The organism is Nocardioides sp. NPDC054178 (genome assembly GCF_055585005.1).
The window spans coordinates 389,350-443,793 of the sequence record NZ_JBVJKY010000004.1 but is presented as its reverse complement, the minus strand read 5'-3'; the positions used below and the strand labels follow the sequence as shown (position 1 = coordinate 443,793).

Below are 54,444 nucleotides of genomic sequence, written 5' to 3'. Positions count from 1 at the left end.
CCCGTGCGTACCGCACGTGTGTCCCTGTACGCGTCGCAAGCTCGACCGCACTCGCCGGCCCCTCATCCGCCAGCGACCGATACCACCCGAGCCGGTCTCCGATGAACACCGAGACGACCTCGACCGTGCCGAGAATCGAGTCGAACAGCCGCTCGGCGACGTCGTCGGCTGTCTGCTGCGATGCATCCATCGATCCACCATCGCCCCGACCCCATTCACCCAAGGATCCCTGTGCAGTCGATACTTTGTTTGAGGTACGACCCTTCGACCTCCGACGCGATGCTCTGCCACCCACGAGTGAAAGAAAACTTTCTTTCACCGGGGCGAACAGCCCTTCAGTGGGCGCCGGTTCGCAGCCAACCGACGAGGACACGGCAGCATGCCCCATGGCCGATGCACCGCTGGGCCTTGGGCGTTGGCTGGTCAGCCCTCAGCCGCGATGCTCTCGTGTCGCGCAAACGCCAGTGCCAGCCTGGTTGACAGTCCACGCTCTTCGCAACGCCGATCAGTCAGCGGCGTGGCGGCCGCACTCACCCTTGCGCCTGGATTGCTGCGTAAGCTCCCTGCAACTCGGCGAGCGCAGGGTGCTCCGAGTCAAAGTGGCGGCCGTCGATCACGCTGATCGGACGTACGCCTACGCTCGCGTTGGTGGCAAACGCCGCCTGCATGCGGCCGATCTGGTCGAGTGGGATCACCTGCGCAACATGACGATTGTTCCCGCCGCGGAGCAGAGCCATCGTCACACCGGGAAGTACGGCCGCGTCGGGCCAGACCACCGTCCCGTCGGCGGCGATGAATCCGATGTTCCAGGTGCTGCCCTCAGAGATGTTCGTGCTGGCGGGGTCCGTGAACAGCACGTCATCGAATTCGGCCTTCTTCGCCGCGACTCGGTGATGGAGCGGGCCGAACAGACCGACATGCTTGACCCCTGGTGTGTCGCGTTGGAACGCAACCGTCTTGACTCGTAGCGGCGGCAGCCCGACCGCGTGACTGGGGCGGATCGTGATGAGCGGGACCGGCTTCGCTGTGACCGTACCGACGTTTCCGAGGTTGATCGCCGGGTCGAACATCGTCACTCGCAGGGTGTAGCTCCCCGGTGTCCCGGCGATCGCGTCGCGAATGTCCGCCACGAGAGACTCACGATCGAGATCGGCGCCGAAGACCGTCTTCGCGTCCCTGACCAACCGCTCCAGATGCAGGTCGAAGCCACGTACGGCGCCTCCTTCGACGTGCATCGAGGTGAAGTGGCCATGGCCCGTCAGCGCGAGCGCTGTCAGCTCGTCGGGGGTCGCTTTGACCCCGTGGATCGTGCCCATGACCGCAACCCTGCCATCCGACCGTCGAGCGACGCCATGGGAACGCCGTCGCAAACCTCGCATGTTCACGGCAAGCGCAACCACGGCCGCCAGGGTAGAGCGCTGGTTGCCATCTGTCGGCCTTCGCCAGCGGCGACCGTGAACGCGGCGACGGGGTCGTCGGAAGCGAGCAGCGCATCCAGAGGGGTGAGGTCTCGCCGCATGTAAACCCACATGTCCTCGCCGGCGAAACCACGCGAGAGAAGTGCCTGGTGAATGTCGGGACGCAGATGGATAGGCAGACCCTCCATGCCTTCGTCGAGAAGGTTCGTCAGCTCTGCCCACCAACCGCCGTCGATCGGGCTGGTGCCGTCCAGCGCCGCCTGGACCATCTGAGGAGACACTCGGGGCTGCCCGGGAATCGACTCCCTCTGGCTCAGCAAGCCGACGAGCTGCTCGAAGTCCGAATCGGCGTACGGTCTCACCGTCGAGGTCTGCATGGCCACCGTGACCAACTCCTCTCGCTGTCCTCGATGCTATTGGGCCTCGGTGTCGACTACATCGCATCGCGCGTGAGTGGTAGCGCGAGTCCCTGGCACGGATTACCGCGAGTGGCGGAGACTGGGCATGTGTCCACCAAACCAGCCCCGCACGTACTCGTCCTCTTCGGCGCGACCGGTGACCTGGCCGCGCGGAAACTGTTCCCCGGGCTGTACCGGCTCGCCCTGGCGAAACGGCTGCCCGACCACCTCGCGGTCATCGGCAGCGGGCGGCGCTCGCCGGGGACCGACGACGAGTTCCGTGGCCACGTACGCCAGGCGTTGAAGGAGTTCGTCGGCGACGTCGACGAGACCGTCGCCGGGCCGCTGCTGGAGCGGATCCGGTTCGTGCCCTCCTCCGCCGAGGACGGCACCGACCTGGCCGAGGCGGTGCACGAGGCCGAGGACCGGCTCGCGCTGGCGAGCGGGCAGACGGTGGGCGACGTACAGCGGCTGCTCTATCTCTCCGTGCCGCCGCAGGCGGTGGAGCCGATGGTCGGGATGCTGGCCCGGGAGGGGCTGAACGTCCGCAGCCGGCTGGTCGCGGAGAAGCCGTTCGGGACCGATCTCGCCTCGGCGCGCGAGCTCGACTCCGTGCTCAGCGAGGCGTTCGACGAGAAGCAGATCTTCCGGATCGACCACTTCATCGGGAAGGAGGCGGTGCAGAACCTGCTGGCGCTGCGCTTCGCCAACGGCCTCTTCGAGCCCGCCTGGAACCGGCACAGCATCGAGTCGGTGCAGATCGACGTCCCCGAGAAGCTCACCGTCACGGGACGCGGCAGCTTCTACGAGGGCACCGGCTGCCTGCGCGACATGGTCACCACCCACCTGTGCCAGCTGCTCGGGTTCGTGGCGATGGAGGACCCGCACGCCTTCCGCGAAGGCGCGATCCGCGCGGCGAAGGCCGCCGCCTTCGCCGCCGTGCGGCCGCTGGATCCCGAGCGCGTGGTCTTCGGGCAGTACGACGGCTATCGCGAGGAGCCCGACGTCGCCCCCGACTCGGACGTGGAGACGTACGTCGCGATCGAGGCGTGGATCGACAACGACCGCTGGCGCGGGGTGCCGTTCTACCTGCGCACCGGGAAGGCGCTCGCGGCCGGGCGCCGGACGATCACGATCCGGTTCATCGACCCGCGGCACCGCTGGCTGCAGCCGGCCGACCCTGGCGCGACGGAGCCCAACGAGCTGGTCATCGAGCTGAGCGACGACGCCCGGATCGAGATCGAGGTCCGGGCCAAGCGGCCCGGACCCGGCATGGCGCTGACCGAGGGCGTCTTCCGCCTCGACCTCGCCTGCGACTCACCGGACGCCGGGCCGCTGGAGGCCTACGAGCGGCTGCTCCTCGACGTCATGAACGGCGACCGGACCCTGTTCACCAGCGCGCGCGAGGTGGAGCGGCTGTGGGAGATCTGCCAGCCGGTCCTCGAGCACCGGCCCGACGTGGAGAGCTATCCCCAGGGATCCTGGGGCCCGGAGTCCGCGCTCGAGCTGCCGATCGGCGGCTGGCGGCTGGGCCGGACGTCACGGGACCATCCAGCCGAGCACGGGAGTCGACTGTAGGGCGACCAGGACGCACATGAAGGCAAGCATGGCGATGCTCCAGCCGAAGACCTTGCGGAAGATCTCGCCCTCCTTGCCGGCCATGCCGACCGCCGCGGCAGCGATGGCGAGGTTCTGCGGACTGACCATCTTGCCGAGCACGCCACCGGACGAGTTCGAGGCGGCCATCAGCACCTGGTCCAGCCCGGCCTCCTTCGCTGTGGTCACCTGGAGGAGCCCGAAGAGGGCGTTGGAGGAGGTGTCCGAGCCGGTCACCGCCACACCGAGCCAGCCGAGGATCGGCGAGAGGATGGCGAACGCGCTGCCGGCGCCGGCCAGCCAGGCACCGATCGAGCCGGTCTGACCGGAGAAGTTCATGACGTACGCCAGGCCGAGCACGGCCATGACGGTGATGATGGCCGGAGCCAGCTGCCGGTAGGTCGCGCCGTACGTCCTGGCGACCGCGCCGGGCCGGATGCCGAGGCAGATCGCGGTGAGGATGCCCGAGATCAGGAGCATCGTGCCCGCGGCCGGGAACCAGTCGAACTTGAAGCCACCCTGAGCACCGGCGACGTCCTCGAGCCCCGGGAAGATCACCGTCGGGGTGTAGTCGGTCCCGGAGAGGGTGAACGGCCGGTGGGCCAGCGCGTCCTTGATCGCGGGGATGCTGACGATCACAAAGATCACCACGATGATCGCGTACGGCAGGAAGGCCTTGAAGACCTCTCGGCTGCTGTCGCGCACCTCGCCGTCGCCGGTGCCCGCCGGGGTGCCTGACCCCGAGCCGGATCCAGATCCGGAGCCGGGCGCAGAGCCGGCAGAGGTTGCGGCTGTGGCCCCGACCAGCGCCTCGGCATAGACCTTCTCCCGCGGCTGCCACACCCGCAGCAGGCCGACGACCACCAGGACGGAGAAGAGCGAGGCGATGATGTCGGCGAGCGGCACCGAGATGTAGTTCGAGGCCACGAACTGGGCGAGACCGAAGCCGATGCCGCAGAGCAGCGCCGGAATCCAGGTCTGCCTGAGACCACGGGTGCCGTCGACCACGAAGACCAGGATGAGCGGCACCAGGACCGCCAGGACCGGGGTCTGGCGGCCCACCATCGCGCCCAGCGTCTCGACGCTGAAGCCGGTCTGGTCCGAGAGCGCGTTGATGGGCGAGGCCATCGCGCCGTACGCCACCGGGGCGGTGTTGGCGATCAGTGCGACCGCCGCGGCCTTGACCGGCTTGAACCCCATCGCCATCAGCATCACCACGGTGATCGCGACGGGCGTACCGAACCCGGCCAGCGCCTCCAGCAGCGCGCCGAAGCAGAAGGCGATGATCAGCGCCTGGATGCGCTGGTCGTCGCTGATCTTGCTGAACGCCCGGCGCAGCACGTCGAAGTGGCCGGTGTGCACGGTGAGGTTGTAGACGAAGACCGCGTTGATGACGATCCACATGATCGGGAAGAAGCCCGAGAACAACGCGCCCTGGGCAGCGGACAGGATGGCGTCGTCGGCCGGCATCTCGAAGAGAGCGACGGCGACGACCAGGGCGACCACCAGCGAGATGATGCCGGCCTGCCAGGCCTTCATCCTGAGCCCGCCGAGAAGGACAAACATGGTGATCAGGGGCAGGGCGCCGCACAGGGCGCTGAGGACAAGCGATCCGCCGACCTGGTCGGCTACTGGCTCAAACATGGCGACTCCGAGGGTCGTGAGTGTGGGAGATGGGTTGAGCCCCGAGACGTAGGGGTTGAGTTGTCGGAGATTCAGATGCTGCGGCTGCGCAGAGCCTCAGGTGAGGCGCCGCTGATCGAGGCGTCGAGCACCTCGATGAGATGGGCCATGCCGAGCTGATGTCCCTGCGCGCTGATCGCCGAGGCGACCTGGAGCAGACAGCCCGGGTTGGCGGTGACGAGCACCTCGGCGCCGGTGGCGACGATGTTGCGCGCCTTGCGTTCGCCCAGCTCGCGGGCGGGCTCGGGGTTGAGGATGTTGTAGATGCCGGCCGAGCCGCAGCAGATCTCGCCCTCGGCGATCTCGCGCAGCTCGATGCCGGGGATGCCCCTCAGCAGCGCCCGCGGCTGGGCGCGTACGCCTTGGGCGTGGGCGAGGTGACAGGCGTCGTGGTAGGCGATGGTGAGGTCGAGCGGGTGACGTTCGGCGACCGGGCCGAGCTCGTCGAGGATCTCGGCGATGTCGCGGACCCTGCCCTCGAAGTCCGCGGCCTTGGCGGCATAGGCGGGATCATCGGCGAGCAGCCGGGCGTAGTCCTTGAGCGTCGAGCCGCAGCCGGCGGCGTTGATGACGATGTGCTCGACACCGGCGTCCTCGAACGCGTCGATGATCCGGCGTGCGTACGCCTGGGCCTCCCGCTCGCGGCCGTTGTGCACCGAGAGCGCGCCGCAGCAGCCCTGGTCGGGCGGGATCACCACGTCGCAGCCCTCTGCGGCGAGCACCCGTGCGGTGGCGGCGTTGACGCCCGGGAAGAACGCGCCCTGTACGCAGCCGGTGAGCATACCGACCACCGCCCGCCGCTCCCCCGCCGCAGGCACGAGCTCGGGCAGCGGCTCGGCGTCGGTGATGGTCGGGGTGAGCCGTTCCATCGCGGCCAGATGCGGTGCCATCCGGTCGAGCAGGCCGGTTCGGCGCAGGCGACGGTCCAGTCCGGTGCGCTGCAGCAGCTTGAGCGGGCCGCGCATCGCCCGGAGCCGCCGGGGGTGCGGGAAGATCGCGAAGATCAGGCTCCGCAGCGCCTTCTCCTGGGGCGTACGCACATGGTTGCGCTCGACCTGAGCGCGGGTCTGCTCGATGAGGGTGTCGTAGCGGACGCCCGAGGGGCAGGCCGTCACACACGACATGCAGCCCAGGCAGTTGTCCCAGTGCTGCACCATCGAGTCCGACATCGGATCGCCCTCGAGGCCCTCCTTCATCAGGTAGAGCCGTCCGCGTGGGGAGTCCATCTCCTCGCCCCACAGCAGGTAGGTGGGGCAGGTCGGCAGGCAGAAGCCGCAGTGCACGCAGTCGTCGAGCAGCTGCTGGTCGGGCGGGTGCTCCTCGTCGAAGGCGCCCATGTTCCGGATGTCGATGTCCGTCATCGGACTAGATCCCTCCTACGAAGCGGCCCGGGCTGAGCCGGTGGTCGGGGTCGAACTCGTCCTTGACCCGGCGCATCAGCTCCAGCGCCGGGACCGGTCCCCACAGGTCCAGCTGCGGCTTCAGCTCCTGCGGGGCGTCGAGGACCACGGCGCTGCCGCCGTGGCGTGCGGTGGTCTCGCGCAGCCGAGCGAGGACCGCCCGGATCTCGGTGATGTCGCGGTCGACCGGGATGGAGACGTACGCGACGCCGACACCGGCCGAACCACGCAGGTCGAGCTCCCCGGCGGCCTCGAGCACGTCGGCGAGGCCGGAGAGCCGGAAGGTCACCTTGATCCCGAGACGGCTGTCGGTGGTGTCGTCCCACGGGTAACGGCCCCAGCCGGCGGGAGGCTCCTCGCTGGTCTCGGCGCCGGGGAGCAGCTCGGTCAGGACGGTCGTACGTCCCGCCACGCCCTCCGGGCGTCCCTCGACCAGGACGTCGACTCGCACCCCGCCGGCGGTGGCGTCCACCTCCAGAGCTGACGGCACCGTCTGGGAGTGCAGGACCGCCTGGGTGAGCTCGGCGGCGTGCGCGGCGTCGCGCGCGGCGACTCCGACCCAGCGGCGGCTCTGCGGGACCGGGTGGAGCCGGAAGGTGGCTTCGGTGACCACCGCGAGCGTGCCGTACGAGCCGACCAGGAGCTTGCCGACGTCGTAGCCGGCGACGTTCTTGACGACCTTGCCACCGGCCTTGGCGACCACCCCGTCGGCGCGGACCATCGTCACGCCGATGAGCAGGTCGCGCATGGTGCCGGCGAGCATCCGCAGCGGGCCGCTGGTGTTGGTCGCCAGGGCACCGCCGACGGTCGTGCCGGGAACCGTCTCGTCGAGGGCGAGGCGCTGGTCGGCGCCGGCGACGTGCTCCTTCAGCCGGGCCAGCGGCGTGCCGGCCCCCACGGTGGCGATCAGGTCACCGGAGGCGTGCTCGCTCACCCGGTCGAGCGCGGATAGGTCGAGCAGGATGTCGGCCGAGGTGGGTGGGTTGCCCCAGCCGAGCTTGGTGCCTGCCCCGGTCGGGACCACGGACTCCCCCGCGGCCGCCGCGGCTCGCATGAGCTCGGCGACCTCGGCGGTGCTCGTCGGGCGCTCGATGCGGCCCGGCGCGACCCCGGAGACGGTGATGTCGGACATCAGAAGACCTCCGCCACGCCGGCCTCCTGGAGCGGGTGCGCACCCTGCCGTCGGCCCGGACGCTCACCGCACATCCGGGGCGTCGGGAAGATCTTGCCCGGGTTGGAGATCCGGTCCGGGTCGAAGGCGCACCGGACCAGCTGCATCGTGTCGAGGTCGTCGGCGGCGTACATCTTCGGCATGTGGCCCGCCTTGTCGGCACCGACCCCGTGCTCACCGGTGATCGAGCCGCCGTGCTGCAGGCAGAGGTCGAGGATCCCGCGGCTGACCTCCTCGGCGGCATCGCCGGCTCCGGGGACGGCGTCGTCGAAGAGCACGAGCGGATGCAGGTTGCCGTCACCGGCGTGGAAGACGTTGGCGACGCGTACGCCGGAGCGCTCGGAGAGCTCCGTGATCGCCCGCAGCACCTCGGGCAAGGCGGTGCGCGGGATGACGCCGTCCTGGACGATGTAGTCGGGGCTAATCCGGCCGACGGCCGCGAAGGCCGACTTGCGGCCCTTCCAGATCAGGAACCGCTCCTCGGGGGTCTGCGCGGTGCGGATCTCGAAAGCACCGGTCTCCTCGCAGAACCGGACCACGTCGGCGTACTCGGCGTCCACCTCGGCAGCCGGTCCGTCCAACTCGATGACCAGCACCGCGCCCGCGCCGTCGGGGTAGTTGCAGCTCACCGCGGCCTCGGCGGCCTCGATCGCCAGCGCGTCCATCATCTCGATCGCCGCCGGTACGATGCCGGCCGCGATGATCGCGGACACCGCCGCGCCGGCGCGGTCGGTGGAGTCGAAGCCCACCAGCAGGGTGACCACCTTCTCCGGCAGCCGCACCAGCCGCACCGTCACCTCGGTGACGATCCCGAGCGTGCCCTCCGACCCGACCACGGCACCGAGCAGGTCGTAGCCGGGGCTGTCGGGAGCGTCCCCGCCGAGACGTACGCGGTCACCGGCGGCGGTCACGAACTCGGCGCCGAGCACATGGTTGGTGGTGAAGCCGTACTTGAGGCAGTGGGCGCCGCCGGAGTTCTCCGCGACGTTGCCGCCGATCGAGCAGATCTGCTGGCTCGAGGGGTCCGGCGCGTAGTAGTAGCCCTCGGGGGTCGCCGCGCGGGTCACGTCGAGGTTGATGACGCCGGGATCGACCACGGCGCGCTGGTCATCGCGCCGGACCTCCTTGATGCTCCGCAGCCGCGAGGTGACCACCAGGACGCCCTCGGCATGGGGCAGGCTGCCGCCCGAGAGCCCGGTGCCGGAGCCGCGGGCGACGTACGGGATCTGCTGCTCGGCACAGCACCGCACGATCTCGGCCAGCTGCTCGGCGGTCTCCGGGATCACGACGAGTGCCGGCGTGACCCGATAGTGCGCCAGCCCGTCACACTCATACGTCCGCAGCCGGGCGGGGTCGGTGATCACACCGTCCTCGGGGAGGAGCGCTCGCGCGGTCGCGGTCAGTCTCTGCAGCTGTGTCATGGCAGGTTCATCCGCTTCTCGAGGATTTCGTATCGTGGAAGCTTCCTTCTACCCAATGGAAGGCTAGAGGAAGAAGGGTCGCGGGGGCAATGGGTTCGTGTGACTCCGGTCACCAATTTCGCTCGGGGGTGGGCGGTGCGCGCGACAGCCGCTCACGCCGGAGCTTCTTCGAGCACGCGACCCCCTACGATGAACACGATGTCGATGACCAGCTCACCCAGCGCCCGCCGCCTCCTGCTCGTCGTCGACGCCCCGTCGCTGCTCCACCGCAACCACCACGCCCGGGCACACACCCGCATGATCGACCGGGCCGGCCGACCCGCTTGGGCGCTGCACGGCATGCTGCGGCAGATCCTCGACTCGATCGACGCCTTCGCCCCCGACGCGGTGCTCTTCGGTCTCGACGACCGCACCGCGTCCGTACGCCGCGACGCCTATCCCGACTACAAGGCCGGGCGCGCCGAGAAGGACCCGCTCCTGGTCGAGCAGCTCGAGCGGGCCGGGGCGATGCTCGATGCCCTCGGCCTCGCGACCCTCACTCCCCCGGGCCTCGAGGCCGACGACGTCAACGCCTCCGGCGCCGCGTGGGCCGGCCGCAACGGGTGGGACTGCGTCGTGATCACCTCCGACCGCGACGCATTCGCGCTTATCAGCGAGCACACCCGGGTCCTGCGGCTGATCAACGGCGGGATCAACGGCTCGCCCCTGCTCAACCCCGCCCGGCTGTATGCGATGTACGGCGTGCCGGCCTCCCGCTACCTCGAGTTCGCCGCCCTACGCGGCGACGCCAGCGACAACCTGCCCGGCGTGAGCGGCATCGGCGAGAAGACCGCCGCCGCGCTCCTCGACCAGTTCGGCCCGATGGACGGCGTCTGGTCCGACATCGGCGACAACCAGGGGCAGAAGGTGACCGAGGTCCTCGACGCGTGGGCCGCCGCCACCGGCGTACGCCGCATCAGCACGCGCGTCGTCCGCGCCCTCTCCGCCCCCGACGCCCGGGAGCGCTACGACTTCAACCTGCGGATGATGACCTGCCGCGACGACCTCGACCTCCGCCTCACCCCCGACATCCCCGGCACCCCCGGCCTCCTCCCCCTCGACATCGACCGCGTCACCCGGGTCGTGGGCTTCCTCGGTGTCGAGTCGACCACCGCCGTGGCGCAGCGGGTGCTGAGCACCAACCCAGCCTCGACGGTCTCGTAGCGCACCCGGGGCAGGTTGTCGGTCGACAGCGTCCCCTCAGGCGAACTCGGGCGCCAGACCGCGGTCCGCGGTCTCGACGGCGCGAGCAAACGGGGCCGCGGTGCCCGAGAGTGCGGCGTCGAGGTCGGCGGTCAGGTCCTCGACACTCTCGAGGCCGATCGAGAGGCGTACCAGGTTCGCGGAGGGCTTGGCGTGGGCGGCGACGGGGCGGTGGGTGAGGCCGGCGGGGTGCTGGATGAGGGAGTCGACGCCGCCGAGGGAGACGGCGTGGGTGAAGAGCTGGACGGAGGAGGTGAGGCGGGCGGCGGCTTCGTACCCGCCGCGCAGGGCGATCGCGATCATGGCGCCGGGGCCGCTCATCTGCTTCCCGACCAGGCCGCGATCGTCGTGGAGACCCGGGAAGAAGACCTGCTCGACTGCGCGGTGCGACCCCAACCACGCGGCGATCTCGACGGCGGCAGCCTGCTGGGCGCGGACACGGGTCGGCAGGGTGGCGAGGCCGCGATGCAGGAGATACGCCCCGAGGGGGTGCAGGAGGCCGCCGGTGACCGCGCGGACCTGGCGAAGAAGCGCCGCGGTCTCCTCGTCGCAGGCGATCACGCCGCCCACGACGTCGCCGTGGCCTCCGATGTACTTGGTGGCGCTGTGCAGCGACATCGCCGCGCCCAGCGTGAGCGGGTTCTGCAGGACCGGGGTGGCGAAGGTGTTGTCCACGAGCACAGGTACGTCACCGGCGGCCGCGACGACGCCCGCGATGTCGACGAGATCGAGGGTCGGGTTCGCCGGGGTCTCCAGCACCACCAGCGCGGTGTCGGCGCGCACCGAGGCGGCGACCTCGTGCTCGGCACAGAAGGTCGCCTCGACGCCGAGCAGACCCGAGGCGAGCAGGTGGTCGGTGCCGCCGTAGAGCGGACGGACCGCGACGATGTGCCGCTTGCCGCTGAAGGACGTGCTCGCGATGATCGCCGCGGTCATGGCCGCCATCCCCGAGGCGTACGCGACCGACGTCTCGGCCTGCTCGAGCCGAGCCAGCGCAGACTCGAACCGCGCGACGGTGGGGTTCCACAGCCGCTGGTAGACGTACCCACCCTCCGGGTTCGGATGACCGCCGGTCGCCATGGCCTCATAGGAGGCGCCGCCGCGCTCGATGTCGGGCAGCGGATTGGTCGAGGACAGGTCCAGCGGCAGGGCGTGGACGCCGAGCATCGCCAGGTCCTCCCGTCCGGCGTGGACGGCGAGCGAGTCGAGGTGGGGGTCAGCAGTCGGCATGGCTCGATGCTGGCGGGAACCACAAGATCGGGCCATATCGATTGTCGAAGATCCCGTCGAAACGCCGATACTGCGATCTTCGAGCAACTCGACCAGTGATCCAGGTGAATCCCGTTGGCGAAAGTACAACCGTCCGCAGCTGCCCTCGACTCCATCGACCGCCGCATCCTGAGCGAGCTCGGCGACAACCCCGAGCTCACCAACAAGGCCCTCGCGACACGTCTCGGTCTCGCCGAGTCGACCTGCGCCTACCGGCTGCGAGCCCTGCGCGACAGCGGCGTCATAGCCGGCCGCCGCCTCGACGTCGACGTCCGCTCCCTCGGCTACCCGCTGCAGGCCGTGATCAAGGTCCGCCTCGGCAGCCACAGCAAGGAGCACGTCGAGAAGCTCTACGACGATCTGGCCACGACGCCCGGCGTGATCCAGGCCTTCCACGTCGCCGGCGCCGATGACTTCCACCTCCACGTGGCCGTCGAGGACGCCGAGGCGCTGCGCGACTTCGTCCTGCAGCACGTGACCGTCCATCGGGTCGTACGGCAGACCGAGACGCAGCTCGTCTTCGAGCTCCGCGAAGGGCCGGGCGTGCTGCCCCGCGACCCGGCATAGACCTCCCTGATCAGCTCCGCGGCGCCGTCACTCGTCCTCCATCCGGAAGCCGACCTTCAGCCCGACCTGGAAGTGCTGGATGCCGTCGTCGTCGACGTGTCCGCGGATCTGCGTGACCTCGAACCAGTCCAGGTGCCGCAGGGTCTGACCTGCGCGGCCGACCCCGTTGCGGATCGCCTGCTCGAGTCCCTCGTCGGAGGTCCCGACGATCTCGGTGACGCGGTAGGTGTGTGAAGACATGGTCCTGCCCCTTCTCTCGATGCTTCCCGACGGGCCGAGGTGATCCATCGCTGTTCCCACCATGGATCCGGCACCGAGACCGTGCAAGGGGTGGCGCCCCGGCAAATAGCGTTGTCGAACATACATGTTCGAGTTAGGATCTCGTACACCAGTGTTCGACTTGTACGCCTCAGGAGATGCCCCATGACCCCAGACACCAACGCCGACGACGTCGTCGACCAGTCCGCCGACCCGCGCCGATGGCGGCTGCTCGGGTTGCTGGGGCTGGCGCAGTTCATGCTGATCCTGGACGTCACCGTGGTGGCGATCGCGCTACCGCACATGGGCGCCGACCTCGGCCTGGGGCGCGATGCGCTGACCTGGGTGGTGAGTGCGTACACGCTGGCCTTCGGCGGCCTGATGCTGCTCGGTGGCCGGTCCGCCGATCTGTTCGGCCCGAAGCCGGTGGTGCTGGCGGGGCTGACCGTGTTCACCCTGGCGTCGCTGGCGACCGGCCTCGCCACCAGCGCGGAGCTGGCCATCGGCGGCCGGGTCGCGCAGGGCGTCGGGGCGGCGATGCTCTCCCCCGCTGCCCTCTCGATCGTGGTGAGGCTCTTCGACGGCGAGGAGCGCAACCGCGCGCTCGGGATCTGGTCGGCGCTCGGGGCCGGCGGGGCGGCGATCGGCGTGCTCCTCGGCGGCGCGCTGACCGCCGGACCGGGCTGGGAGTGGGTCTTCCTGATCAACGTGCCCGTCGGCATCGTCGTGGCGATCCTGCTGGCGCGGCTGCTCCCGCCGCTGCCCGCCTGGGGAGGCGGCGTCCGTCTCGACCTCGTCGGCGCACTGATCGTCACCGCCTCCACCGGGCTGCTGATCCTGGGCTTCATCGAGGCCGGCGACGAGGGCTGGACGTCGGGCCGCACCCTGGTCCTCATCGGCGCCGGGATCATCGGCTACGCCGTCCTGGGCGGCTGGCTGCGACGTACGTCGCACCCGCTGATCGATCCGGGCCTGGTCACGCGGCGACCGGTCCTGTCCGGCACCTTCGTGCTGTTCGTCGCGACCGGGCTGATGGTCGCGGTCTTCTTCCTCGGGACGTTCTACCTGCAGGGCGCCGCCGGGCACGGTCCGCTCGCGACCGGGCTGCTGTTCCTGCCCGTCGCGGCCGCGACCATGGTCGGCGCGCAGCTGGCCGGCAGGCTGATCGGCCGCCTCGGCGCGCGCACCCTCGGGATCGCCGGGCTGCTGATCGCCGCCGCCGGGCTGGTCGTACCCGCGATCAGCATGAGCACGCTGTCCACCGTGATCGCGGTCAGCGTCGGCTCCGCCGGCCTCGGCGTCCTCTTCGTGGTCGCGGCCGCGACCGCCCTGAGCCAGGTCGAACCCCACCTGGCCGGCGTCGCCTCCGGCATCCTGAGCACCTTCCACGAGCTCGGCGCCTCGCTCGGCGCCGCGGTGATGTCCGGCGTCGCCGCGGCCAGCCTCGTGGACGGCACCACCGACGGCTTCGAGCGGGCGTACCTGGTCGCAGCCGTGATCGCAGCGCTCGCCGCCGTCCTCGCCGGGGCCCTGATCCCGGGCCGACCGGCATCCACCGAGGCCGCCGAGGAGACCGTGTCATGACGACCACCCACCGCCCGAGATCGCGTGCGCGCTCGTTCGCGCTCCACTACCTCCAGATGGTCGTCGCGATGCTCGTCGGGATGATGGTGATCTACCCGCTCTGGATGCTCTCCACCGCCGGCCTGGCCGAGGACGCGTGGGTGCATCGCGCCGACGTCGACTCGCTGGTCATGGCCACCACGATGGTGATCCCGATGGCCGCCTGGATGCGCTTTCGCGGACACGGCTGGAGGCCGGTCGTGGAGATGTCGACCGCGATGTACGCCGGCTTCGTGGTCCTCTTCCCGTTCCTCTGGCTCGACATCATCGACGCCGACGGCCTGATGCTGCTGGGCCACGTGCTCATGCTGCTCCTCATGCTCGCCGCGATGCTCGCGCGCCCCGGCGAGTACTCCGGGAGCCACGCCCACCATGCGCACGCCGCGTCCGACCGGGAGCCGGCATGACCGCGCCCACGCCGGAGGTCGGCGTCCGCCGAGCCACCCCGGAGGACGCCGAGACCGTCCGCACGCTCATCGGCGAGATCGCCGCGCACCAGGCCCAGTCCGACGCGGTCACCGTGACCGCCGAGCAGTGGGCCGGCTACCTCCAGCGCCCCGACATCATCGTGCTGCTCGCCGAGATCGGCCGGGAGCCGGTCGGCTACGTCTCGGCCGTACGCCGCCTGCACCTGTGGTCGGGCAGCGACATCATCGCTCTCGACGACCTCTACGTCCGCCCGGGCCGTCGCGACGCCGGTGTCGGACGGCTGCTGATGACCGCGCTGGCCGAGCGCGCCGGGGGCCTCACGATCACCTGGGGCGTACAACCCGACAACGACGCCGCGATCCGGTTCTACCGGCGCCTCGGCGCCACTGTCCGCGCCAAGGTGATGTGCGCGTGGAACGGGGAGGCTCGACCGATATCCTGATGCTCACCATCTCGTGGGAGGTTCCGGCCGTGACGACCCTCAAGCGCGCCGACGCACGCAAGAACATCGAGTCGATCATGGACGCGGCGACCGCCTGTCTCGCCCGCGACCCCGACGTCAGCGTCGCCGACATCGCCAAGGCGGCAGGCGTCGGGCGGGTCACGCTCTACGGCCACTTCGAGTCCCGGGCCACGCTGGTGACCCAGGTCGTCGAGCGCGCGATCCGGCAGTCCGACGAGGCGCTCGGCGCGGTCGACCTCGACGGCGACCCGCGAGCCGCCCTCAGCAGGCTCCTCGAGGCGTCCTGGCGACTGACCCAGCAGTACGGCGCGCTGATCGTCGCCGCCGAGCAGAGCATGCCCCACGAGCAGTTCCAGGCGGTTCACCTGGGGCTGATCGACCGCTGGAAGCCGCTCATGGAGCGCGGTCGCCGCGACGGCAGCTTCCGCGACGACCAGCCGCTGCAGTGGCAGCTGACCCTGCTCCAGAGCGTCCTGCACGCGGCCTCGGGCGCCGTCTACCGCGGCGAGATCGAGGCCTCGGACGCGGCCGGCCTGATCGACGGCACCGTGCAGGCCGCCCTCACTCCTCCCGGCGCCGCCCGCGGCTGACCCGCTCACGCCGGGAGATCGCCGACCGCCGCTCGCTCGGTGCCGAAGTAGCTGGCCAGCAGCGCGTCGGCATTGCGGTCACCTCGCCTCTCCAGGCGGGCGCGGCCCTTCGCGCTGCGACCGAAGACCCGATACCTGACCAGGTTCAGCGGCACCACGTAGGCGTGCGCCCACGGCGGCCTCGTCGGCAGGCCGAGCTCGCGCATCGACCTCGTCCCGAGGAAGACGGTCAGCATCGAGAGCAGCCGCTCCGTCTCGTACCACCCACGCACCCGCCGCAACGGTCCCGGCCAGCCCGGGTAGTGGCGCTCGCGCTGGATCGCGACCGCCGCCTGCGCCAGCTGCGGTCCGGCCTCGGAGATCTCCGCCTGGGAGAGCAGCACGTGGTAGTTGATCCGGTGCCGCTCCCACTCGTCGTCGACGAGGAAGTCCTCCTCGACGCCCATGAGCCAGCCGACGTACTTCCACAGATGCATCAGCGCCCGGGCGTCCCGCCGGGAGACCGGCACGCCGAGCGCGCGGCACCCGATGATGAGCACGCCGTCGAACAGGCCCAGCGTGGCCGCCTGGTCGGCCTGGTTGATCGGCAGCCCCCACCTGTCGGTCTCCCACCGCTTCTCGAACCCGGCGTTGACCAGCGCGTGCATGGCCCGGACGTGGACGGTGAGCCGCCAGGCCTCCCCCGACGGCGAGCCCGGCTCCGGCGGCCGGAGCGCCCCGGGCCGACGCAGGCTCACCGCCCAGTGCTGGGTCTCGGCCAGGCGCCGCCGGGTGGTGCTGCCGGTCAGGCCGCCGGTGGCCACGAGCAGGTCCGGCGGGCCACCGAACCGGTAGCCGCTGATGAGCGAGAGCTGCAGGAGCACGTCGGCCGCGTTCTGGCCCAGGCGCGCGAACACGCGACCGCCCTCGTCCACGAGGTCCCAGTCGACCCAGTCCGGGGTCGCCTCGACCTTCGCGAAGAACTCGGCGAGCGCCGCAGGCGGCGACTCGACCGCCGCGACACCGTCCTCCAGGGCCGTACGCAGCTGGGTCATCGTGACCTTGCCGGTGTTCCCGGCTCGCATCCGGATCGCCTCCGCGAGCCGCGCGCCGGCCTCGTCCCGCTCGCCGAACGCCCGCCCGATCCGTTCCATCAGCTCCTCGTCGACCTCCTCGATGCGCCCCAGGAGGCGTAACGGCCGGCCCAGACGGCGGCTGCGCGCCTCACCTTCGCGAAATCGTGTGGGGAATCCGTGGGGTTGGGTGCCCTGCTGCGCGAGTGTGGTCATACCTCCAGCGTGATGCGAGCAGAAGCTCGCTTTCAACTCGCGTTCCGCCTACCGTGGGACCGTGCGCAAGACACCTACCCAGGCCCGCTCCAAGGCGACGGTCGAGCGCATCCTGGCGGCCGGGCGCCGGGTGCTGGTCGAGGACGGCTACGAGACGTTCTCGACCAACCGCGTGGCGGCCGCCGCCGGGATCAGCCCCGGCTCGCTCTACCAGTACTTCTCCGACAAGGCCTCGATCCTCGACATCGTGATCGACCGCTACTGGGAGGATGTCTCCGAGCGCACCGCCTCGGCCTTGGCGCTCCAGGCGAGCAGCACCGGGACGCCGGCGATCCGGTCGGTCGCCGACGCGCTCCTCGCCGGGCTGGAGCAGGATCCGACTCTCCTGCGCGTCCTGATCGAGGAGCTCCCCGCCTCCCGCAACCGGGACCGCCACGCAGCACTGGTCACCCGCGTACGCGACCTCACCGCCGCCTACCTGCAGGCCGGGGCGGTCGTGAGGACCCGCCCCGACCCGCAGCTGACCGCGTGGGTGCTGGTGGTGGCGATGGAGAACATCGCGCTGCGCTGGGTGCTCGACCGGCCGCCCTACCCGCGCGAGGCCGTGCTGGAGGAGATGGTCGCGCTCACCGCGGGCTACCTGGGCAACACCGATCGAGCGGGCGAGACGCGAACCAGCGGTTGACCGTCAGTCGTTCCGCTCCCGGACCCGCATGCGCTGCCGCTCGCGTGCCACGTCCTGGGCGAAATCGCCCCAATCGTCCTCGCACCGGAAGCTGCTCGCCTCCGTGGTGGGCCCGGCTCCCCGGTAACCCGCGATCTGGGGATAGGCGCACAACGGCCGCGTCATCACGACCCGGTTCTCGGGGCGGTCGTTCTCGTACTTGGTCGCGACCATCTGCTTCGGCGCGATCCCCTGCTCGACCCAGGCCCGCACCGCGGACAGAGCGTCGAACGAGTTGGGTCCCACGCCTCCGGTGACATGCCCACCGCCGGGGATCATGAAGAGGCGGTAGAACTCCTGAACGTCTCGCAGAGCCGAGCGCGGGGTGGTGCCGTCCTGCTCGAGGAGGACTCGCGTGTAGTACTCGATCGGGAGGCTGCCCGACTGGAACGGGTCGGCCCATCCCTGGGTCATGATCAGCTTGCCGCCGCCTTCGGCGAACTTCGAGAGATCGGTACGCGTGGGGTCGATCTTGGGGCTCAGCTTCTCCTCCACCAGCTTCACGTCCTCATCCCAGTCGAAGGTGCGCCAGTCCCAGGCGGGATCGTCGAACACGGCCCGGCCGAGCAGCGCCTGCGGATAGGAGATGAGCGACTGCTGCTCCGCTGCGAAGTTCCACGCCGCCTCGCTGCCGTAGGCGAATCCCGGGTAGAGGTGCTCACCGGTCCCCTGGTTGGTGGCCGCGGTGTAGACGTGCTCCACCGTCCTGACCTGCTCCGCCGTCAGGCACCCCACGCTCGTGCCGGGGCGGCATTCCAGCAGCTTGACGTTGTAGTGACAGTCCCGCGGATCATTGAGGAACGGGTCGCCCGCGACCCCGTCCCGGCCACCACACGCAGCCAGCACGGCGTCGTTGAGGAGCGTGCGGTCATCGCTGTCGAGCGCACCGCTCGGGCTCTCCGCGAGGCGCTGCGCCGTCCACAGCACGGCCATCATCACATGGCTGTAGTCCATGCCCGGGCTGTGCGAGACGATGCCGTCGTAGTCGCCGGGGAAGAACTCCGCCTCGTCCATCGCCTGTCGGCCACCCGTCGAGCCACCTTCGAAGTAGGAGAACTTCGGCGCCGTCCCGTGGTAGGCGGTCAGGATCTGCTTGGCACGCACCGTCATCAGGTGGATCGAGGTCCGCCCCCACATCTCGAGCTGGGTCGGATCGCTGATCCAGGCGTTGGTCGAGTCGGAGTTGGAGTGGCCCGTGTCGGTGGACGCCGTCGCGTAGCCGGCCGAGAGGGCCGGGGCCATCGCGCTGTAGCTGATGTTCCCGGCGAAGCCACCGTTGCCGACTCCCAGGAACCTCTCGTTCCAGGTGGTCGCCGGAATCCAGACCTCGAACGTCAGGCTCGGTGCGACGCTCGCGGTCACCCGGCAGAACTCGGGCAGGTTGCGATGGACCCGGCCCGTCGCGTCCACGTAGTCGCCGGCGGGGACGAGATCGCCGGCGATGATCTCGGTGTCCGGCACGGAGAGCTCGGTGAGATTCTCGCAGCGGGCGCCGGCGGCGGTGCCGACATCCGCAGCGCTGGGAGGTGCTCCGAAAAGCGGGATACTCAGTGCAAGGAGGGACGCGATCCCGACGAGCACGCGCAGCGTGCCCCCGGAGCCCCTCAGCCGTCGAACAGTCACGGTTCCACCCTTCGATCTGAGAACAGGTCGCCTCAGAATAGGAACCCCCTCACCGCTGCCCTACGAGAGAAATTCCGTATCCGACTAAGGGTCTCCGCAGCGGATTCAGGTCTGGGTAGATGTCGCCGTGAAGGTCATTCGAGCGGGGCGCTCGTGACGCCTCCTACGTTGTCTGCTCGAGGATCACGAAGCGGTTCCCGTCGGGGTCGTCGAAGGTGAACATCGGCGGTACGCCCGGCCAGAGCAGCAGCTCACCGACGCTCACGCCGCGGGAGCTGAGCGCGTCGCGCTCGGCGGCCGCGTCGGGGACGTTGAACCGGATCCCGGTCTCGGTGACCTCTCCTGCCGGGCGGTCGCCGGCGACGAGGGCGAGGGAGACGTCGGCACCGGCGGGCGCGACCTCGATCCAGCGGGTCGGACCGTCGACGTCGAGTCGTACGACGAAGCCCAGGGTGTCTCGGTAGAAGGCGAGGGCCTCGTCCTGGTCGGCGATGGTGATGCCGACGGTGCGGATATCGGTGATGGTGCTCATCGGGGTTCCTCTCGGTCGATGACGTCGATGGGGCGTCAGCTGGGGCCGTACATCTGCGATCCCGGGGTGGTCAGGGTCTCCCCCGTCTCCAGCCACGTCTTGAGGCCGGACAGGATCATGGGCCAGCCGCCGTAGAGCTCCGGGGGCGCGTCGCCGCGCAGCTGGTCGTGGGTGACGGTGAGGCGGCAGGAGTCGCCGACCGGCTCGATCTCCCAGGTCACGCGCGTGGTGCCCTGCTCCTCGGCGGCTTCGGACCAGAGCGTGCGCATCGACTGCACGAGTCGTGTCGGCGGCTCCACGACGATGTTCTCGCCCTCCGCGAGCGGCCCGTCGGCGCCCGGGTGCACCATGGTGAAGCCGGACCCCGGGGTCCAGTCGGAGTGGACGCCGGCACCGAAGTGGTACTTCGCACGGATCTGCGGATCGGTGATCGCCTCCCACAGTCGCTCCGGGGTGGTGCGGACATAGATCTCGAAGACTTTCTCCATCGTGCGCTCCAGGTCTCGTTTCAGCTCGGCGAGGCCGCTCGCCCAGGTCTCGGTGTACTTCGTCACCCAGCGGTCGTGGATCTCGCGGATCGGCACCACGTTGAGGAAGTGGTGCTTCTCGCGTCCCCTGCGCGTGACGACCACCAGGCCGGCGTCCTCCAGGATCGCCAGGTGCTTGGCGACCGCCGGGCGCGTCATCGAATGGCGGCTCACCAGCGAGGACAGCGTCTGCCCGTCCTCCTGCAGCAGTGCGTCGAGCAGCGCCCGTCGAGTCGGGTCACCAAGAGCTCGAAACACCTGTTCCACAGGGCCACGATAGGAAACCATTTGGTTTCATGTCAAGGGATGAGAAGGAGACCTCGCGGGCAACTGCGCCTAGGAGGCCTCCGGCCGATACAGGGCGGTCATCTTGCCCGCCGGGTCCAGGCGGGCGAGCAGGGCGTCGCCGACGTCGGTCAGCTGGCGGATCTGCTCGGCGCTCAGCCCGTCGAGCACGTTGCCGCGTACGTTCGCGACATGGCCGGGCGCGGCCGCGACGACGGCGTCCCAGCCGGCCGCGGTGAGCCGGGCGTTCGTCGCGCGGGCATCCTCCGGGCACGGGAACCTCTCCACGAGGCCTCGCTCCTCGAGCCGCCGCACCACATGGGACAGCCGCGCCAGCGTCGAGTTGGTGCTGTGCGCCAGCGCGGTCATCCGCAGCGTCCGGTCCTCCGCCTCGGACAGCATCGCCAGGACGAAGTACTCGAAGTGGCTCAGGCCGGCGTCACGGCGCAGCTGGGAGTCGAGCACCCCAGGCAGCAGCTCCACGATCGCGATCAGGCGCAGCCACGCGGCCATCTCCTCGTCATCCAGCCAGGCATCGTCCACGCCTTCATGGTAGCCCGCCAGCTTGTCACTACAACCAAAAACTTGACGCTACAACCTTTTCGTGAGACTTTAGTTGTAGCAACAACCTTTCAATCCGAGGAGTACGACATGACAGACATCTCGATCATCGGCACCGGCACCATGGGCCAGGCCATCGCGGCGGTCGCCGGCCGCGGCGGACACTCCGTCCAGCTGCTCGGCAAGGCCGACGCCGCCACCCCCGCGACCGGTGACGTCGTGGTGCTCGCCGTCCCCTACCCCGCCCTCGGCGAGATCCTCTCCCAGCGCGGCGCCGACCTGGCCGGCAAGATCGTCGTCGACATCACCAACCCGGTGAATTTCGAGACCTTCGACTCCCTCACCGTTCCCGCCGACAGTTCGGCCACCGCGGAGATCGCCGCGGCGCTCCCCGCCTCCCGCGTGCTGAAGGCGTTCAACACCACCTTCGCCGCGACCCTGGCCTCCGGAGCGGTCGGTGACCTGACGACGGCCGTCCAGATCGCCGGCGACGACGCCGAGGCCAAGGCGACGCTGGCCGAGGTCGTCACCTCCGCCGGTCTGCGGGCCGTCGACGCGGGCGCACTCAAGCGGGCGCGCGAGCTGGAGGCACTCGGCTTCCTGCAGATCTCCCTGGCCGCGGCCGAGCAGGTCTCCTGGACCGGCGGCTTCGGCGTCGTCGCCTGAGCGACCCCACGAAGGAGTCCACGATGACCGTCAACCCGGTACGTCTCAACCACGCCGTCCTGTTCGTCGCCGATCTCGAGCGCAGCATCGCCTTCTACGAGGCTGCCTTCGGGATGACGGTCATGGCTCGCGAGCCTCGCGCCGACGCGGCGTTCCTGCGGCTGCGCCGGTCAGGCAACCACCACGACCTCGGGCTGTTCGGGGTCGGCGCCCAGCCGTCGCGACCCCGCGGCTCGATCGGTCTCTACCACCTCGCCTGGCAGGTCGACACGATCGACGAGCTCGAGCAGGCACGGATGACCCTGGCCGAGCTGGGCGCCTTCACCGGAGAGTCCAGCCACGGCGCCACCAAGAGCGTCTACGGCGCCGACCCCGACGGCAACGAGTTCGAGGTGATGTGGATGCTGCCGCGAGCCGAGTGGGGCGACTTCGAGAACGCCGCACCCGTCGACCGGCTCGACCTGGCCAAGGACGTCGCTCGCTGGAGCGGAGTCCGTACGGCCGCCGAGCTCAACCCGACGGAGGACCGATGAGCACCCCGGTGCACACCGCGAGCCACGGCAGCACCGATCCCGAGGCTCCCCTGGTCGTCCTGCTGCACGGGCGCGGCTCGCACGAGCACGAGATCATCCAGCTGGCAGAGCACCTTCCCGAGGGTCCGGCCTATGTAGCCGTGCGAGCCCCGATCGCCGAGGGCGGCGGGTACGCCTGGTTCGCCAACCGCGGCATCGGCCGCCCCGTCGCCGCCTCCCTGGCCGAGACCATGAGCTGGTTCCGGGAGTGGCTCGACGGCATCGCCCCGAAGGGCCGTCCGGTCATCCTCGTCGGGTTCAGCGGCGGCGCCGCCTTCGCCGGCGGACTGGCCCTCCAGGAGCCCGGACGCTTCGCCGGCGTCGCCGTCCTCTACGGCACGCTCCCCTTCGACGCCGGCGTGCCGGTCGAGGCCGACCGCCTGGCCGGCCTGCCGGTCCTGGTCGCCCACGGCGAGGCCGACCAGGTCATCCCGCGCGAGCTGCTGGACCGCACCTGGAGCTACCTGCTCGAGGAGTCGGGCGCGCCGACCGTGGCTCACCGCGACCCCGGCGGTCACGGCATCACGCCGGCCGCGGTCCGCGAGCTCGCCTCGTGGGTCGCCGCCCGCGTCACTCACATCTGAACACCCCCCCGCACACGAGAGAAGGAACATCCATGAAGCTCGGCCGATCGCTCCCTGCTCCCGCCACCGACCTGGGCCTGCTCGCCGCCCGGCTCCTCGTCGGCACCGTCCTCATCGCCCACGGCTGGCAGAAGTTCGCCAGCTACACCCTCGACGGGACCGCGCAGTCCTTCGAGGCGATGGGCGTACCGGCGGCCCAGGCCGCCGCGACCTTCGCCGCCCTCGTCGAGCTCGCCGGCGGCGCGCTGCTCCTGCTGGGTCTGCTCACCCCGGTGGCCGCAGCCCTGGTCGTCATCGACATGATCGGGGCGTTCTGGTTCGCCCACCGCGGCGCCGGAGTCTTCGTCGACCAGGGCGGCTGGGAGCTGGTCGTGGTCGTCTCGGCCGTCGCCCTCGCCCTCGCCGTGGCCGGCCCCGGCCGCGCCAGCATCGACCACGCCATCGGCGGGAGGGCCCGGGCCGCCGCCTGAGGGTCACTCGCCGACCACCTCCGCCGTGCCTCCGCGTACACGCACTCGTCGCGACGCGGAGGCACGGCGGATCCAGTGACGGTCGTGCGTGACCGTGACGACGGCGCCGGGATGGGCGTCGAGGGCGTCCTCGAGCTGGTCGACGAGCTCGGGGTCGAGATGGTTGGTCGGCTCGTCCAGCAGCAGTACGTCACCGGGATCTGCCAACGCGACGGCGAGGTCGAGGCGGCGACGCTGCCCGACCGAGAGCGCCCGCACCGGACGACCCAGCTCCTCCTCGCGCAGGAGCCCGAACCGGCGCAGCCGCTCGGCGGCGTCGTCGCGGTCGATCCCGACGGCGCGTGCGAACACCCCGACCACCGACCCTGCCGGTGGCGCCGCGACATCCTGCCGCAGCCACGAGACCCGCAGTCCGGGCGCACGCTCGACGGCACCCGTATCCGGGACGAGCTCGCCGACCAGCAGCCTCAGCAGCGTCGTCTTGCCCGCGCCGTTGGGTCCGGTGACCAGCCAGCGATCCCCGGCACCGAGCGTCCACTCGGCCATCCGCAGCCGAGCGGCCGCCTCGCGGCGTACGTCATGAAGGGCGAGGTACGGCTCTGGGACCGGCGCCCTCTTGGACCCGAGACCGGAGGCGAACCGGAGCGGCTCCGGCGGCGGTGCGACGGGCTCGGCCCGCAACGCGGCGACGCGCTGCTTCGCCATCCGGATCCTCCCCGTCGCCCCGTGGTCGCGGCTGCGCGCCCGGAAGGCGCCGTGACCGAAGCCGTCGAGCTCGAGCTTGCGCGGGATCGCCTCGAGCCGGAACGCGTTCGTCGCGACGAGCGCCTCGTTGCGGGCGAGCTCGGTCTTCCACGCCTCGTGCCGCTCGGCCTGGCGTCGCCGCTCGGTCGCGCGCGCCACCAGGAAGCCGGCATAGCCGTTGCCGTAGCGGGACAGCCCCGCGTCGCGTACCTGCACGATGGCAGAGGCGAACCGCTCCAGGAACGCGCGGTCGTGCGTGACCACCACCATCGCGCCACGATGCGCGGCGAGCCGCTCCTCCAGCCACGCCAGCGCCGAGCCGTCGAGGTCGTTCGTCGGCTCGTCGAGCAGCAACAGCTCGGCGTTGGACGAGAGCGCGACGGCGAGGGCGAGACGTGCTCGCTCACCTCCGGAGAGACTCGCGACCGCACGCTCCCGGTCGAGGCCGCCGAGGCCGAGCTGGTCGAGTGCGGCCTCGACGCGGCGGTCGACGCCGTAGCCGTCGCGCGCCTCGTAGGCGTCGACGAGGTCGCCGAGCTCCTCGAGCAGCACAGCCTGCTCGGCCTCGTAGGCGACGGCGAGGCGCTCCGAGCAACGCCGTATGCGCGACTCGAGCGCACGCAGGTCCGCGAGCAGGAGGTCGACGGCATCCCGCACGCTCGCACCGGCGGGGAACCGCGGCTCCTGGGCGGCGTACGCGATACCGCCGGGGACGACGACACGGGTCTCCCCCGCGACCGGCGCGACGGCACCGGCGAGCACGTCGAGCAGCGTCGACTTTCCCGCGCCGTTGTCACCGATGACGGCGAGGCGGTCGGTCGGGCCGACGGCGAGGTCGACACGGTCGAGGACGATCCGCTCGGCGAAGCGGACCGTGGCCGAGCGCAGCTCACAGGTGTGGTGGCTGCGTACGGAGGAACTGAGGGAAGCAGACGGGAACATGAGGACTCCTCTGCGGCGGGCAGGCCGCCACGGCGAGACGCATCCGCAGGATGCGAGATCGGAAACGGACCTCGAGCGCGCCGATCAGACGACGCGATCGCTCAGGACCGCTGCGGAGCAACCTCGACGCAGCGTCCCGATCGTTTACTTCAGAGTTCCCATCGCCAGTAACGATAGCGGGCCGCGCGTGCCGCGCGCGACCCAATTATTCGAGACGCGCACAGGCGTAGACTTCAGCGCATGACGCAGACAGTTCCGGGATTCGACCGGTTGACCGTTGAGCCCGACAAGCTCGGTGGGCAGCCCTGCATCCGCGGCTACCGGTTCGGTGTCGACCAGCTCCTCGAGCTCTTCGCGGCCGGAATGACCTTCGAGGAGATTCGCGAGGACTTCCCGTTCCTCGAGCCGGAAGACGCCCAGCAGGTCTTCGCGTACGCCGCCGCACTCGCGCAGCGTGACTTCTATCTTCCGCTGCAGGAATCTGCGTGAGACTGCTCCTGGATCAGAACCTCCCGTACTCCGTCACCAAGGCACTCGCTGCCGATTGCGATGTCGTCCACACCGAGGACGTCACACTTCAGGTGGCTACCGACCCCGAGGTCTTCTCCTTCTGCATCGCGACCGCGCGAGTGCTGGTCACAGCCGACAAGAAGCTCACGAAGTTCCTCGCGTCATCGAGGGCAACCGCCCCCAGCGTGGTGATCCTGCGCGGATTCCTGCCCCACAAGGACACGCTGGCCGCCACGTTGGTCCGGCATCTTCCCCAGATCGAGGAAGTGATCGCGTCTGTCGGCGATGCCGTGTTCTCCATCGCCCCAGATCGGCCGGTCCGGGTTCAGCGACTGCCTCTCGGGCTCACCGCATCCGCAAAGGAGTAGGCCCTCAACGCCGACGTCGACAGCGAGCGGGGACCTCGTCCTTTCTGCGACGCGCCCGAATGCGTTCGACAGGCGTACGAAGCCCTGCCAACGTTCCGTCCATGCACCTCAGAGACGGTTCGGTCAGTGACCTCCCCGACGCCATGAGGCTCCTGGACGCGGCCGTCGCCTGGCTCGCCTCGCAGGGCCGCACCGGGCAGTGGGGCGCGGAGCCGTTCTCGGCCATCGAGGCTCGGGTCGTGCAGATCCGGCAGATGCTCTCCGAGCGCACCGCCCGCATCGCCGAGGAGGACGGCGAGGTCGTCGGGCTCTGCGTCCTGGCCGACGAACCGCTGCCGTACGTCGACCCTGCACCGGTCCGGGAGCTCTACCTGCAGCTGCTCGTGACCGATCGGGAGCAGCACGGGTCGGGCATCGGCGGCACCCTGGTCGACGATGCCGTCGAGATCGCAAGGCGGCGTGGCGTGAAGCAGCTGCGGCTCGACTGCTACGCGGGGGACGACGAGGCGCTCATCGGTGTCTACGAGCGGTTCGGGTTCACGCTCGAGGGACGGTTCACGGTCGACACCGGACAGACCGAGCCCTGGCCCGGCGCGGTCCTCCGGATGGAGATCTGACCCTCGTCACCGGACCACCCCTCGCGATCGGCGTTTGTAGACTGCGCGAAGCCGGCGTGTCGAGAGGGGGTGGATGCGATGACCGAGATCAGTGCCTGGTTGGCGGCGTTCGCCGACGACCAGCGCCGACCCGAGGAGGTGACCCGCTGGGCCACCTCGACCGCCGACGCGATCCTGGCCGACGGCGAGGTCGAGCTGGCTGACCTGAGGCCGCTCTTCCTGGAGGCCGTCGAGCAGCACTGGTACGCCTTCCTCGACCGCATCACGGTGCCGGAGGCCCAGTTCGAGCTGGTCCCGTCCGCACACGCCATGGCGCTCGAGGCTGCCCGCCGCCACCTCGGTCTCCCCCTGCTGCTCAAGATCTACCAGCGCGCCCAGGAGGAGAGCTGGGACTTCGCGGTGCGAGTGGTTCGGCAGGCGCCCAGCGACCTCGACCACGAGGCCCTGCTCGTCTGGTTCTGGACGAAGGCCACGGCCTGGTTCGGCTCCTCGGTCGAGCAGTCGGTGCTGATCCACCAGGCCGAGACGAACCGCATCCGGCAGCGTGGCGACGCGCGCCGTTTCGAGGTGGTCTCGGAGGCGCTGGAGACCCGCAGCGTCTCCCCCGCCGAGCTGTCCGCCGCGCTGGCCGGCCATCCGGTCAACATCCCGAGCCACGTGGCCCTGGTCGCGCACGCGCTCACCGCCGACTCCATCGAGCAGCTGGAGCCGGCCCTCACCGCGGTGACCCGCCGCGCGGGCCACGCCCGGTCGGTGCTGGTCCGCCCCGGCGGCAGGGACATGTGGGCCTGGCTGGCGGCGGGCGAGCTCCCGGACAGCGTGACCGACACCGGCATCGACCCGAGCGCCGTCCGCGTAACGACGGGCGTCGGGGGAAGCGGTCTCGACGGCTTCGTCGCAGCGCACCTGGACGCGCAGGCGGCTCAGCGGGTCGCGCTGGCACCGGGGCGCCGGGAACCGGTGACGGCCTACGAGGACGTGGCCGCCCTGGTCCTCGTCTCGCACGACCCCGCCGCCGCCGAGCGGTTCACCCGGACGACGCTGCGCGGGCTGGCCGACGCGTCCCAGAGCCGGCTCCGCGAGACCGTACGCGAGGTGCTCACCTCGGCCGAGACCGCGGACAGGCTCGCCGAACGGCTCGGCGTCCACAAGAACACCATCCGCTACCGCGTGGCCCAGGCCGAGCGGCTCCTCGGGCGCCCGTTGCGCGAACGGGCCGGCGATCTGCTGCTGGCGCTCGACTATCACGACGCCTTCCTCGTCACCTCGACTGTGACAATGCACAGTAATTCGTGATCGATTCGGCCTGATCAGCCAAAGACTCCTGCGGCCATTACGTCCATTCTGACAAGGAACGTAACCGGCATCACAGGAGGCAAGATGACACTCGACGCCAGCGGCACCGTCGACAGGGGCTCCACCGAGCGGTGGCGGGACAGGAAGCGCTATCTGTGGCTCCTCGGCCTCGTGGTCCCCTCCTTCGCCTTCATCGCCGTGGGTGGCTACGTCCTGACCGGGTGGGGGGTGTTCCTGTGGACGGGACCCATCGTCGTCCTCGGCATCGTCCCCTTCATCGACTTCGCGGCCGGTCTGGACCGCTCCAACCCGCCCGACGACATCATCGAGGAGCTCGAGGAGGACAGGTACTACCGCTACATCACCTTCGCGTTCCTGCCGATCCAGTACGCCGGGTTCGCCTTCGCGATGTACCTGATCGCGACCCAGGACTGGCCGTTGGTGCACAAGATCGGCCTGGCTCTCACCATCGGGTTCATCGGCGGCATCGGCATCAACACCGCCCACGAGCTCGGCCACAAGAAGGAGAGCCACGAGCGCTGGCTGTCCAAGATCGCGCTCGCGCAGAGCTTCTACGGGCACTTCTACATCGAGCACAACCGCGGCCACCACGTACGGGTCGCGACGCCGGAGGACCCGGCCTCCTCCCGCATGGGCGAGAGCCTCTACGGGTTCTGGTTCCGCACGGTCTTCGGATCGCTCAAGAGCGCCTGGGGTCTGGAGGCCAAGCGCTACCGGCGCAAGGGCACCCACCCGTTCCACCTCGGCAACGACGTTCTCAACGCCTGGCTGATGAGCGTGGCCCTGTGGGCCGGCATGACGCTGTGGCTGGGCGTCGGGATCCTGCCCTACCTCGTCCTCCAGGCCGTCATCGGCTTCTCCCTGCTCGAGGTCGTCAACTACCTGGAGCACTACGGGATGCTGCGCCAGAAGACCACCTCCGGGCGCTATGAGCGGGTGCTGCCGATGCACTCGTGGAACTCCAACAACATCGCCACCAACGTGCTGCTCTACCACCTGCAGCGGCACAGCGACCACCACGCCAACCCCACCCGTCGCTACCAGACCCTGCGTGACTACCGGGAGTCCCCGACCCTGCCGACCGGCTACGCCGGGATGATCGTGCTGGCCCTGGTCCCGCCGCTGTGGCGCCGGGTGATGGACAAGCGCGTCGTCGCGCACTTCGACGGGGACGTACGGCTGGCCAACGTACGCCCCGGCCGGCTCGACAAGCTGCTCGCCGCCTACCCGCCTCCGTCCACGCAGGCGCCCGCCGAGGAGCTCAGCGACGTCACCCGGCAGAGCTTCGACGACGAGGTCGCCGCGGGCCGGTGCCCGGGCTGCGGCTACGTCTACGAGGTCGCCGTCGGCAACGAGCTGGAGGGCTTCGCCGCCGGCACCGCCTGGCGAGACATCCCCGACGACTGGTGCTGCCCCGACTGCGGCGTACGCGAGAAGGTCGACTTCATCCCGCTCAAGGAGTCCATGCTGTGAGTGTCATCGAAGCGGACAAGACGGTGTGCGAGGGCATCGGCATGTGCGAGGCCCAGGCCGACACCTACTTCCAGATCGGCGACGACGGCCTCGTCGAGGTCCTCACCGACGAGGTGCCCGACCCGGACCGCGGGTACGTCAAGGCAGCCGTCGACTCCTGCCCGGTCTCCGCGCTCCGCCTCCTCGGCTGAGCCCGGCCCATCGAAGCAGGAAGCAGACCAATGCCATCACTGCTGGTCGTCGGTGCCGGCCTGGCCGGGCTCCGCGCCGTCGAGGGCGCGCGCCAGGCCGGCTGGGCGGGGCCGATCACGATCGTCGGCGAGGAGCCGCACCCGCCCTATGACCGCCCGCCGCTGTCGAAGGCGGCGCTCCTGGCCGAGGAGCACCCCGGTGTGCCGGTGCTCCGCTCGAGCGAGGTGATCGAGGAGCTGGGGGTGCGCCACCTCTCGGGGGTGCGGGTCGAGCGCCTGGACACCGAGCGGCGCACGGTGGGCACCAGCGCCGGCGAGCTCGGCTACGACGCGCTCGTGATCGCCACCGGCAGCACCGCGACGACCCTGCCGGGTCTGACCGGGCTCCCCGGCGTGCACGTGCTCCGTCGCTATGACGACGCGCTGGCCGTACGCGAGTCGCTGGCCCGCTCGCGGCACGTGGTGATCGTCGGGGCGGGGTTCATCGGCTCCGAGATCGCCTCGGCCGCCCGCGCCCGCGGCGTCGAGGTCACCGTCGTCGAGGCGAGCCGGCGCCCGCTGGAGCGCGCGGTCGGTCCGCGGGCGGCCGGGCAGCTGATGCAGCTGCACGCCGACGCCGGCGTCAGGCTCCTGACCGGGACGACCGTGTCCGGCGTACGCACCTGCGACGACGGGGTCGAGAAGGTCGAGCTGAGCAACGGTGAGGTGCCGGCGGCCGACGCCGTGGTCCTGGGCATCGGCGCCCGTCCGGCGACGTCATGGCTCACCGGCAGCGGGCTCGCCCTGGACGACCGCACCGGCGGGGTTCTGTGCGACCACCGGCTCGCCACCAGCGCGCCCGGGGTCTGGGCCGCGGGCGACGTCGCGTGCGTCGACGGCGAACGTGGCGAGCACTGGACCGGCGCGGGCGAGCAGGGGCGGGTGGCCGGGGCCAACGCCGCCGGCGCGGACGAGGTCTTCGCGTCCGTCCCGTTCGCCTGGTCGACCTGGCACGGCCACCGGATCCAGGTCGTCGGCGCGACGACGGCGGCCGAGGAGGAGGAACGAGAAGCCGGGTTCATCCTCTACCGGCGAGACGGCGTCGAGGTGGGCGCGGTCGGCATCGACAGCCCCGGCCCGATCGCCCGGCTCCGCCGCTCCCTGGCGGCTCCGCGCTGAGCGCGGCTCACACCGCGGTCGCCGGAGGCGAGGTGTCGGCGCGGGAGAGCGCCGAGGGGACCACGGCGACGACGCTGTGGGCGTGGTCCAGGAGGTGCCCGGCCACGCCTCCGTCCGCGCCGACCACGACCATGTGCATGGTCCGGGACTGCTCGACGAGCGCGTGCGCCAGGCTCCCGGCCTCGATCCGCACGCGGGGGTACAGGTCCGGGTAGCGCTCCCGCAGCCCGGCCACGCACTCCGCGGCCAGCAGCCGGTCCTCGTCGCGACGTTCGGCGCCGTGGAGGGCGTAGCAGTACAGCACCGTGATCGGCAGGTTGCGCTGGGCGGCCTGGGCGAAGCCGAACTCCAGGGCGGGGACCGAGTCGCCGGTGCCGTCGATGCCGACGAGGACGCCACGGCCCACACCTCCCTCACCCGGACGCAGCACGACCACCGGACACCGTGCGTCCTTGACGGTGGACCTGCTGACCGAGCCGAACACCCGGCTCCGGATCGGCCCTCTCCCCCGGGATCCGAGCACGAGCAGCGACGCGTGCCCGGAGGCGGCGTCGAGCGCACGGGCCGCGGACCCGATCTCCAGCTCGACGCTCACCACGGGACGCCGGTGACCGCTGAACCCCGGCGCTCGGGAGAGCTCGTCGAGGCGCCGGTCGGCATGGGCCCTCGCCTGCTCCAGCACGCTCGCCCCGTACTCCTGCTCGGGCTCCGAAGGTGCGCCCGCCCGGAACCCGGGCGGGGTGTCGAGGGTCGCGGCGGGCACCACATGGAACAGGCCGATGTCGCGTCCGTCCCGAAACGCCTGCTCGGCCGCCCAGGACACGCTCTCGGCCGCTGCCGGCCAGCTCTCGACGCCGACCAGGACGGCGCCCTCGGGGATGATGGCTTCGTACGTCATCTCGACTCCTTGACACGACTCGGTTCGGGTGGCGGGGCTGGTGCACGGCGAGGTGCGGGCTCAGACCGGCACGACGCGCCGGCCGGTGATCTGGGTCGGCGTGATGCAGACGTACAGCGTCCGCCGGCCGTCGGCCCACGGCTCCGGTCTGAGGTCGTGGGCGCTCAGCCAGACACCGTCGACGAACGCCGCGCTCCCGCGCGCCAGGACGCTCCAGCCCGAGGAGGTGTAGGCGTCGAACTCGTCGACCTGGTAGGAGACCGGGCCGGCGCCCACGTGATCGGCGATGGCCGTACGCGGCGCGGTGCGGAACACGATCCGCTCCCCGACCATGACGTGGTTGACCGGGAGGACCATCGGCCCCTCCGAGTCACCGAAGGCGACCCGACCGACCTCGCTGCGCTCCAGCAGCTCCAGGCATTCGTCGTGGTCGATCGTGGTCAGGTGTCCCGGGAACCAGCGTGCTGCCAGGTACATCCTCTGCTCCTTCGTCACCGTCGTCCGGAACGGGCCGGCTCGTCGGCTCTCGTGCCGAGGCCCTCGGTGGCCTCGGCGGCCCCGGCGTCCCCCTCGAACGCCGGGGCCACGTGTGTGTCGATCTCGACCGGGCAGCTGCTCTCCCGGAGCACCGCCCGGGAGGTGCCGCCCAGCTGTCCCAGGCCGAGGAGGTGCCGGCCCCGGCCCAGGATCAGCAGCCCGGCGTGCCGGGACGCCTCCACCAGGGCGTACGCCGCTTGGGCGTGCACCACCTCGACCCGGGTGTCGACCCGGCCGGTCGCCGGGTCCGAGGTGTTCCGGGCGGTCTCGAGGGCCGCGGCGAGCTCGCGCTCGGCCCGGTCGATCCACGCCTGCTCCTCGCTCCCGACGGCGAGGTAGTCCTGGTAGGCACCGAACGTGTGCCAGGCGTGCAGGAGCCGCAGCCGGGCCCCGCGTGCAGCCGCCACCTCCAGCCCGCGGCGGACGAGCGCGTCGGAGCTGGCGGCGTCCTGGATCCCGACGACGATGTCTCGGGATGCGTCGTCCACCGACCAGCCGGAAGGGACCACGACCATCGGCGCGGACGAGTGGGCCGCGACCGGGCCGAGGATGGAGGAGGTGATGATCCGGTCGAACAGGCGGCGTCGCTGGTCACCGAGCACGAGCAGGCGCGCCTTGGTGGCCTCCTGGACCAGCACCGACGCCGGTCGGCCGAGCAGCAGGTAGGTGGTCACCACCGCGCCCCTGTCCGCGACGGCGTCCTCCGCCTCGGCGAGGATCGCTCGTCCCAGCTTGCCCATCCTCGAGTCCGGGTCCGTGGGCGCCGGCGGCCAGGTCGGCAGCGGCGGCGCGTAGGGGTCGACCACGTAGACGAGGTGCAGCGCGATGCCGGCCCGGGCCGCCTCCGTGGCGGCGTAGCGGGCAGCGGCCAGCCCGGCCTCGGTCCCGTCGACCCCGGCCAGGATCAGGTTCCTGCTCTCGCTCATGACTCCAAGACTCGGGGGGCGAGACGATCTCCCGACAGGGACCGCCGACCCGAACCGAAGGCCTTTGGTCGGTCCCCGCTCACCCGACTCGGTGGTGCCCCGGGGCGAGCAGGACCTTCGCGTCGACGACCGCCAGGCCGTGCTCGTGCACTATGACGGGATCGAGATCGACCTCGGCGACCTGGGGCAGGTCGTCGGCGAGGCGGCCGAGGCCGATCAGCAGGTTCTCCACGGCGGCGACGTCGGCCTCGGGGGCGCCCCGGTGCCCGAACAGCAACGGCGCCGTGCGCAGCTCCCTGAGCGCCGAGGCGGCATCGGTGTCGCTCAGCGGCGCCAGCCGGTAGGACCGGTCGCCGATCAGCTCGGTCGCCACCCCGCCGTAGCCGCACGTCACCAGCGGCCCGAACACGCCGTCCTGGTCGACGCCCACGATCAGCTCGGGCCCCGGCCGGACCTGGCGCTGCACCAGGAGGCCAGGCCGCTCCACCGGGATCTCCAGGAGCTCGCGGGCCGCCGCGCGGGCACCGTCGGGGTCGGTGATGTCGAGGCGTACCCCACCCAGATCGGTGCGATGGACGATGTCGGGGTCGGCGAGCTTCAGCACGACCGGGTAGCCCAGCCGGTCGGCGGCCTCGACCGCCTCCTCGACCCCGTCCGCCAGGGCGCTCGCCACGACCTCGATCCCGTACGCCCCCAGCAGCCGTTCCACCTCCGAGGGCGAGAGCGACCGGCTGGTCGGGGAGTCCGCCAGGACCTGTCGTACGACCGCCCTGGCCGTGGCTCGGTCCGCGCCGTCGACGGAGGGTGGCCGGCCCGGCGGCGTGGCCCGCCATTCGGCATGGCGGGCGATGGGGGCGAGCGCCCGGGCGGCGTCCTCGGGGAACCAGAACATCGGCACCCGATGTCGACCCGCGCTGACCGGGCGGGTCGCACCGATGCGCCCGAGCATCACCGCGACCGTGGCCACCGGGACGCGCTGTCCCGGACCGATCGAGTTCAGCCCCCGGCACGCCGTCCGCACCGCCCGCTCGAACGCGGCGTCGCTCAGCGCCGGCAACGGCGTGTGCAGCGCGATCAGCATGTCCACCTCGCCGCTGCGACCGAGCGCGGCCAGCACCTCGGCGTACGCCTCGGAGGTGACCCCGGAGCCGAGGTCGACCGGGATCCGTACCGACGGCGCCGCCGGGACGATCTCCCGGATCCGGGCGGCCATGGTCTCGCTCAAGGTCACCGGGCGCAGCCCCTCCACCAGGCAGGCGTCGGCGGCGAGGAGCGCAGGGCCGCCGGCGTTGCTCACGATGCCGACCCGGCCTCCCAGCGGCAGGGGCTGGTTCGCCAGCACGCTCGAGGTCTGCAGCAGCTGCTCCAACCCGTCGACCCGGATCACGCCGCACTGGTGGAAGAGCGCGGCCACCGCGGCGTCGCCGGCGGCGGCATCGCCGCTGCCTCCGACGAGCGCGACGATCGGCTTGTGCCGGGACAGCAACCTGGCGAGCCGGGAGAACTTGCGCGGGTTGCCGAAAGACTCGAGGCAGAGCGCCACCACCTCGGTGGCCTCGTCCTCGGCCGCGTACATGAGCAGGTCGTTGCCGCTCACGTCCGCCTTGTTCCCCGCCGAGATGAAGCACGAGAGGCCGACGCCGAGGTCCGCCGCCCGACGCAGCGCGGCGATGCCGACGGCTCCCGACTGGGCCATCATCGCGATCCGGCCGCGGTGCAGCGGTGTAGCGGAGAAGGTCGCGTCCAGGCGTACGTCCGGGTCGGTGTTGGCGATGCCCAGGCAGTTGGGGCCGACCAGGCGCATGTTGGCGGACCGGGTCACGGCCAGCACCTCGTCCTGCAGCTTGGCTCCCTCCGGCCCGGACTCGGCGAAGCCGTCGGTGAGGATCACCAGGTCGCGGACGCCGCTGCGGGCGCACTCGCGCACCACCTCGAGGACAGCGGCGGTGGGCACCGCGATCACCGCCAGGTCGACCACCTCGACGATCTCGTGGACCGAGGAGGCACAGGCCAGGCCGAGCACCGTCTCGCGGTGCGGGTTGACGGGGTAGATGCTTCCGGTGAAACCCGCCTGCAGCAGGTTCTGCACGACCAGGTGCCCGGGATGGTTCTCCCGCCCGCTGGCGCCGACCACGGCCACCGACTGCGGCCTCAGCAGCCCCCGGACGGAGGAGGCGTCGGCGCTCATCTCCCGCGCGGTCGCCGCCGCGACCACACCCTCGATCGGCCAGACCGGGAACCGCACCTCCACGGTCTCGCGGTGCGGGGTGGAGGCCAGCACGAAGCCGGAGTGGCGCAGGACGTCGAACGCGGAGGCGTCCTGGGCCAGGACATAGGCCACGAACGTGGAGATGCCGGCCCGGCGCGCGGCCAGCGCGAGGTGCTCGAGCACCAGGGTCGCCAGACCTCGCCCGGCGTAGTGGTCGGCGACGACGACCGCCAGCTCGGCCTCGCCACCGCGCACGCTCAGCCCGCTGGCGAGCGCCACGACCCGGCCCTCGACGATCGCCAGCTCGGCGACCGCTTCCCCCGCGGTCAGTCCCGACATCAGGTCGTCGACGAACCGGGAGGCATCGGTGCGTCCCAGGTGGAAGAACCGCAGATAGCGACCACGGTCGGAGAGACCGTCGTGGAGCGCGATCAGGGCGTCGCGGTCGCTCACCTCGACATCGCGGACGTGGGCGATGGTGCCGTCGCGCAGCAGCACGTCCTCGGCCACGGCTCAGCCCTCCGCGGCCAGGACGGTCCGGGCGACGATGACCGAGGTACGCACGTGGCTCATGATCCAGCCGTCATCGCAGCCATGCGTGGTGCATCACGACCGGCATCCGTGCCCACTGCTTGCCGAAGCCCCAGGTGTCACCGGCGTACGTCAGTGCCAGCACGCCGACGGTCAGGGCACCGAGCAGGTGCTCGTCGATGACCGGGTTGTTCTCCAGCGGGAAGCTGGAGAGCCACATCAGTACGTACATGGTCGCGCCGGCGACGGCGCCGATCCGCATGGCGACCCCGAACGTGAGCGTGAGCCCGACCCCCAGGAGGCCGAGCATGAACAGCCAGTCGACCCACCACACCCCCGCCATGTCGTTCCACATGCCCTGCAGCCAGTTGTGCTCGGGCACGTTCGAGAGGTAGCCCTCGGTCGGGCTGCCCCCGTTGACCCAGGCCTGGCCCTCGGCGAGGAAGTCGATGCCGGTGCGGGTGCCCGCGTCGTCGGTGATCGCGCCGGTGTGGAAGCCCAGCGCGAGCAGCTTGTCGAAGAAGGCCCACAGGAAGGTGAGCCCGAAGGCTATCCTCAGCACCGCCAGCAACCGTGCCGCGGGCAGCGGGTAGTGCCCGGGCAGCGTCGTGGCCGAGCCTGGTGTCGAGATTGAGGTCATGATTCCTCCATGGGTCTCGCCGGCCCGTCCTGGCCGGACCCCTTCAGCCAATCGCCGCCGAACCGTGGCGGCGAGAGAACGGGGTCCGCCCCGGGCGGGCCCTTCGTCCCCGGCGCCTCAGGACGGTCGGCCCCCAGGTGTGGCTCACGGCCGGTACGCCCCGGCCAACCGCCCGGTAGGGGCCCGATGCGTAACCAGCCCCTACCGGGCGTCTTCCCCGGGCCGGCCCACACCCCCTGTGGTCGGCTCCCGGAGGCTCTTCGGCCGGTTCCCTAGCCCGTCATCGCAACACTCCTGACACCGGCTCAACCATCTCGGTCGACCGGGTCGGACTGACAGGGCACCACGGCGACCGGCACCTCGCCGTTGTGGATCACCTCGCGGGCGACCGGTCCGAGACCCCAGGTGCCCCGCACGTCGTGGCGTCGTCCGAGCACGATCAGCTGCGCGCCGATCGACCGGTCCACGATGATGCCGGCGGCATGGCCACGGTCTCGCTCGATCGTGACCTGCACCTGCGGATACTCCTCACGCAGCGGTTTGAGCGCCGCCTCGAGATCCATGCTGCTGCGTTCCTGCCCGTCGCGTACGAGCGGTGCGTTGAGGGTCGGGTCCCAGACGAGCACGGGGTGCAGGTTGACCGAGTGCATCACCACCAGCTCGACCTGGTCGCGGCGGGCCCGCTCGAACGCGGCGCGCAGCACCGGCTCGTGGAGACTGTCCGGGTCCACGCCGACGACGATCGCTTCCCCCTCGTGGTCCGCCGGGCTCCACCCGGGTGGCACGACCACCACCGTCCCGAGAGCCCGTCCGGCGACCCTCATCGCCGTCGATCCGACCAGGAACCGATGAGAACCGCCGAGGCCACGTTTGCCGACGACCAGCAGATCGTCCACGTCCGAGTAGCCGAGCAGCGCCGGCACCGGATGGTCGAACTCGATCAGCGACACCGTCCGGACGCCGGCATGCGCGGCTTCGACCTGCCGCTCGATCTCCCCCAGCACCGACCACAGGCGCCCGTCCACGGCGCCGTCCTGCTGTCGCACCGGGTGCCGCACGGCGCCGATCGGCACGAGCGGGCGGCCGGAGGCAGCCGCTTCCGCGATCGCATAGGCCACCGCGGCCCGGTTGGGCTCGGAACCGTCCACGCCGACCACGACCCGCGGTTCCAGCGGCGGCAACGGGCGGGTCGGTAGACCCATGGGCTCCCCACCCACAGCGGTCTGCCGGCCCGGACTCGAGGTCGCGGTCATAGGTCCCTCCATCGCGAGATCGCGTGATCGATCCAGTGCCTCCAGCGAATCTCGCCCGTGCGCACCGGGCCAGGGACATAGGTCGGACAGGTCGGGCCCAAGGTCCTCAGGATCGTGGCTCGGTACGCGCCTCGTCACCGCCCGGCGGCGCGCCCCGCAGGTAGCGGTCCGGCCCGCCTGCAGCCCGGGCGCCGGAGCGGAACCACGCCTCCAGCCCCTGCGCGTCGCGCCGCCCGAGCTCATCGAGCAGCACCTCGCGGATCTCGACCGCCCGCAGCTTCGCGCTGAGGCCCTTGGCCCGTTCGAGGGCGACGTAGCTGGATCGCCAGGCCATGCACAGGTCGGTGTCGGTCAGCCCGTCGGTGACCGCCAGGACGGCCTCGACCGGGTCGATCGCCTGGGATCCGATGGCTTCGACCACGGCCCCCGTCGTAGTTCCTGCGACCGTGCCTGCGCGCGAGCTCCGCCTGGCGCGCCGGTGGGCGCTCCTCAGCGGGGATTCGGCGCGCGGCGGCCAGCCGAGCCACCCCGACTCCCAGACGGCGGCGAGCCCCGCGGCCATCACCAGCAGCGCGCTGGACCAGCCAAGCGCGAGGACGAGCCCCGCGCCGGCCAGCGCGGCGCTCGGCCACAGCAGGCTCTTGCCGAGCAGGGCGGGCCACCGGATCGTCGCCTTCTCGGGCCCGAGGCACATCAGCATCGTGAAGGTGACGAAGCTCCCGCCCGCCCACCACCCGATCGTCATGGACACCGACCACGCCATGAGCGCGGCCATCCCGCAACCGACCACCATGCCTGCCACAGCGGCCCACACCCATTGCCTCATGAGGTCACTTTCCCGGCAGTCCGGGGCCGGGCGGAGGGGCCACGATTCCTCCTGCTCCGGGACCAAGGCCCCGACACCGGCAGTCGTTGGCCACTCGCTGGGTCTCCACCGCCCAGCGCACTGTCGGGGCAGGCAGTTCGGAGAACGATGAAGGGGCTCGCGATGATGTACTGGTACGGCTCGGGGATGAGCGGCTGGGCCTATGCCCTGATGACCATCAGCATGATCCTGTTCTGGGGTCTGATCATCACCTCGGCCGTCGTGGTCGGTCGCAGGCTCCTGCGCGACGAGCCGCTGCCGACCGGAGCGCCGAGCACGCCCGAGGACGTGCTCGCGATGCGCCTGGCGCGTGGTGAGATCGACGAGGACGACTACGAGCGGCGGATGGCGACGCTGCGAGCCAGGGAGATCACCGGTCCACGTTGAGCACCGCGCGAGGAGATCCCGAGGACCTCGGTCAGCATCACCGCGCCCGCTGCCGGAAGGCCTCGACGGCGGTGGGGAGGGTCGGGAAGAGATGATCCTCACCGATCCGGTCCAGGATGCCGGACGGAGCCAGCGAGTCACGCAGGTCCTGTTTGATCCTGGCGATCGCGAGGACGATGCCCCGCTCGCTCAGCGCCGTACGCAGCGCCTCCAGCGCGTCGACCGCGGTGATGTCGACCTCGGTGTTCGCCTCGGCGTTCAGCAGGAACCACTCCACGGGCCGCTCGGCCGCCTCGACCGCCGCGAGCGCGCGGGTGCGGAAGTCCTCGGCGTTGGCGAAGAAGAGCGGCGAGTCGTAGCGGTAGACGAGCAGGCCGGGGACCTCCTCCGCGTCGGGGTAGTCGTCGACGTCGTGCATCCCTGCCAGCCCCGGGACGTGACCGAGGACCGCGTCGTGCGGGTGCGCGACCCGGCGCAGCAGGTCGAGCACCGAGAGCCCGACCGCGATCAGTACGCCCCACATCACGCCGGCGACGAGCACGGACACCGTCGTGACCAGAGCGAGAAGGAGCTCGCTGCGCCGGAACCGGGCGAAGCGACGCAGCTCGCCCACCTCGACCAGCTTGGTGGCGGCGTAGACCACCACAGCACCCAGCGCGGCCTCGGGGAAGGCCTCCAGCACCGGCGCCAGGAGCAGCACCGCGGCCACCGTGGCGGCCGCCGCGACGTACGAGGTCAGCTGCGTACGCCCGCCCACGGCGTGACCGATGGCGGTCCTGCTGCCGCTGCTGCTCACCGGGAACCCGTGCACGAGCGCCGAGCCGAGGTTGGCCCCGCCGAGGGCGAGCAGCTCGCGCCGCGCATCGACACGTTCGCCGCGGCGGGCGAAGGCGCGGCCGGTGAGGATGTTGTCGGTGTAGCCGACGAAGGCGACGCCGAGCGCCGGGCCGAGCATCGCGACGATGGCGCCCGGGTCGAGTGCGGGAAGGCCGGGGGCGGGAGGCCGGCTCGGGATCTCGCCGACCAGCCGCAGCCCGGAGCCCTCGCCGAGCAGTGCGACCAGCGCGGTCGCGGCGAGCATGCCGATCAGCGCGACCGGAGCACGCGGGACGAGCAGGGAGCCGACGATCATCGCAGCGGCCGCGCCGACACCGAGCAGCAGCGTGGGGACGTGGACCTGGTCGAGGTTGCCGAGGAAGCTGCCGACCTCCGCCGGCAGCCCGTCGCCGGTGACCGTGACGCCGGTGAGGTTGTCGAGCTGGGAGACGACCATGAGCACCGCGATCCCCGCCATGTAGCCGACCAGCACCGGCCGCGAGAAGAGCTCGGCCAGCACCGAGACCCGCAGGAACCAGCCCACCACGCAGATCGCGGCGACCACGAGCGCAAGCGTCGCCGCGAACGAGGCGGGGTCCTCGGCCGCGGCCGGGATGGTGCCGATCGCCGCCGCCGTCATCAGCGCGGTCGTCGACTCCGGACCCACCGAGAGCAGCCGGGAGGTGCCCAGCAGCCCGTAGACCACCATCGCACCGACGCACGCCCACAGCCCGGTCTCGGGAGGGAGACCGGCCAGCTCGGCGTACGCCATCACCTGGGGCACCAGGTAGGCGGTGATCGTCACCCCGGCCAGCAGATCGAGCCACAGCCAGCGCCGCTGATAGCCGCGGGCCCACGGCGGCAGCATGCGGCGTACGTCCATGGCAGCACTGTCCCACGAGTCGCCGCCCGCCGGCCGCGATCAGCCCAGCGGGACCGACCATTCCACCAAGGTCCCCTTCGGGGTCGCCGGCTCCACGGTGCACCGGCCGCCGCGGACCTCGGCCCGGTGGCGCATGTTGGCCAGGCCGCTCTCGACCGCGTCCTCGGGAATGCCCTCTCCGTCGTCGCGCACGCGAAGGACGAGGTCGTCGGCGGCGGAGAGCGAGACGTCCACCTCGCTCGCGTGCGCATGACGGACCGTGTTCGAGAGCGCCTCGCCGAGGACGGCGACGACGTCCTTGGCCAGCTCCGGCGAGGTCCGCAGCCGGATCGGCCCGTCGAAGTCGAGGCTCGGGCGGAACTTGAGCGAAGCCGCCGCCCGGTTCACCAGGTCGGTGACCTGGGACTGGATGTCACCGCTGTGGGCCGGGGTGCCGAGCTCGAAGACCGCACGCCGGAGGTCGCGGATGGTGTCGTCGATGTCCTCGACCGCCTGGTCCAGGCGGGCGCGCAGCTTCGGGTTCTCGGCCAGGTTGAGTCCGCCCTGGAGGCGTAGCCCGATGACGAAGAGCCGCTGGATCACGATGTCGTGCAGGTCGCGGCCGATCCGGTCGCGGTCGTCGTAGACCGCCAGCCGCTGCCGCTCGTCACGGTTCTGCGCCAGCCGGATGGCCAGCGCCACCTGGCCCGCGAACGCGTCGGCGACGGCCAGGTCGACGTCCTGGGCCTGTTCGGCGTTCTCCCGCCGCCAGGTCAGGGCGAGGACCCCCACCGCGTTCATCTCGTCGGACGGGTCGGTACGTCCCAGCGGGACCAGCACAGCCGGGCCGAGGTCGCTCATGTCGATGACCGCCGCGGCACTTCCGCCCGCGGCCGCGCTCGCGATGTCCTCCACGATCATCGGCACCCCGTCATGGATCGCCCGTCCCGCGACCGACTCGCGCAGCGGAGAACGCTTCAGCACCTCGACGTCGACCTCGGTGCCGGAGACCACTTCCACCCGCAGCCGGTCGGCGGCGGGCCCGGTGACGATCCAGGCGACGTCGGCACCGGCGATCTCGCGCGCCCGGTCGACCACGAGCTGGAGAGCGGTGGTGCGGTCGATGTCGCCCATGAGCGCGCTGGTGATCTCGGCGCGCGCGTCGAGCCAGCGACCACGGCGGGCAGCCTCCTCGGCCAGCAGGGCGTTCTCGATCGCGACGCCGGCGGCCGCAGCCAGGGCGACCACGATGCTCTCGTCCTGGTCGGTGAACTCCGCACCGTCGGCCTTCTCGGTGAGGTAGAGGTTGCCGAACACCTTCTCGCCGGTGCGGACGGGGACGCCGAGGAAGGACCGCATCGGCGGATGGTGCTCGGGGAACCCGTAGGACACCGGATGCCCGGTGATGTCGTGGAGGCGCACCGGCTCGGGATGGTCGATGAGCAGGCCGAGCAGACCGTGTCCGGTGGGCAGGTCTCCGATCCGCAGCTCCTGCTCGGGGGTGAGACCCCGGGTGACGAACAGGCGCAGCCGCCGCTCCCCGCCCTTGGCCAGCACGCCGAGGGCCGCGTACTTCGCTCCGACGAGGGTCTGGGCGACCTCGACGATCCGGTTCAGCAGGTCGTCGATGGAGAGCCCGGCACCCATCGTGATGATGCCGTCGAGCAGAAGCCGCCACCGCACCTGCTCGTCTCGAGCGACCGTGACCCGGTCGAGCACTTCGGTCAGCAGCTCGTCGAGCGGTGTATTGCTCAGCGTCTTCTCGGCGGCGTCATCCGGTGAACGTCGCTGCCTGGGTGGCGTACGTCCCACGTCGACCCTCCACGTCACATGAGTGGTACACCCCCCAAAGTATCAGCCCTGCAACGTTTTAGTGACAAGGATCGCCGCCTGCGTACGGCTCTCCAGCCCCAGCTTGGCGAGCAGCGAGGAGACGTAGTTCTTGACCGTCTTCTCCGCCAGATGCATCTCCTTGCCGATCTGCCGGTTGGTCATGCCCTCGCCGATGAGCTCCAGGATCCGGCGCTCGTGGTTGGTCAGGTGCTCGAAGACGGAGTTGGACTTCGGCCCGCTGCGGATCCGCTCGAGAACCTGGGCGGTGACCGCGGGGTCCAACGTCGACCGGCCCGCGGCGACCTGGCGCACGGTGTCGACGAGGTCGGCGCTGCGGATCTGCTTGAGCAGGTAGCCGGCGGCGCCGGCCATGATCGCGGAGAACAGCGCGTCGTCGTCGTCGAAGGAGGTCAGGATGAGCGCGGCGATCCCGGGGTCCACGGAGCGGATGTCGCGACAGACGTCGATGCCCGACCCGTCGGGAAGGCGGCCGTCGAGGATCGCGACATCGGGGCGCAGCGCGGGGATCCGGTGACGTGCCTCCTCGGCGAGACCCGACTCGCCCACGACGACGATGTCGTCCTCGTCCTCCAGGAGATCCTTGATCCCCCGGCGGATCACCTCGTGGTCGTCGAGCAGGAAGACCCGGATGGGCTCTGCTGCGCTCTCGGGCTCTGCGGATTCGGTCACCTGCTCAACCTACGACCGAGGACGGCGCTCGCCAATGCTCGTCTTACCCGTGCGCTGAGGACCAAGGTCCTTCGACGCACCCGCGGGAGCCCGCTCATGGCTGCCCGGTCCCGACCGGGTTCTCGGTGGGCTGCGGCACCAGTGCCTCACCCGTCGGCGCAGACGGCTCCGGCGGGGCGGGCACGGCCGGGTCGCCCCCGCCCTGGTCGAGCCGGAAGGGCGGATAGCTGTCGGTCATCAGGAAGACGTACGCCCCGACGCGGGCCGCCCACCGGTCCAGCCCGAGGACGAGGTCGAAGATGCCGCGTGGGTAGCCGCGTCCGAACAGCATCGCCACGCCGGCGAAGAGGACCAGCAGCCCGACGATCCCGCTCCCCCAGGCCCAGGTCCAGGTGTCGGGGTCCCCGCCTGCCTGCGCCACGTACAGGCCTCCCCCCAGGAAGAAGCCCAGGAGCATCAGGTGCGGGATCGCCAGCAGCCACGACTTCACCAGCACCAGGCCGCGCGAGAGTCTCTCGGGGTAGGCGATGTGAAGACGGGCCGGGTAACCGGGGACGTCCTCGAGCGTGAACGGCGGGTAGGCGTCGGTGCCGAGCGCCGCGTAGCCGTAGTAGTCCACCCGCCAGGTCCAGCGCAGCACGCCGAGGTTGAAGTCGAAGATCGTCCGCGGATAGCGGGCGGTGAACAGGATCGCGAACCAGGCGATGACGCTGAGCACGCTGAAGGCGATCCAGAGGAAGAACAGGATGATGTAGTGCGGGATCAGCAGGAGCCACTTGACCAGCCACAGGGCTCGGCTGACCCGGGTGTCGAACTGCCCCTCGAGCACTACCGGGGAATGGGAAGTGTTCATGGCTCCAGCCTCCGCACGGCGGGGCGCGATGGCATCGGACCAAGGTCCTCTGGTCGGGGACGTGTGCCACTGCCTGGACGCCTACCTTCGGCCGCAGCGTGGTGCCAACGGCACCGCGCGGAGGGCGCGGCGCCCTCGGAAGGACGTGAACCACATGCGAGCAGCCGTCGTCTACGAGTCGATGTTCGGTAACACCGAGACCATCGCGACCTCGGTCGCCAACGGTCTGCGGAGCGCCGGCCTGCAGGTCACGATGATCCCGGTGACGGTCGCCGGCGACGACGTGCTCCGCACCCACGACCTGGTCGTGATCGGCGCCCCGACGCACACCTTGGGCCTGAGCAGGCCGAGCACCCGCGCCGACGCCGTCCTGCGGGGCGCCCCCGCGGCGGTCGAGGCGCGGGGCGTGCGGGAGTGGCTCGACGACCTCCAGGACGCGCGCTCGGTACGCATCGCCGCCTTCGACACCCGGGCGCGGGCGATGCGTCGCCTCCCCGGCTCGGCCGCCCGGCACGTCGCTCACCTGCTCCGCCGCCGTGGCTACGACGTCGCCCCCTCGACGAGCTTCTACGTCGGCGGCACGAAGGGGCCGCTGGCCCGCGACGAGGAGGCGCGCGCCGGCGACTGGGCCACCGACCTCGGCCACCAGATGATGCGACGGGTCGTGGTCTAGAGATCCTCCGCGGCGCCGGCGGGCGGGAGCAGGCTTCTCAGCGCGGGGTCGGAGGCCTTCGGCAGCGGTTGCAGCCGGACCTTCGCATCGACGACCGAGATCCCGCGCTCGTGCACGATCAGCGGATTGAGGTCGATCTCGGCCACCTCGGGCAGATCGTCGGCGAGGCGCCCGAGGGACACCAGGAGATGCTCGACGGCGGCGGTATCGGCCGGCGGCGCGCCGCGGTATCCCGACAGCAGCGGCGCCGTGCGCAGCTCCCTGAGCGCCGCGGCGGCATCGGCGTGACTGAGCGGTGTCAGCCGGAAGCTGCGGTCGCCGATCAGCTCGGTGTAGATGCCGCCGTACCCCACCATGACCAGCGGCCCGAACAGCGGGTCCTGGGTGACACCGGCGATCAGCTCGACACCGGCGGCGACCTGGCGCTGGACGATCAGGCCCGGATGCCCGGCCACGACGCCGAGGAGCTCGTGGGCGGCGACGCGCACCTCGTCGGGACCCGTCAGACCGACGCGGACGCCACCCACGTCGGCACGATGGGCCAGACCGGGGTCGGCGACCTTCAGCACGACCGGGTAGCCCACCCACTCGGCCGCATCGACCGCCTCCTCCGCGCCGTCGGCCAGCACGCTCGGCAGCATGCCGATCCCGTAGGCGGCGAGCAGCTGGCGCGTGTCCGGCTCGGTCAGCCGGCACCCCTGCGGTGCCACCCGCAGCGTCCGGGCGATCACGTCGCGGGCGGTCGCCCGGCTTCCCGGAGGCGCCTCGGTGGCGGGGGTGTGCGGCTCGGCGCGCCACTCCGCGTACCTGACGATCGGGCCGAGGGCACGCGCGGCATCCTCCGGGAACGCGAAGACGGGCACCCTGCTGCTCCCGACGCTGACCGGCCGGCTCGGGCCGTGCGGGTCGAGCATGACGGCCACGGTCGCGACCGGCGGTGCGGTCTGCTCCGGGCCGGCACGCAACGCGGTGCGCAGCACGCGCGTGAAGGCGGCATAGGGCAGAGCCGGCAGCGGCGTACGCAGGGCGATCAGCATGTCGACCTCTCCGCTGCCGATGATCGTCGAGACCACCTCGGAGTAGGCCTCCCAGCCGACGCCGGAGCCGAGGTCGATGGGCATCTGTACCGAGGACGCGTCGGGCACGATCGCCCGGATCGCGGCCATGGTCCCCGGGCTCAGCGCGGCGACCTGCAGCCCTTCGCCCTCACAGGCGTCGGCGGCCAGGACGCCCGGCCCGCCGGCGTTGCCGACGATCCCGACGCGGCGGCCACGGGGCAGGGGCTGGTTGGCGACCACGCTGGTGGTCTGCAGCAGCTGCTCGAGGCTGTGCACGCCCATCACCCCACACTGCCGGAAGAGTGCTTCCACGGCCTCCGCGGAGGTCACCGCCGAGGCGGTGTGGCCGCCCGCCGTCCGCCGGCCGGTGCGGCTGCTGCCTCCGACCAGGGCGACGACCGGCGTGTGGTCGGCCAGCCGCCTGGCCAGGCGCGAGAACTTGCGTGGGTTGCCGAACGACTCCAGGTAGAGCGAGACCACCTCGGTCGCCTCGTCCTCCGCGGCGTACATGAGGAGGTCGTTGCAGCTGACGTCGGCCTTGTTGCCGGCGGAGATGAACGCCGACAAGCCCACGCCGAGCTCCTCGGCCCGTTGCAGCACGGCGATCCCCACCGCCCCGGACTGCGCCATCATCGCCACCCTCCCGCGGCCCGTCGAGGTGGGCGAGAAGGTGGCGTCCAGGCGTACGTCGGGGTCGGTGTTGGCGATCCCGAGGCAGTTGGGCCCCACCACGCGCATGCCCGACCGGCGGGCGACCGCCAGCACCTCGTCCTGCAGGCGTCGCCCGTCCGGGCCCGCCTCGGCGAAGCCGCTGGAGAGGATCACCAGGTCACGTACGCCGCTGCGGGCACACTGCCGCACGACCGCCGGCACCTCGGCCGCCGGCACGGCGACCACGGCGAGGTCCACCGGCGCGACATCGAGCACCGAGGGGTGGCAGCGCTGTCCCAGCAGGAAGTCACAGTGGGGGTTGATGGGGTGGACGGTCCCGGCGAACCGCGCTCGCAGCAGGTTGCGCACGACCTGGTGGCCGGGGTGGTCCGCGCGCCGGCTCGCGCCGATCACGGCGACCGAGCGCGGCCGCAGCAGCGCCGCGACGGAGTCGGCGTCCGCCCGCTGCTCGCGGGTGATCATCGCCTCCAGCACACGCTCGGTGAGCCGCACCGGGAAACGTACCTGGACCGTGTCCTCGTGCAGGGTCGAGGTGAGGTGGAATCCGGCGTGCTGCAGGACGTCGAACGCGGGGGCGTTGTCGGCCATCACGGAGGCCACCAGGTCGCTCATGCCCGCTCCGGCCGCCGCCACGGCCAGATGCTCCAGGAGCAGGGTGGCCACACCGTGGTGGAGATAGCGGTCGGCGACCACCAGGGCCAGCTCGGCCTCCCCGCCCGCACCCGTCCTCGTGCCGCTCGCCAGCCCGACGATGCGGCCGTCGACGACGAGCACCTTCGCGACCGCCTCGCCGCCGGCCAGCCGCGGCAGCAGGTCCTCGACGAAGCGGACCCCGTCGTGCACCCCGACGTGGAAGAACCGCTCGTAGCGATGCCGGTCGGAGAGCTCGTCGTGGAGCTCGACCAGCTGGTCCCGGTCCCCCGCCTCCGCATCGCGTACGCGCCCGATGGAGCCGTCGCGCAGCAGCACGTCCTCCCCGGCCGGTCCCGCTCCCTCGGGCACGTTCATGAGGCCTCGGGCGCCGGAGGAACGACCTCGACGGGACATGTGGACTCGCGCAGCAGAGCGTGGCCGGTGCCGCCCAGACGGCGCAGCGGGAAGGCGTGCCCACGTCGGCCGATCACCAGCAGGGCTGCCCTCTTCGACACCTCCGTGACGACCCGGGCCGGCTGACCCCGGTGGACCTCGATCCAGGCGTCGGCCCCGGCGGAGTTCGGCACCTGCCGTCGGGCACGCTCGAGGGTCTGCATCAGCCGGTGACGCGCGTCCGCCGCGATGCCTGCCGCGTCCAGCTGCCGCAGCGTCGACGCGTGGTAGACGGCCGGGACGTCCCACGCGTGGACGATCACCAGACCGCCGTCACGGTCCACGGCCTCCCCGAGGGCCCGAGCGACGAGCTCGGTGGAGGTGTCGCACTCCGCGACGGCGACGACCACCCGGCGGGGGTCCTGGTCGGCGGGCGAGATGGCCGGCACGACCACGACGGGCACCGGCGCGCGCGAGGCGACCCGGCCGGTCACCGAGCCCGTCACGATGCGGGCCAGGCCGTGGTGGCGCTCGTCCCCGAGAACGACCAGCACGGACTGCGCCGCCGCGTGCACGAGCTCCGTCACCACTGCCCCGTCGCGCAGTGACGAGGTCACGTGCTCCGCCCCGAGGATCTCGGCGGCCTCCTTCTCCGCGTGGGCCAGCGCGGTCGCACCGGCCTCGCGGATCTGGTCGGCCAGGCCCGAATAGCCGTACGGGTAGAAGACGCCCGTCGCGACGGCGAGATCGATCACGTGGACGAGCCACAGCTCGGCTCCGCTTCGCTGCGCTCGCTCCGCGGCATGCCGGATCGCGGCTCGGCCGCCTTCTCCCCCATCGATGCCGACCAGGATCCGGTCGTGCTCGGCCATCTCTTCTCCTTGCGGGCTCGTGTGCGCGTTCGGGTGGTGCTCCCAATCTGGCCGGGCCGCTTCGCGGGTGTCAGGGCCATCGGTGCCGCGAGCGCGGGACCAAGGTCCGGGCGGCGGACGGATGTCCGCCGCCTCAGGACCGATGCGTCGGCAGCACGGCTCCGGGTCGGCAAGTGACGAAGGTCCTGTCGTGGGGCCCGAAGGTCTCCTGCGGACGGGACCTTGCGCTCATGACCGCTCTCGCAGGCTCGACAAGGCTCTCCCCATGGCAACCGAACCCTCGACCCGGAGTTGAGCATGCTGGTCCGAGAGATCATGACCTCGTCCCCCGTCACCGCGCGGAGGGACACCCCCGTCAAGGAGGCGCTCGCGCTTCTTCGTGACCATCGCATCACCGCGATGCCGGTGGTGACCTCCACGGGACGACTCTGTGGCGTCGTCGCCGAGATCGACCTGATCCGCGACCGCGTCCTGCCGGACCCTCGCGCCCACGTCCTCTCACCGGATCCGGTGACCGACCTGCCCCCGGCGTACGTCGAGCGGGTGATGAGCCCGGTGACCGTCGCCGTCCGCGAGAGCGCGGAGGTCTCGGTCGCCGTCGACGTCATGGCCGAGCGGGCGCTGAAGAGCCTGCCGGTCCTCGATGACGACGACGTCCTGGTCGGGGTGATCAGCAGGAGCGACGTGGCGGCCGCCCTCGCCCGGGACGACGACACGCTGGACAAGGAGCTGACCACGCTCATCGCCAAGCTCGGGCATCCCGACTGGCTCGTCGTGGTCGCCGACGGGAGCGTCGTGATCAGCGGGCCGAAGACACCGAAGGACCGCGCCCTCGCCGAGTCCGCCGCAGCGACGGTCACCGGAGTCACCCGGGTACGCATCGACCAGCCGGAAGTGTTCAGCACCGAGGAGTGAGCCCACCACCGGCCACCCCTCGACCTATCCCTTCACCGCCCCCTCCAGCCCCTCGCTGCGCAGGAAGAGCCGCTGGAAGAGGAGGAAGAAGAGGATCGGCAGCGTCGCGGAGATCGCCATCGCGGCGAGCAGGACCGAGAGGTCGGTGGTCGGCGCGATGGACGGCAGCCTGACCGCGATGGGCTGCTTGGCCGGGTCGGGCAGCACGATCAGCGGCCAGATGAAGTCCTTCCACGCGGCGAGCACGGCGAAGACCGACACCACCCCGAGCACCGGTCGCGACATCGGCAGGACCACCGACCAGAACAGCCGGTACGGCCCGGCGCCGTCGATCCGCGCTGCGTCCAGGATCTCGCGGGGCAGGCTGTCGAAGAACCGCTTCATGATCACCACGTTGAACGCCGAGGCGCCCGCGGGCAGGAAGGCTCCGGCGTACGTCCCGACCAGCGACCAGCCCACGACCGGCAGGCTGAGCACGGTGAGATAGAGCGGCACCAGCAGCAGCACGATCGGCACGAACATGGTGGCGAGCACGGCTCCGTAGAGGGCGCGTCCCAGCCGCGGCCGCAGCACCGAGAGCGCGTAGCCCGCGGTGGTGGCGACCACCACCTGGACGGCCCAGGATCCGGCGGCGATGACCACCGTGTTGACCAGGTAGGCCGACAGCCCCAGCTCGGTCCATGCCTGCGACAGGATCGAGAGGTCCGGCCCGTTCGGCCACACCTCGATCGGCGAGCGCAGGGTGTCCTGGGTCGGCGTCACCGCCGACTTCGCCAGCCACAGCAACGGCCCCAGGCAGACCACCACCAGCACCAGCATCGTCGCCAGCTGCACGCCGCGAAGACCCCAGCGCACCGAGGTACGCCGCCGGTCGAGGGAGGAGACGAAGCTCATCAGTCGCTCCATCCGCGAGTCAGCCGGAAGTAGGCCCACGACAGCAGCGCCAGCCCGACCGCCATCATCAGGCTCAGCGCGGTCGCCGAGCCGTAGTCGCCACCGCCGGTGGTGCTGCCGAAGGCGTACTCGTAGATCAGCAGGAGCAGCGTCAAGGAGGCGTGCGAGGGCCCACCGCCGGTGAACAGGTAGGGCTCCAGGAAGACCTGGGCGGTGCCGATGATCTGCAGGATCAAGGTGATCAGCAGCACCGGGCGCAGGTGCGGGAGGGTGACGTGCCAGACCTTGCCGAGCACGCCCGCGCCGTCGGCCGAGGCGGCGTCGTAGAGCTCCTGCGGCACCGTGGTCAGCGCCGCGAGATAGATGATCACGGTGCCGCCGGCCGCGGCCCAGGTCGCCTCCATCACGAGCGAGGGCAGCACCCAGCCCGCCGACTCCAGCCACGGCACCGGACCGAGTCCGACCCAGCCCAGGATCGTGTTGAACACTCCCCCGGCCGAGGCGTCGTAGAAGGTCTTCCACAGCAGCACCGCCACCGCGGGCGGCACGACGACCGGCAGGTAGACCAGGCAGGCGTAGAGGCCGCGCAGCCTGCGCAGCGAGCTGAACACCACCGCCATGACCAGCGGGATCGGATAGCCGAAGACGAAGGCGATCGCAGCGAAGACCGCCGTGTTGCGCAGCGCCACCGGCAGCAACGGATCGGTGAGCACGGCGCGGAAGTTGTCCAGCCCCACCCACTCCGCGGGCCCGACGAGGTTGGTCTCCTGCAGGCTCATCACCACGGTCCGCGCGATCGGCCACCACGAGAACAGCCCGAAGACGAGGAGCATCGGCAGCAGGAAGACCAGGGTCGCCGCGCTGCCGCGCCACCAGCTCGTGAGCCGGGAGGTCAGGGACGTACGCCGGTGAGCCGGCCCTCGCACGAGGGCCGGCTCACCCACCCGGGACAGGTCGACGGCCACCCTCACCCCTTGTCCAGGATCTGCTGGACCGAGGCGTCGGCATCCTTCAGCAGCGCGGGGATGTCGGCGTTCTCGTCGCTGAGCACCTTCTGCACGACCGGGTCGAGCGCGCCGTACACGGCCTGCGTCTGGGCGGGCGGCTCGGCGACGAGCGTGAGGTCGAACATCCGCGAGGTGTAGCCGGTCATCTGCTCCAGCGGCACGTTGACGTAGTCCTTCACCCAGCCCTGGTAGGTCGTGTAGGACGCCTCGTCGAAGATCGGGAAGGTCGGCGTCCCCACGGGCTGCTCGGCCGCCGTCTGGGTCTTGGCGTCGGCGACGGCCGCGTCCTCGTCGGTGTACTTGCGGACCCGGTAGAAGTCCGCCCACGCCACCGCCGCCTCGGCCTCGGCGTCGCTCGCCTTGGCGCTGACGACGTTGACCGAGCCACCGCCGAGCGCGCCGGCCTCGGCCGAGTCGCCCATCGGGACCGCGGTGAGCCCGTAGGTCTCCGGGTCGATCGCCGCGGTGGTGACCAGGGAGTTGTAGACGTCCGAGCCGCTGATGAACATCGCGACCTTCCCCGCCGCGAACGCCTGGTTGATGCTGTTCCAGTCGTAGGCGGTGTTGCCGGAGAACGACTTGTCGGTCCAGCGCATGTCGTGCAGCAGCTGCAGCGCCTGCTCGGTCTGCGGGTTGTCGACGGTCGCGGTGAACGTGTCACCGTCCTGCGTCTCCATCCGCCCGCCGAGGGCGTACGTCAGGGTCGTCAGGATCCAGCCACCGGTGTTGCCCGTGGTCATCTCGGCATAGCCGGTGGCGCCGGTGCGGTCGTGGATCTGCTTGGCGGCCGCGCGCAGCTCCTCCCACGTCGTCGGCGGCTTGTCGGGGTCGAGACCGGCCTTCGTGAACAGGTCGCGGTTGTAGTGCAGCGCGTTGGAGTAGACGTCGGACGGCAGCCCGTAGACCTTCCCGTCGGTGCCCTGCGCGGCGGCCAGCACGGTCGGGTTGAGCTGGTCGAAGTAGGGCAGCTCGCGGACCTCGGCGTCGACGTCGGCGACCTGTCCGCGCTCGACGAGACCCTTGGTGTCGGTGAACGGCACCCGGAACGAGATCGGCAGCGTCCCGCCGGCGAGCTGGGCCGGGAAGGTCTGCGCGTTCCACTGCCACTCCACCGGCTTCACGGTGATGTCGGGATGCTCCTTGTGGAAGGCCGCCGCCTGCTCCTTGACGGCGTCGATCGTGGCCTGCTTGTCGCCGGGGCGCCAGCCCTCGACGGTGATGGTGACGCCGTCGCCGTCGTCCGACGTCTCGCCGCAGGCGGCGAGCGAGCCGAGCGCGACAGCCGCGACCGCGGCGAGCGCGACGCTGCGCAACCGAGTGGTTCTCATGGTCTGTCTCCTCCGATGTGGTGGTGGGGTCTCGAGGTGATGGGTCTCAGGTCGTGGGCCGCAGCCAGACCGCGGCGTCGGGGACCAACCGGCCCGCCTCGAGCGGCGAGCTGGCCAGCCAGACGTGGTCGCTGCTCGGCAGCTCCACGGGGGTGTCGGTCAGGTTGACCACGCAGGCGAAGTGGAGGCCACGGCGGAAGGCGAGGATGCCGGGGGCCGTGTCGATCCAGCTGAAGGCACCGGTGACGAGGTCGGGGTGCGTACGCCTGATCAGCAGCGCCATCCGGTGCAGCGAGAGCATCGAGCGCGGGTCGGCCGACTGCGCCTGCGCGGTCAGGTGCGCCCAGCCCTCGGGCTGGGGAAGCCAGGTCTTCACGCCCGGCGGACCGAAGCCGTAGGGCGGCCGGTCCCCGCTCCACGGCAGCGGCACCCGGCAGCCGTCCCGGCCGGGGTCGACCCCGCCGCTGCGAAAGTGCATCGGGTCCTGGACCCGGTCCGGCGGGATGTCGGCCTCGTCCAGGCCCAGCTCGTCGCCCTGGTAGAGGTAGTACGCCCCGGGCAGCCCCATCGCCAGCATCGCCGCCGCCCGCGCCCGCCGTTCGCCGAGGGCTCGGTCGGTCGGCGTGCCGAAGCGCTTGGTCTCGAACGAGAACGCCGTGTCCGCGCGGCCGTAGCGGGTCACCGGACGGGTGACGTCGTGGTTGGAGAGCACCCAGGTGGCCGGTGCCTCGGCCTCGCCGTGCACGCGGAGCGTCGTCTCGATGGAGGTACGCAGCGCCTCGGCGTCCCACGGCGCGGTCATGAAGTCGAAGTTGAACGCCGCGTGCAGGACGTCGGGGCGCAGGTAGCGGATGAACCGGGCGGTGTCGGGGAGCCAGACCTCGCCGATCAGGGCCCGGTCGGTGCCGTACTCCTGGGCGATCCGGCGCCAGCCACGGTAGATCTCCTGGAGCTCCTCGCGGTCGACGTAGGGGTGCTCGCCCGGTCGCGGGTCCACGGGGACGTCGGGGAGGTCCGGGTCCTTGGCGAGCAGGGCGGCGGAGTCGATCCGGATCCCGGCGACGGCCCGGTCGAACCAGAACCGCAGGATCTCCTCGTGCTCGCGGCGTACGTCCTCGTGCTGCCAGTTGAGGTCGGGCTGCTCGGCGGAGAAGAGGTGGAGATACCACTGCTCGGGAACGCCCTCGGGCGACGTCAGCCGCGTCCAGGCGGGGCCTCCGAACTCCGAGGTCCAGTCGTTGGGCGGACGCTCGCCGTCGGCACCGCGGCCGTCCCGGAACCAGAACCGCTCGCGTTCGGGGGCGCCGGGCCCGGCCGCGACCGCGGCCCGGAACCAGCGGTGCTGGTCGGAGACGTGGTTGGGGACGACGTCGATGATCGTGCGGATGCCGAGCTCGAGGGCGTCCTGGATCAGCGCCTCCGCCTCGGCGAGGTCGCCGAAGACCGGGTCGATCGCGCGGTAGTCGGCGACGTCGTAGCCCCCGTCGGCCATGGGCGAGGGAAACCACGGGGTGAACCAGATCGCGTCGACCCCGAGGTCGCGCAGATAGGTCAGCCGCGCTCGTACGCCGGCCAGGTCACCGGTGCCGTCGCCGTTGGCGTCGGCGAAGCTGCGCGGGTAGATCTGGTAGATCGCCGCGGAGCGCCACCAGTCGGCGGGGCGCTCGGTGAAGACCGGGAGCGCGGCCGGTGCCGGTTCGCTCCGTCGAGGTTCCGTGGCGGTCACGGGCACTCCGTTCTCTGCGACTCACGTTCGTGTGACAGCCGTCACCCTGACGGCGTGCAGCGACCGTAGAGCCAGGCGCAGAAGCCGCGCAAGAACTTGACAGAGCGTAATTAATTTCAGGACTTTGCGCGCCGACTTGCAGGACCGGTCGAGCGCCGGACCACCAGCTCGCCCTCGAAGAGGAGCTCGTCGACCGGCCCGAGCGTGCCGTCGATCTGGCTCACCAGGAAGTCGACCGCCGCCCGGCCCATCGCCTCGATCGGCTGCCGGATCGTGGTCAGCGGCGGGTCGGTGAAGGCCATGAAGGCCGAGT

55 protein-coding genes (2 of these 55 cut by a window edge) are annotated in these 54,444 nt (G+C 71.1%); 22 read left to right on the top strand and 33 right to left on the bottom strand.

Features of this window, described 5'->3' with window-relative positions; genetic code table 11:
- The 3 genes from ACZ6WN_RS18040 to ACZ6WN_RS18030 all read right to left on the bottom strand — a co-directional run.
- On the bottom strand, nucleotides 1–190 hold the start of the coding sequence (locus ACZ6WN_RS18040; RefSeq protein WP_465866456.1) for a class I SAM-dependent methyltransferase. It extends 884 nt beyond the left edge of the window; only the first 190 of its 1,074 coding nucleotides appear in the window; it begins with the start codon at nucleotides 188–190; its stop codon lies off the left edge, out of view.
- A gap of 340 nt (nucleotides 191–530) precedes the next feature.
- Complete coding sequence (locus ACZ6WN_RS18035; RefSeq protein WP_465866454.1) at nucleotides 531–1,316, bottom strand: aminotransferase class IV; 786 nt, start codon at nucleotides 1,314–1,316, stop codon at nucleotides 531–533.
- 65 nt (nucleotides 1,317–1,381) lie between these two features.
- Nucleotides 1,382–1,801, bottom strand: a complete 420-nt coding sequence (locus ACZ6WN_RS18030; protein ID WP_465866453.1) for a hypothetical protein — start codon at nucleotides 1,799–1,801, stop codon at nucleotides 1,382–1,384.
- Nucleotides 1,802–1,924: 123 nt separating this feature from the next.
- Between ACZ6WN_RS18030 and zwf the strand changes: the two genes are divergently transcribed.
- Nucleotides 1,925–3,394, top strand: a complete 1,470-nt coding sequence (zwf, locus tag ACZ6WN_RS18025) for a glucose-6-phosphate dehydrogenase (RefSeq protein ID WP_465866452.1) — start codon at nucleotides 1,925–1,927, stop codon at nucleotides 3,392–3,394.
- Here the strand turns inward: zwf and ACZ6WN_RS18020 are convergent.
- The 4 genes from ACZ6WN_RS18020 to ACZ6WN_RS18005 form a co-directional block, all read right to left on the bottom strand.
- Nucleotides 3,356–5,056 (bottom strand): L-lactate permease, encoded by a 1,701-nt coding sequence (locus ACZ6WN_RS18020; protein ID WP_465866450.1) that lies wholly within the window; start codon nucleotides 5,054–5,056, stop codon nucleotides 3,356–3,358. The two genes, zwf and ACZ6WN_RS18020, sit on opposite strands and share 39 nt — an antisense overlap.
- Nucleotides 5,057–5,127: 71 nt before the next feature.
- Nucleotides 5,128–6,456: a glycolate oxidase subunit GlcF gene (glcF, locus tag ACZ6WN_RS18015; protein WP_465866449.1), complete on the bottom strand. Its 1,329-nt coding sequence runs from the start codon at nucleotides 6,454–6,456 to the stop codon at nucleotides 5,128–5,130.
- Between the two features lie 4 nt (nucleotides 6,457–6,460).
- On the bottom strand, nucleotides 6,461–7,627 hold the full coding sequence (locus tag ACZ6WN_RS18010; RefSeq protein ID WP_465866447.1) for an FAD-binding oxidoreductase: 1,167 nt from the start codon (nucleotides 7,625–7,627) through the stop codon (nucleotides 6,461–6,463).
- Nucleotides 7,627–9,087 carry an FAD-linked oxidase C-terminal domain-containing protein gene (locus ACZ6WN_RS18005; protein ID WP_465866445.1) on the bottom strand — a complete coding sequence of 487 codons (1,461 nt, stop codon included), beginning with the start codon at nucleotides 9,085–9,087 and terminating at the stop codon, nucleotides 7,627–7,629. Before ACZ6WN_RS18005 ends, ACZ6WN_RS18010 begins: the two co-directional genes overlap by 1 nt.
- Before the next feature lie 198 nt (nucleotides 9,088–9,285).
- Between ACZ6WN_RS18005 and ACZ6WN_RS18000 the strand changes: the two genes are divergently transcribed.
- The gene (locus tag ACZ6WN_RS18000; RefSeq protein WP_465866443.1) at nucleotides 9,286–10,290 is read left to right on the top strand and encodes a 5'-3' exonuclease; all 1,005 of its coding nucleotides are present in this window, start codon (nucleotides 9,286–9,288) and stop codon (nucleotides 10,288–10,290) included.
- Between the two features lie 36 nt (nucleotides 10,291–10,326).
- Here the strand turns inward: ACZ6WN_RS18000 and ACZ6WN_RS17995 are convergent, their stop codons facing one another.
- Nucleotides 10,327–11,559 carry a trans-sulfuration enzyme family protein gene (locus tag ACZ6WN_RS17995; protein ID WP_465866442.1) on the bottom strand — a complete coding sequence of 411 codons (1,233 nt, stop codon included), beginning with the start codon at nucleotides 11,557–11,559 and terminating at the stop codon, nucleotides 10,327–10,329.
- 114 nt (nucleotides 11,560–11,673) lie between these two features.
- On the opposite strand from ACZ6WN_RS17995, the gene ACZ6WN_RS17990 reads away from it, so the two are divergent.
- A complete protein-coding gene (locus tag ACZ6WN_RS17990) occupies nucleotides 11,674–12,165 on the top strand; it encodes an Lrp/AsnC family transcriptional regulator (RefSeq protein ID WP_465866441.1) in 492 nt (163 codons plus the stop codon).
- Nucleotides 12,166–12,192: 27 nt separating this feature from the next.
- On the opposite strand, the gene ACZ6WN_RS17985 is transcribed toward ACZ6WN_RS17990, so the two are convergent.
- Nucleotides 12,193–12,405, bottom strand: a complete 213-nt coding sequence (locus tag ACZ6WN_RS17985) for a dodecin (protein ID WP_465866440.1) — start codon at nucleotides 12,403–12,405, stop codon at nucleotides 12,193–12,195.
- Nucleotides 12,406–12,588: 183 nt separating this feature from the next.
- On the opposite strand from ACZ6WN_RS17985, the gene ACZ6WN_RS17980 reads away from it, so the two are divergent.
- Genes ACZ6WN_RS17980 through ACZ6WN_RS17965 form a run of 4 tightly spaced genes read left to right on the top strand, consistent with a single transcriptional unit; the run spans nucleotide 12,589 to nucleotide 15,528 of the window.
- A complete protein-coding gene (locus ACZ6WN_RS17980) occupies nucleotides 12,589–14,007 on the top strand; it encodes an MFS transporter (protein WP_465866439.1) in 1,419 nt (472 codons plus the stop codon).
- Complete coding sequence (locus ACZ6WN_RS17975) at nucleotides 14,004–14,453, top strand: hypothetical protein (protein ID WP_465866438.1); 450 nt, start codon at nucleotides 14,004–14,006, stop codon at nucleotides 14,451–14,453. Before ACZ6WN_RS17980 ends, ACZ6WN_RS17975 begins: the two co-directional genes overlap by 4 nt.
- Entirely contained in the window at nucleotides 14,450–14,917 is a 468-nt protein-coding gene (locus ACZ6WN_RS17970; protein ID WP_465866436.1) for a GNAT family N-acetyltransferase, read from the top strand. Before ACZ6WN_RS17975 ends, ACZ6WN_RS17970 begins: the two co-directional genes overlap by 4 nt.
- Nucleotides 14,918–14,946: 29 nt before the next feature.
- Complete coding sequence (locus ACZ6WN_RS17965) at nucleotides 14,947–15,528, top strand: TetR/AcrR family transcriptional regulator (RefSeq protein ID WP_465866434.1); 582 nt, start codon at nucleotides 14,947–14,949, stop codon at nucleotides 15,526–15,528.
- A 5-nt stretch (nucleotides 15,529–15,533) separates the two neighbouring features.
- Here ACZ6WN_RS17965 and ACZ6WN_RS17960 read toward each other — a convergent pair whose 3' ends face one another.
- A complete protein-coding gene (locus ACZ6WN_RS17960; protein WP_465866433.1) occupies nucleotides 15,534–16,796 on the bottom strand; it encodes an oxygenase MpaB family protein in 1,263 nt (420 codons plus the stop codon).
- A gap of 61 nt (nucleotides 16,797–16,857) precedes the next feature.
- Between ACZ6WN_RS17960 and ACZ6WN_RS17955 the strand changes: the two genes are divergently transcribed.
- Nucleotides 16,858–17,481: a TetR/AcrR family transcriptional regulator gene (locus tag ACZ6WN_RS17955; RefSeq protein ID WP_465866431.1), complete on the top strand. Its 624-nt coding sequence runs from the start codon at nucleotides 16,858–16,860 to the stop codon at nucleotides 17,479–17,481.
- A gap of 3 nt (nucleotides 17,482–17,484) precedes the next feature.
- On the opposite strand, the gene ACZ6WN_RS17950 is transcribed toward ACZ6WN_RS17955, so the two are convergent.
- The 4 genes from ACZ6WN_RS17950 to ACZ6WN_RS17935 form a co-directional block, all read right to left on the bottom strand.
- Nucleotides 17,485–19,143, bottom strand: coding sequence for a tannase/feruloyl esterase family alpha/beta hydrolase (locus ACZ6WN_RS17950; protein ID WP_465866430.1), 1,659 nt, complete (start codon nucleotides 19,141–19,143; stop codon nucleotides 17,485–17,487).
- A 163-nt stretch (nucleotides 19,144–19,306) separates the two neighbouring features.
- Nucleotides 19,307–19,675, bottom strand: coding sequence for a VOC family protein (locus ACZ6WN_RS17945; RefSeq protein ID WP_465866428.1), 369 nt, complete (start codon nucleotides 19,673–19,675; stop codon nucleotides 19,307–19,309).
- A gap of 35 nt (nucleotides 19,676–19,710) precedes the next feature.
- Nucleotides 19,711–20,469: an ArsR/SmtB family transcription factor gene (locus ACZ6WN_RS17940; protein WP_465866426.1), complete on the bottom strand. Its 759-nt coding sequence runs from the start codon at nucleotides 20,467–20,469 to the stop codon at nucleotides 19,711–19,713.
- Between the two features lie 69 nt (nucleotides 20,470–20,538).
- The gene (locus ACZ6WN_RS17935; protein WP_465866425.1) at nucleotides 20,539–21,030 is read right to left on the bottom strand and encodes a MarR family winged helix-turn-helix transcriptional regulator; all 492 of its coding nucleotides are present in this window, start codon (nucleotides 21,028–21,030) and stop codon (nucleotides 20,539–20,541) included.
- 108 nt (nucleotides 21,031–21,138) lie between these two features.
- Between ACZ6WN_RS17935 and ACZ6WN_RS17930 the strand changes: the two genes are divergently transcribed.
- The 4 genes from ACZ6WN_RS17930 to ACZ6WN_RS17915 are packed head-to-tail and all read left to right on the top strand — an operon-like array spanning nucleotide 21,139 to nucleotide 23,340.
- Nucleotides 21,139–21,714 (top strand): NADPH-dependent F420 reductase, encoded by a 576-nt coding sequence (locus ACZ6WN_RS17930; RefSeq protein WP_465866423.1) that lies wholly within the window; start codon nucleotides 21,139–21,141, stop codon nucleotides 21,712–21,714.
- 23 nt (nucleotides 21,715–21,737) lie between these two features.
- Nucleotides 21,738–22,247 (top strand): VOC family protein, encoded by a 510-nt coding sequence (locus ACZ6WN_RS17925; RefSeq protein ID WP_465866421.1) that lies wholly within the window; start codon nucleotides 21,738–21,740, stop codon nucleotides 22,245–22,247.
- On the top strand, nucleotides 22,244–22,870 hold the full coding sequence (locus tag ACZ6WN_RS17920; RefSeq protein ID WP_465866420.1) for an alpha/beta hydrolase: 627 nt from the start codon (nucleotides 22,244–22,246) through the stop codon (nucleotides 22,868–22,870). The genes ACZ6WN_RS17925 and ACZ6WN_RS17920 overlap by 4 nt, the downstream gene beginning before the upstream one ends.
- Nucleotides 22,871–22,902: 32 nt before the next feature.
- Entirely contained in the window at nucleotides 22,903–23,340 is a 438-nt protein-coding gene (locus tag ACZ6WN_RS17915) for a DoxX family protein (protein WP_465866419.1), read from the top strand.
- A gap of 3 nt (nucleotides 23,341–23,343) precedes the next feature.
- Here the strand turns inward: ACZ6WN_RS17915 and ACZ6WN_RS17910 are convergent, their stop codons facing one another.
- Nucleotides 23,344–25,026, bottom strand: a complete 1,683-nt coding sequence (locus tag ACZ6WN_RS17910; RefSeq protein WP_465866417.1) for an ABC-F family ATP-binding cassette domain-containing protein — start codon at nucleotides 25,024–25,026, stop codon at nucleotides 23,344–23,346.
- A 240-nt stretch (nucleotides 25,027–25,266) separates the two neighbouring features.
- Between ACZ6WN_RS17910 and ACZ6WN_RS17905 the strand changes: the two genes are divergently transcribed.
- From ACZ6WN_RS17905 to ACZ6WN_RS17875, 7 genes are all read left to right on the top strand, one after another.
- Nucleotides 25,267–25,515: a DUF433 domain-containing protein gene (locus ACZ6WN_RS17905; RefSeq protein WP_292650330.1), complete on the top strand. Its 249-nt coding sequence runs from the start codon at nucleotides 25,267–25,269 to the stop codon at nucleotides 25,513–25,515.
- Nucleotides 25,512–25,904, top strand: coding sequence for a DUF5615 family PIN-like protein (locus ACZ6WN_RS17900; protein ID WP_465866416.1), 393 nt, complete (start codon nucleotides 25,512–25,514; stop codon nucleotides 25,902–25,904). Before ACZ6WN_RS17905 ends, ACZ6WN_RS17900 begins: the two co-directional genes overlap by 4 nt.
- Before the next feature lie 101 nt (nucleotides 25,905–26,005).
- On the top strand, nucleotides 26,006–26,521 hold the full coding sequence (locus tag ACZ6WN_RS17895; RefSeq protein WP_465866414.1) for a GNAT family N-acetyltransferase: 516 nt from the start codon (nucleotides 26,006–26,008) through the stop codon (nucleotides 26,519–26,521).
- 78 nt (nucleotides 26,522–26,599) lie between these two features.
- Entirely contained in the window at nucleotides 26,600–27,817 is a 1,218-nt protein-coding gene (locus ACZ6WN_RS17890) for a PucR family transcriptional regulator (protein WP_465866413.1), read from the top strand.
- A gap of 84 nt (nucleotides 27,818–27,901) precedes the next feature.
- The gene (locus ACZ6WN_RS17885) at nucleotides 27,902–29,311 is read left to right on the top strand and encodes a fatty acid desaturase (RefSeq protein ID WP_465866412.1); all 1,410 of its coding nucleotides are present in this window, start codon (nucleotides 27,902–27,904) and stop codon (nucleotides 29,309–29,311) included.
- The gene (locus tag ACZ6WN_RS17880; protein ID WP_465866410.1) at nucleotides 29,308–29,502 is read left to right on the top strand and encodes a ferredoxin; all 195 of its coding nucleotides are present in this window, start codon (nucleotides 29,308–29,310) and stop codon (nucleotides 29,500–29,502) included. The genes ACZ6WN_RS17885 and ACZ6WN_RS17880 overlap by 4 nt, the downstream gene beginning before the upstream one ends.
- Nucleotides 29,503–29,532: 30 nt before the next feature.
- A complete protein-coding gene (locus tag ACZ6WN_RS17875; protein ID WP_465866409.1) occupies nucleotides 29,533–30,660 on the top strand; it encodes an NAD(P)/FAD-dependent oxidoreductase in 1,128 nt (375 codons plus the stop codon).
- 7 nt (nucleotides 30,661–30,667) lie between these two features.
- Here ACZ6WN_RS17875 and ACZ6WN_RS17870 read toward each other — a convergent pair whose 3' ends face one another.
- The 7 genes from ACZ6WN_RS17870 to ACZ6WN_RS17840 all read right to left on the bottom strand — a co-directional run bounded on the left by ACZ6WN_RS17870 (nucleotide 30,668) and on the right by ACZ6WN_RS17840 (nucleotide 38,480).
- Nucleotides 30,668–31,558, bottom strand: a complete 891-nt coding sequence (locus ACZ6WN_RS17870; RefSeq protein ID WP_465866407.1) for a universal stress protein — start codon at nucleotides 31,556–31,558, stop codon at nucleotides 30,668–30,670.
- Between the two features lie 60 nt (nucleotides 31,559–31,618).
- Nucleotides 31,619–32,035 (bottom strand): pyridoxamine 5'-phosphate oxidase family protein, encoded by a 417-nt coding sequence (locus ACZ6WN_RS17865; RefSeq protein ID WP_465866405.1) that lies wholly within the window; start codon nucleotides 32,033–32,035, stop codon nucleotides 31,619–31,621.
- Nucleotides 32,036–32,049: 14 nt separating this feature from the next.
- Complete coding sequence (locus ACZ6WN_RS17860; RefSeq protein WP_465866403.1) at nucleotides 32,050–33,021, bottom strand: universal stress protein; 972 nt, start codon at nucleotides 33,019–33,021, stop codon at nucleotides 32,050–32,052.
- 79 nt (nucleotides 33,022–33,100) lie between these two features.
- Nucleotides 33,101–35,740 (bottom strand): bifunctional acetate--CoA ligase family protein/GNAT family N-acetyltransferase, encoded by a 2,640-nt coding sequence (locus ACZ6WN_RS17855; protein ID WP_465866402.1) that lies wholly within the window; start codon nucleotides 35,738–35,740, stop codon nucleotides 33,101–33,103.
- A 73-nt stretch (nucleotides 35,741–35,813) separates the two neighbouring features.
- Nucleotides 35,814–36,401 carry a hypothetical protein gene (locus ACZ6WN_RS17850; protein ID WP_465866401.1) on the bottom strand — a complete coding sequence of 196 codons (588 nt, stop codon included), beginning with the start codon at nucleotides 36,399–36,401 and terminating at the stop codon, nucleotides 35,814–35,816.
- Between the two features lie 305 nt (nucleotides 36,402–36,706).
- A complete protein-coding gene (locus ACZ6WN_RS17845) occupies nucleotides 36,707–37,603 on the bottom strand; it encodes a universal stress protein (RefSeq protein WP_465866399.1) in 897 nt (298 codons plus the stop codon).
- 157 nt (nucleotides 37,604–37,760) lie between these two features.
- Nucleotides 37,761–38,480 carry a hypothetical protein gene (locus tag ACZ6WN_RS17840; protein WP_465866397.1) on the bottom strand — a complete coding sequence of 240 codons (720 nt, stop codon included), beginning with the start codon at nucleotides 38,478–38,480 and terminating at the stop codon, nucleotides 37,761–37,763.
- 162 nt (nucleotides 38,481–38,642) lie between these two features.
- Between ACZ6WN_RS17840 and ACZ6WN_RS17835 the strand changes: the two genes are divergently transcribed.
- Complete coding sequence (locus ACZ6WN_RS17835) at nucleotides 38,643–38,906, top strand: SHOCT domain-containing protein (RefSeq protein WP_465866396.1); 264 nt, start codon at nucleotides 38,643–38,645, stop codon at nucleotides 38,904–38,906.
- A 37-nt stretch (nucleotides 38,907–38,943) separates the two neighbouring features.
- On the opposite strand, the gene ACZ6WN_RS17830 is transcribed toward ACZ6WN_RS17835, so the two are convergent.
- From ACZ6WN_RS17830 to ACZ6WN_RS17815, 4 genes are all read right to left on the bottom strand, one after another.
- Nucleotides 38,944–40,605, bottom strand: a complete 1,662-nt coding sequence (locus tag ACZ6WN_RS17830) for a SulP family inorganic anion transporter (RefSeq protein ID WP_465866395.1) — start codon at nucleotides 40,603–40,605, stop codon at nucleotides 38,944–38,946.
- A 39-nt stretch (nucleotides 40,606–40,644) separates the two neighbouring features.
- Nucleotides 40,645–42,396: a sensor histidine kinase gene (locus ACZ6WN_RS17825; RefSeq protein ID WP_465866393.1), complete on the bottom strand. Its 1,752-nt coding sequence runs from the start codon at nucleotides 42,394–42,396 to the stop codon at nucleotides 40,645–40,647.
- A 42-nt stretch (nucleotides 42,397–42,438) separates the two neighbouring features.
- On the bottom strand, nucleotides 42,439–43,107 hold the full coding sequence (locus tag ACZ6WN_RS17820) for a response regulator (protein ID WP_465866392.1): 669 nt from the start codon (nucleotides 43,105–43,107) through the stop codon (nucleotides 42,439–42,441).
- 94 nt (nucleotides 43,108–43,201) lie between these two features.
- Nucleotides 43,202–43,960, bottom strand: a complete 759-nt coding sequence (locus ACZ6WN_RS17815) for a DUF4389 domain-containing protein (RefSeq protein ID WP_465866391.1) — start codon at nucleotides 43,958–43,960, stop codon at nucleotides 43,202–43,204.
- A 154-nt stretch (nucleotides 43,961–44,114) separates the two neighbouring features.
- Between ACZ6WN_RS17815 and ACZ6WN_RS17810 the strand changes: the two genes are divergently transcribed.
- Entirely contained in the window at nucleotides 44,115–44,633 is a 519-nt protein-coding gene (locus ACZ6WN_RS17810; protein WP_465866389.1) for a flavodoxin family protein, read from the top strand.
- Here ACZ6WN_RS17810 and ACZ6WN_RS17805 read toward each other — a convergent pair.
- On the bottom strand, nucleotides 44,630–47,371 hold the full coding sequence (locus ACZ6WN_RS17805) for a bifunctional acetate--CoA ligase family protein/GNAT family N-acetyltransferase (RefSeq protein WP_465866387.1): 2,742 nt from the start codon (nucleotides 47,369–47,371) through the stop codon (nucleotides 44,630–44,632). The genes ACZ6WN_RS17810 and ACZ6WN_RS17805 overlap by 4 nt on opposite strands.
- Entirely contained in the window at nucleotides 47,368–48,261 is an 894-nt protein-coding gene (locus ACZ6WN_RS17800) for a universal stress protein (RefSeq protein ID WP_465866385.1), read from the bottom strand. The genes ACZ6WN_RS17805 and ACZ6WN_RS17800 overlap by 4 nt, the downstream gene beginning before the upstream one ends.
- A gap of 297 nt (nucleotides 48,262–48,558) precedes the next feature.
- Between ACZ6WN_RS17800 and ACZ6WN_RS17795 the strand changes: the two genes are divergently transcribed.
- Nucleotides 48,559–49,176, top strand: coding sequence for a CBS domain-containing protein (locus ACZ6WN_RS17795; RefSeq protein ID WP_465866384.1), 618 nt, complete (start codon nucleotides 48,559–48,561; stop codon nucleotides 49,174–49,176).
- A gap of 24 nt (nucleotides 49,177–49,200) precedes the next feature.
- Here the strand turns inward: ACZ6WN_RS17795 and ACZ6WN_RS17790 are convergent, their stop codons facing one another.
- The 5 genes from ACZ6WN_RS17790 to ACZ6WN_RS17770 all read right to left on the bottom strand — a co-directional run.
- Entirely contained in the window at nucleotides 49,201–50,070 is an 870-nt protein-coding gene (locus tag ACZ6WN_RS17790; RefSeq protein ID WP_465866383.1) for a carbohydrate ABC transporter permease, read from the bottom strand.
- Nucleotides 50,070–51,035, bottom strand: coding sequence for a carbohydrate ABC transporter permease (locus tag ACZ6WN_RS17785; protein ID WP_465866381.1), 966 nt, complete (start codon nucleotides 51,033–51,035; stop codon nucleotides 50,070–50,072). Before ACZ6WN_RS17785 ends, ACZ6WN_RS17790 begins: the two co-directional genes overlap by 1 nt.
- A 2-nt stretch (nucleotides 51,036–51,037) precedes the next feature.
- Complete coding sequence (locus tag ACZ6WN_RS17780; RefSeq protein WP_465866380.1) at nucleotides 51,038–52,405, bottom strand: ABC transporter substrate-binding protein; 1,368 nt, start codon at nucleotides 52,403–52,405, stop codon at nucleotides 51,038–51,040.
- Nucleotides 52,406–52,451: 46 nt separating this feature from the next.
- Nucleotides 52,452–54,131 (bottom strand): glycoside hydrolase family 13 protein, encoded by a 1,680-nt coding sequence (locus ACZ6WN_RS17775; RefSeq protein WP_465866378.1) that lies wholly within the window; start codon nucleotides 54,129–54,131, stop codon nucleotides 52,452–52,454.
- Nucleotides 54,132–54,247: 116 nt separating this feature from the next.
- A protein-coding gene (locus ACZ6WN_RS17770; RefSeq protein ID WP_465866376.1) for a LacI family DNA-binding transcriptional regulator crosses the window boundary here: on the bottom strand, nucleotides 54,248–54,444 show its final stretch. The gene runs 820 nt beyond the window's last position; 197 of the gene's 1,017 nt are visible here — the last part of the coding sequence; its start codon lies off the right edge, out of view; its stop codon occupies nucleotides 54,248–54,250.

Excerpts from the sequence above, each read along its gene's own strand:
- ACZ6WN_RS17970 (WP_465866436.1), top strand. The coding sequence starts at position 14,450 with ATGACCGCGCCCACGCCGGAGGTCGGCGTCCGCCGAGCCACCCCGGAG.
- ACZ6WN_RS17830 (WP_465866395.1), bottom strand. The coding sequence starts at position 40,605 with ATGGACGTACGCCGCATGCTGCCGCCGTGGGCCCGCGGCTATCAGCGG.
- ACZ6WN_RS18005 (WP_465866445.1), bottom strand. The coding sequence starts at position 9,087 with ATGACACAGCTGCAGAGACTGACCGCGACCGCGCGAGCGCTCCTCCCC.
- ACZ6WN_RS17840 (WP_465866397.1), bottom strand. The coding sequence starts at position 38,480 with ATGAGGCAATGGGTGTGGGCCGCTGTGGCAGGCATGGTGGTCGGTTGC.
- ACZ6WN_RS17920 (WP_465866420.1), top strand. The coding sequence starts at position 22,244 with ATGAGCACCCCGGTGCACACCGCGAGCCACGGCAGCACCGATCCCGAG.
- ACZ6WN_RS17945 (WP_465866428.1), bottom strand. The coding sequence starts at position 19,675 with ATGAGCACCATCACCGATATCCGCACCGTCGGCATCACCATCGCCGAC.
- ACZ6WN_RS17885 (WP_465866412.1), top strand. The coding sequence starts at position 27,902 with ATGACACTCGACGCCAGCGGCACCGTCGACAGGGGCTCCACCGAGCGG.
- ACZ6WN_RS17810 (WP_465866389.1), top strand. The coding sequence starts at position 44,115 with ATGCGAGCAGCCGTCGTCTACGAGTCGATGTTCGGTAACACCGAGACC.
- ACZ6WN_RS17975 (WP_465866438.1), top strand. The coding sequence starts at position 14,004 with ATGACGACCACCCACCGCCCGAGATCGCGTGCGCGCTCGTTCGCGCTC.
- ACZ6WN_RS17805 (WP_465866387.1), bottom strand. The coding sequence starts at position 47,371 with ATGAACGTGCCCGAGGGAGCGGGACCGGCCGGGGAGGACGTGCTGCTG.
- ACZ6WN_RS17925 (WP_465866421.1), top strand. The coding sequence starts at position 21,738 with ATGACCGTCAACCCGGTACGTCTCAACCACGCCGTCCTGTTCGTCGCC.
- glcF (WP_465866449.1), bottom strand. The coding sequence starts at position 6,456 with ATGACGGACATCGACATCCGGAACATGGGCGCCTTCGACGAGGAGCAC.
- ACZ6WN_RS17835 (WP_465866396.1), top strand. The coding sequence starts at position 38,643 with ATGATGTACTGGTACGGCTCGGGGATGAGCGGCTGGGCCTATGCCCTG.
- ACZ6WN_RS17910 (WP_465866417.1), bottom strand. The coding sequence starts at position 25,026 with ATGTTCCCGTCTGCTTCCCTCAGTTCCTCCGTACGCAGCCACCACACC.
- ACZ6WN_RS17850 (WP_465866401.1), bottom strand. The coding sequence starts at position 36,401 with ATGACCTCAATCTCGACACCAGGCTCGGCCACGACGCTGCCCGGGCAC.
- ACZ6WN_RS17995 (WP_465866442.1), bottom strand. The coding sequence starts at position 11,559 with ATGCCGACTGCTGACCCCCACCTCGACTCGCTCGCCGTCCACGCCGGA.
- ACZ6WN_RS17865 (WP_465866405.1), bottom strand. The coding sequence starts at position 32,035 with ATGTACCTGGCAGCACGCTGGTTCCCGGGACACCTGACCACGATCGAC.
- ACZ6WN_RS18035 (WP_465866454.1), bottom strand. The coding sequence starts at position 1,316 with ATGGGCACGATCCACGGGGTCAAAGCGACCCCCGACGAGCTGACAGCG.
- ACZ6WN_RS17790 (WP_465866383.1), bottom strand. The coding sequence starts at position 50,070 with ATGAGCTTCGTCTCCTCCCTCGACCGGCGGCGTACCTCGGTGCGCTGG.
- ACZ6WN_RS17800 (WP_465866385.1), bottom strand. The coding sequence starts at position 48,261 with ATGGCCGAGCACGACCGGATCCTGGTCGGCATCGATGGGGGAGAAGGC.
- ACZ6WN_RS18020 (WP_465866450.1), bottom strand. The coding sequence starts at position 5,056 with ATGTTTGAGCCAGTAGCCGACCAGGTCGGCGGATCGCTTGTCCTCAGC.
- ACZ6WN_RS17930 (WP_465866423.1), top strand. The coding sequence starts at position 21,139 with ATGACAGACATCTCGATCATCGGCACCGGCACCATGGGCCAGGCCATC.
- ACZ6WN_RS17795 (WP_465866384.1), top strand. The coding sequence starts at position 48,559 with ATGCTGGTCCGAGAGATCATGACCTCGTCCCCCGTCACCGCGCGGAGG.
- ACZ6WN_RS17905 (WP_292650330.1), top strand. The coding sequence starts at position 25,267 with ATGACGCAGACAGTTCCGGGATTCGACCGGTTGACCGTTGAGCCCGAC.
- ACZ6WN_RS18000 (WP_465866443.1), top strand. The coding sequence starts at position 9,286 with ATGTCGATGACCAGCTCACCCAGCGCCCGCCGCCTCCTGCTCGTCGTC.
- ACZ6WN_RS18010 (WP_465866447.1), bottom strand. The coding sequence starts at position 7,627 with ATGTCCGACATCACCGTCTCCGGGGTCGCGCCGGGCCGCATCGAGCGC.
- ACZ6WN_RS17875 (WP_465866409.1), top strand. The coding sequence starts at position 29,533 with ATGCCATCACTGCTGGTCGTCGGTGCCGGCCTGGCCGGGCTCCGCGCC.
- ACZ6WN_RS17895 (WP_465866414.1), top strand. The coding sequence starts at position 26,006 with ATGCACCTCAGAGACGGTTCGGTCAGTGACCTCCCCGACGCCATGAGG.
- ACZ6WN_RS17915 (WP_465866419.1), top strand. The coding sequence starts at position 22,903 with ATGAAGCTCGGCCGATCGCTCCCTGCTCCCGCCACCGACCTGGGCCTG.
- ACZ6WN_RS17870 (WP_465866407.1), bottom strand. The coding sequence starts at position 31,558 with ATGACGTACGAAGCCATCATCCCCGAGGGCGCCGTCCTGGTCGGCGTC.
- ACZ6WN_RS17860 (WP_465866403.1), bottom strand. The coding sequence starts at position 33,021 with ATGAGCGAGAGCAGGAACCTGATCCTGGCCGGGGTCGACGGGACCGAG.
- ACZ6WN_RS17780 (WP_465866380.1), bottom strand. The coding sequence starts at position 52,405 with ATGAGAACCACTCGGTTGCGCAGCGTCGCGCTCGCCGCGGTCGCGGCT.
- ACZ6WN_RS17845 (WP_465866399.1), bottom strand. The coding sequence starts at position 37,603 with ATGGGTCTACCGACCCGCCCGTTGCCGCCGCTGGAACCGCGGGTCGTG.
- ACZ6WN_RS17985 (WP_465866440.1), bottom strand. The coding sequence starts at position 12,405 with ATGTCTTCACACACCTACCGCGTCACCGAGATCGTCGGGACCTCCGAC.
- ACZ6WN_RS17960 (WP_465866433.1), bottom strand. The coding sequence starts at position 16,796 with ATGACCACACTCGCGCAGCAGGGCACCCAACCCCACGGATTCCCCACA.
- ACZ6WN_RS17890 (WP_465866413.1), top strand. The coding sequence starts at position 26,600 with ATGACCGAGATCAGTGCCTGGTTGGCGGCGTTCGCCGACGACCAGCGC.
- ACZ6WN_RS17980 (WP_465866439.1), top strand. The coding sequence starts at position 12,589 with ATGACCCCAGACACCAACGCCGACGACGTCGTCGACCAGTCCGCCGAC.
- ACZ6WN_RS17815 (WP_465866391.1), bottom strand. The coding sequence starts at position 43,960 with ATGAACACTTCCCATTCCCCGGTAGTGCTCGAGGGGCAGTTCGACACC.